Origin of the sequence: Dysgonomonas sp. 37-18 (genome assembly GCF_001899125.1) — a bacterium.
In the GTDB taxonomy this organism is placed as follows: Bacteria; Bacteroidota; Bacteroidia; order Bacteroidales; family Dysgonomonadaceae; genus Dysgonomonas.
Map to the genome: position 1 here is coordinate 115,344 of NZ_MKVC01000013.1, position 52,824 is coordinate 168,167.

General features: G+C 35.4%; 88 protein-coding genes and 2 tRNA genes (2 of these 90 running past the window's edge). 82 read left to right on the top strand and 8 right to left on the bottom strand.

Going from position 1 to position 52,824, the window contains the following annotated elements; all coding sequences use genetic code 11:
* Positions 1–114: the 3' portion of a tetratricopeptide repeat protein gene (locus BGO84_RS05145; RefSeq protein WP_291028120.1), read on the top strand. 1,947 nt of this gene lie to the left of the window's left edge; only the last 114 of its 2,061 coding nucleotides appear in the window; its start codon lies off the left edge, out of view; its stop codon occupies positions 112–114.
* A gap of 30 nt (positions 115–144) precedes the next feature.
* On the opposite strand, the gene BGO84_RS05150 is transcribed toward BGO84_RS05145, so the two are convergent.
* From BGO84_RS05150 to BGO84_RS05160, 3 genes are all read right to left on the bottom strand, one after another.
* Positions 145–678, bottom strand: a complete 534-nt coding sequence (locus BGO84_RS05150; RefSeq protein ID WP_291028122.1) for a hypothetical protein — start codon at positions 676–678, stop codon at positions 145–147.
* A 201-nt stretch (positions 679–879) separates the two neighbouring features.
* The gene (locus tag BGO84_RS05155; RefSeq protein ID WP_291028124.1) at positions 880–2,007 is read right to left on the bottom strand and encodes a Fic family protein; all 1,128 of its coding nucleotides are present in this window, start codon (positions 2,005–2,007) and stop codon (positions 880–882) included.
* A gap of 293 nt (positions 2,008–2,300) precedes the next feature.
* A complete protein-coding gene (locus BGO84_RS05160; RefSeq protein ID WP_291028126.1) occupies positions 2,301–4,238 on the bottom strand; it encodes a hypothetical protein in 1,938 nt (645 codons plus the stop codon).
* Positions 4,239–4,920: 682 nt separating this feature from the next.
* On the opposite strand from BGO84_RS05160, the gene thrS reads away from it, so the two are divergent.
* Positions 4,921–6,873, top strand: a complete 1,953-nt coding sequence (thrS, locus tag BGO84_RS05165) for a threonine--tRNA ligase (RefSeq protein ID WP_135104640.1) — start codon at positions 4,921–4,923, stop codon at positions 6,871–6,873.
* A 115-nt stretch (positions 6,874–6,988) separates the two neighbouring features.
* Here thrS and BGO84_RS05170 read toward each other — a convergent pair whose 3' ends face one another.
* Positions 6,989–7,450 carry a hypothetical protein gene (locus BGO84_RS05170; protein WP_291028128.1) on the bottom strand — a complete coding sequence of 154 codons (462 nt, stop codon included), beginning with the start codon at positions 7,448–7,450 and terminating at the stop codon, positions 6,989–6,991.
* A 279-nt stretch (positions 7,451–7,729) separates the two neighbouring features.
* On the opposite strand from BGO84_RS05170, the gene BGO84_RS05175 reads away from it, so the two are divergent.
* From BGO84_RS05175 to BGO84_RS05200, 6 genes are all read left to right on the top strand, one after another.
* On the top strand, positions 7,730–8,299 hold the full coding sequence (locus BGO84_RS05175) for a DUF4468 domain-containing protein (protein WP_283686762.1): 570 nt from the start codon (positions 7,730–7,732) through the stop codon (positions 8,297–8,299).
* 223 nt (positions 8,300–8,522) lie between these two features.
* Positions 8,523–9,146 (top strand): translation initiation factor IF-3, encoded by a 624-nt coding sequence (gene infC / locus BGO84_RS05180; protein WP_252638338.1) that lies wholly within the window; start codon positions 8,523–8,525, stop codon positions 9,144–9,146.
* A gap of 53 nt (positions 9,147–9,199) precedes the next feature.
* On the top strand, positions 9,200–9,397 hold the full coding sequence (gene rpmI / locus BGO84_RS05185; RefSeq protein WP_006843779.1) for a 50S ribosomal protein L35: 198 nt from the start codon (positions 9,200–9,202) through the stop codon (positions 9,395–9,397).
* Positions 9,398–9,499: 102 nt separating this feature from the next.
* Complete coding sequence (rplT, locus tag BGO84_RS05190) at positions 9,500–9,844, top strand: 50S ribosomal protein L20 (RefSeq protein WP_006798843.1); 345 nt, start codon at positions 9,500–9,502, stop codon at positions 9,842–9,844.
* Positions 9,845–10,112: 268 nt separating this feature from the next.
* Positions 10,113–11,027, top strand: a complete 915-nt coding sequence (locus BGO84_RS05195; RefSeq protein WP_291028129.1) for a DMT family transporter — start codon at positions 10,113–10,115, stop codon at positions 11,025–11,027.
* Between the two features lie 135 nt (positions 11,028–11,162).
* A tRNA-Arg gene (locus BGO84_RS05200) sits at positions 11,163–11,234 on the top strand.
* Between the two features lie 78 nt (positions 11,235–11,312).
* Here BGO84_RS05200 and BGO84_RS05205 read toward each other — a convergent pair.
* Both BGO84_RS05205 and BGO84_RS05210 read right to left on the bottom strand, forming a co-directional pair.
* The gene (locus BGO84_RS05205; protein WP_291028131.1) at positions 11,313–12,068 is read right to left on the bottom strand and encodes an XRE family transcriptional regulator; all 756 of its coding nucleotides are present in this window, start codon (positions 12,066–12,068) and stop codon (positions 11,313–11,315) included.
* Between the two features lie 278 nt (positions 12,069–12,346).
* Entirely contained in the window at positions 12,347–12,766 is a 420-nt protein-coding gene (locus BGO84_RS05210; RefSeq protein ID WP_291028133.1) for a hypothetical protein, read from the bottom strand.
* Between the two features lie 292 nt (positions 12,767–13,058).
* On the opposite strand from BGO84_RS05210, the gene BGO84_RS05215 reads away from it, so the two are divergent.
* From BGO84_RS05215 to BGO84_RS05485, 55 genes are all read left to right on the top strand, one after another.
* The gene (locus tag BGO84_RS05215; protein WP_291028135.1) at positions 13,059–13,511 is read left to right on the top strand and encodes a hypothetical protein; all 453 of its coding nucleotides are present in this window, start codon (positions 13,059–13,061) and stop codon (positions 13,509–13,511) included.
* Entirely contained in the window at positions 13,508–13,696 is a 189-nt protein-coding gene (locus BGO84_RS05220; RefSeq protein ID WP_291028137.1) for a hypothetical protein, read from the top strand. The genes BGO84_RS05215 and BGO84_RS05220 overlap by 4 nt, the downstream gene beginning before the upstream one ends.
* 1 nt (position 13,697) lies before the next feature.
* A complete protein-coding gene (locus BGO84_RS05225; protein ID WP_291028139.1) occupies positions 13,698–13,820 on the top strand; it encodes a hypothetical protein in 123 nt (40 codons plus the stop codon).
* Between the two features lie 198 nt (positions 13,821–14,018).
* Entirely contained in the window at positions 14,019–14,189 is a 171-nt protein-coding gene (locus tag BGO84_RS05230) for a hypothetical protein (protein WP_291028141.1), read from the top strand.
* A gap of 213 nt (positions 14,190–14,402) precedes the next feature.
* Positions 14,403–14,855: a hypothetical protein gene (locus tag BGO84_RS05235; RefSeq protein ID WP_291028143.1), complete on the top strand. Its 453-nt coding sequence runs from the start codon at positions 14,403–14,405 to the stop codon at positions 14,853–14,855.
* Positions 14,856–14,887: 32 nt separating this feature from the next.
* Positions 14,888–15,064, top strand: a complete 177-nt coding sequence (locus BGO84_RS05240) for a hypothetical protein (RefSeq protein ID WP_291028145.1) — start codon at positions 14,888–14,890, stop codon at positions 15,062–15,064.
* 43 nt (positions 15,065–15,107) lie between these two features.
* Positions 15,108–15,247 (top strand) — tRNA-OTHER (locus BGO84_RS05245).
* Between the two features lie 99 nt (positions 15,248–15,346).
* Complete coding sequence (locus BGO84_RS05250; protein WP_291028147.1) at positions 15,347–15,556, top strand: hypothetical protein; 210 nt, start codon at positions 15,347–15,349, stop codon at positions 15,554–15,556.
* Positions 15,557–15,582: 26 nt separating this feature from the next.
* Entirely contained in the window at positions 15,583–15,978 is a 396-nt protein-coding gene (locus tag BGO84_RS05255) for a hypothetical protein (RefSeq protein ID WP_291028149.1), read from the top strand.
* 25 nt (positions 15,979–16,003) lie between these two features.
* A complete protein-coding gene (locus BGO84_RS05260; RefSeq protein ID WP_291028151.1) occupies positions 16,004–16,231 on the top strand; it encodes a hypothetical protein in 228 nt (75 codons plus the stop codon).
* 78 nt (positions 16,232–16,309) lie between these two features.
* Positions 16,310–16,714 (top strand): hypothetical protein, encoded by a 405-nt coding sequence (locus BGO84_RS05265; protein ID WP_291028153.1) that lies wholly within the window; start codon positions 16,310–16,312, stop codon positions 16,712–16,714.
* Positions 16,715–16,716: 2 nt separating this feature from the next.
* Complete coding sequence (locus BGO84_RS05270) at positions 16,717–16,899, top strand: hypothetical protein (protein ID WP_291028155.1); 183 nt, start codon at positions 16,717–16,719, stop codon at positions 16,897–16,899.
* Between the two features lie 3 nt (positions 16,900–16,902).
* Positions 16,903–17,469, top strand: a complete 567-nt coding sequence (locus BGO84_RS05275; RefSeq protein WP_291028157.1) for an ERF family protein — start codon at positions 16,903–16,905, stop codon at positions 17,467–17,469.
* Positions 17,466–18,083, top strand: a complete 618-nt coding sequence (locus tag BGO84_RS05280; RefSeq protein ID WP_291028159.1) for a hypothetical protein — start codon at positions 17,466–17,468, stop codon at positions 18,081–18,083. The genes BGO84_RS05275 and BGO84_RS05280 overlap by 4 nt, the downstream gene beginning before the upstream one ends.
* Before the next feature lie 2 nt (positions 18,084–18,085).
* Entirely contained in the window at positions 18,086–18,448 is a 363-nt protein-coding gene (locus tag BGO84_RS05285) for a single-stranded DNA-binding protein (protein ID WP_291028161.1), read from the top strand.
* A gap of 44 nt (positions 18,449–18,492) precedes the next feature.
* On the top strand, positions 18,493–19,038 hold the full coding sequence (locus BGO84_RS05290) for an NUMOD4 domain-containing protein (RefSeq protein WP_291028163.1): 546 nt from the start codon (positions 18,493–18,495) through the stop codon (positions 19,036–19,038).
* Positions 19,038–19,472 carry a DUF1367 family protein gene (locus tag BGO84_RS05295; protein ID WP_291028165.1) on the top strand — a complete coding sequence of 145 codons (435 nt, stop codon included), beginning with the start codon at positions 19,038–19,040 and terminating at the stop codon, positions 19,470–19,472. The genes BGO84_RS05290 and BGO84_RS05295 overlap by 1 nt, the downstream gene beginning before the upstream one ends.
* Before the next feature lie 4 nt (positions 19,473–19,476).
* Positions 19,477–19,809, top strand: coding sequence for a hypothetical protein (locus BGO84_RS05300; RefSeq protein ID WP_291028167.1), 333 nt, complete (start codon positions 19,477–19,479; stop codon positions 19,807–19,809).
* 13 nt (positions 19,810–19,822) lie between these two features.
* Positions 19,823–20,125 carry a hypothetical protein gene (locus BGO84_RS05305; protein ID WP_291028169.1) on the top strand — a complete coding sequence of 101 codons (303 nt, stop codon included), beginning with the start codon at positions 19,823–19,825 and terminating at the stop codon, positions 20,123–20,125.
* A complete protein-coding gene (locus tag BGO84_RS05310) occupies positions 20,122–20,436 on the top strand; it encodes a DUF1064 domain-containing protein (protein ID WP_366246692.1) in 315 nt (104 codons plus the stop codon). Before BGO84_RS05305 ends, BGO84_RS05310 begins: the two co-directional genes overlap by 4 nt.
* A 27-nt stretch (positions 20,437–20,463) precedes the next feature.
* Positions 20,464–20,916: a DUF4494 domain-containing protein gene (locus tag BGO84_RS05315; protein WP_291028171.1), complete on the top strand. Its 453-nt coding sequence runs from the start codon at positions 20,464–20,466 to the stop codon at positions 20,914–20,916.
* A 6-nt stretch (positions 20,917–20,922) separates the two neighbouring features.
* The gene (locus BGO84_RS05320; RefSeq protein WP_291028172.1) at positions 20,923–21,300 is read left to right on the top strand and encodes a hypothetical protein; all 378 of its coding nucleotides are present in this window, start codon (positions 20,923–20,925) and stop codon (positions 21,298–21,300) included.
* A gap of 97 nt (positions 21,301–21,397) precedes the next feature.
* The gene (locus tag BGO84_RS05325; RefSeq protein WP_291028174.1) at positions 21,398–22,774 is read left to right on the top strand and encodes a DEAD/DEAH box helicase; all 1,377 of its coding nucleotides are present in this window, start codon (positions 21,398–21,400) and stop codon (positions 22,772–22,774) included.
* Between the two features lie 2 nt (positions 22,775–22,776).
* On the top strand, positions 22,777–23,643 hold the full coding sequence (locus BGO84_RS05330; RefSeq protein ID WP_291028176.1) for a DNA methyltransferase: 867 nt from the start codon (positions 22,777–22,779) through the stop codon (positions 23,641–23,643).
* 389 nt (positions 23,644–24,032) lie between these two features.
* Positions 24,033–24,761 carry a hypothetical protein gene (locus BGO84_RS05335; RefSeq protein ID WP_291028177.1) on the top strand — a complete coding sequence of 243 codons (729 nt, stop codon included), beginning with the start codon at positions 24,033–24,035 and terminating at the stop codon, positions 24,759–24,761.
* A complete protein-coding gene (dnaB, locus tag BGO84_RS05340) occupies positions 24,709–26,112 on the top strand; it encodes a replicative DNA helicase (RefSeq protein WP_291028179.1) in 1,404 nt (467 codons plus the stop codon). The genes BGO84_RS05335 and dnaB overlap by 53 nt, the downstream gene beginning before the upstream one ends.
* A gap of 49 nt (positions 26,113–26,161) precedes the next feature.
* Positions 26,162–26,872: a hypothetical protein gene (locus BGO84_RS05345; protein ID WP_291028181.1), complete on the top strand. Its 711-nt coding sequence runs from the start codon at positions 26,162–26,164 to the stop codon at positions 26,870–26,872.
* 37 nt (positions 26,873–26,909) lie between these two features.
* Entirely contained in the window at positions 26,910–27,485 is a 576-nt protein-coding gene (locus tag BGO84_RS05350) for a hypothetical protein (RefSeq protein WP_291028183.1), read from the top strand.
* Positions 27,482–27,661, top strand: coding sequence for a hypothetical protein (locus BGO84_RS05355; protein WP_291028185.1), 180 nt, complete (start codon positions 27,482–27,484; stop codon positions 27,659–27,661). The genes BGO84_RS05350 and BGO84_RS05355 overlap by 4 nt, the downstream gene beginning before the upstream one ends.
* A 2-nt stretch (positions 27,662–27,663) precedes the next feature.
* Complete coding sequence (locus tag BGO84_RS05360; protein WP_291028187.1) at positions 27,664–27,966, top strand: hypothetical protein; 303 nt, start codon at positions 27,664–27,666, stop codon at positions 27,964–27,966.
* Positions 27,959–28,201 (top strand): hypothetical protein, encoded by a 243-nt coding sequence (locus BGO84_RS05365; RefSeq protein ID WP_291028189.1) that lies wholly within the window; start codon positions 27,959–27,961, stop codon positions 28,199–28,201. Before BGO84_RS05360 ends, BGO84_RS05365 begins: the two co-directional genes overlap by 8 nt.
* Positions 28,194–28,625 (top strand): hypothetical protein, encoded by a 432-nt coding sequence (locus BGO84_RS05370; protein WP_291028191.1) that lies wholly within the window; start codon positions 28,194–28,196, stop codon positions 28,623–28,625. Before BGO84_RS05365 ends, BGO84_RS05370 begins: the two co-directional genes overlap by 8 nt.
* Entirely contained in the window at positions 28,622–29,482 is an 861-nt protein-coding gene (locus BGO84_RS05375) for a phosphoadenosine phosphosulfate reductase family protein (RefSeq protein ID WP_291028193.1), read from the top strand. The genes BGO84_RS05370 and BGO84_RS05375 overlap by 4 nt, the downstream gene beginning before the upstream one ends.
* A gap of 33 nt (positions 29,483–29,515) precedes the next feature.
* Entirely contained in the window at positions 29,516–29,989 is a 474-nt protein-coding gene (locus BGO84_RS05380; RefSeq protein ID WP_291028194.1) for a hypothetical protein, read from the top strand.
* 60 nt (positions 29,990–30,049) lie between these two features.
* Complete coding sequence (locus tag BGO84_RS05385) at positions 30,050–30,409, top strand: hypothetical protein (protein WP_291028196.1); 360 nt, start codon at positions 30,050–30,052, stop codon at positions 30,407–30,409.
* Positions 30,406–31,089 carry a hypothetical protein gene (locus tag BGO84_RS05390; protein ID WP_291028198.1) on the top strand — a complete coding sequence of 228 codons (684 nt, stop codon included), beginning with the start codon at positions 30,406–30,408 and terminating at the stop codon, positions 31,087–31,089. The genes BGO84_RS05385 and BGO84_RS05390 overlap by 4 nt, the downstream gene beginning before the upstream one ends.
* Before the next feature lies 1 nt (position 31,090).
* Entirely contained in the window at positions 31,091–31,357 is a 267-nt protein-coding gene (locus BGO84_RS05395) for a hypothetical protein (RefSeq protein ID WP_291028200.1), read from the top strand.
* 1 nt (position 31,358) lies between these two features.
* Positions 31,359–31,535, top strand: a complete 177-nt coding sequence (locus BGO84_RS05400; protein WP_291028202.1) for a hypothetical protein — start codon at positions 31,359–31,361, stop codon at positions 31,533–31,535.
* 5 nt (positions 31,536–31,540) lie between these two features.
* A complete protein-coding gene (locus BGO84_RS05405; protein WP_291028204.1) occupies positions 31,541–31,921 on the top strand; it encodes a hypothetical protein in 381 nt (126 codons plus the stop codon).
* A complete protein-coding gene (locus BGO84_RS05410) occupies positions 31,918–32,076 on the top strand; it encodes a hypothetical protein (protein WP_291028206.1) in 159 nt (52 codons plus the stop codon). The genes BGO84_RS05405 and BGO84_RS05410 overlap by 4 nt, the downstream gene beginning before the upstream one ends.
* Before the next feature lie 3 nt (positions 32,077–32,079).
* Positions 32,080–32,415 (top strand): hypothetical protein, encoded by a 336-nt coding sequence (locus BGO84_RS05415; protein WP_291028208.1) that lies wholly within the window; start codon positions 32,080–32,082, stop codon positions 32,413–32,415.
* Between the two features lie 15 nt (positions 32,416–32,430).
* Positions 32,431–32,724, top strand: coding sequence for a DUF4406 domain-containing protein (locus BGO84_RS05420; RefSeq protein ID WP_291028210.1), 294 nt, complete (start codon positions 32,431–32,433; stop codon positions 32,722–32,724).
* 425 nt (positions 32,725–33,149) lie between these two features.
* Positions 33,150–33,371 carry a hypothetical protein gene (locus tag BGO84_RS05425; RefSeq protein WP_291028212.1) on the top strand — a complete coding sequence of 74 codons (222 nt, stop codon included), beginning with the start codon at positions 33,150–33,152 and terminating at the stop codon, positions 33,369–33,371.
* A gap of 2 nt (positions 33,372–33,373) precedes the next feature.
* Positions 33,374–33,571: a hypothetical protein gene (locus BGO84_RS05430; RefSeq protein WP_291028214.1), complete on the top strand. Its 198-nt coding sequence runs from the start codon at positions 33,374–33,376 to the stop codon at positions 33,569–33,571.
* Positions 33,572–33,612: 41 nt separating this feature from the next.
* Positions 33,613–34,179, top strand: a complete 567-nt coding sequence (locus tag BGO84_RS05435) for a hypothetical protein (protein WP_291028216.1) — start codon at positions 33,613–33,615, stop codon at positions 34,177–34,179.
* Between the two features lie 106 nt (positions 34,180–34,285).
* Complete coding sequence (locus BGO84_RS05440; protein ID WP_291028218.1) at positions 34,286–34,738, top strand: hypothetical protein; 453 nt, start codon at positions 34,286–34,288, stop codon at positions 34,736–34,738.
* A complete protein-coding gene (locus BGO84_RS05445; protein WP_291028219.1) occupies positions 34,735–35,439 on the top strand; it encodes a hypothetical protein in 705 nt (234 codons plus the stop codon). Before BGO84_RS05440 ends, BGO84_RS05445 begins: the two co-directional genes overlap by 4 nt.
* A 4-nt stretch (positions 35,440–35,443) precedes the next feature.
* Positions 35,444–35,566 carry a hypothetical protein gene (locus BGO84_RS05450; RefSeq protein ID WP_291028221.1) on the top strand — a complete coding sequence of 41 codons (123 nt, stop codon included), beginning with the start codon at positions 35,444–35,446 and terminating at the stop codon, positions 35,564–35,566.
* A gap of 31 nt (positions 35,567–35,597) precedes the next feature.
* Positions 35,598–36,014, top strand: coding sequence for a hypothetical protein (locus tag BGO84_RS05455; RefSeq protein WP_291028223.1), 417 nt, complete (start codon positions 35,598–35,600; stop codon positions 36,012–36,014).
* Positions 36,011–37,231 carry a terminase large subunit gene (locus BGO84_RS05460; RefSeq protein WP_291028225.1) on the top strand — a complete coding sequence of 407 codons (1,221 nt, stop codon included), beginning with the start codon at positions 36,011–36,013 and terminating at the stop codon, positions 37,229–37,231. Before BGO84_RS05455 ends, BGO84_RS05460 begins: the two co-directional genes overlap by 4 nt.
* A 10-nt stretch (positions 37,232–37,241) precedes the next feature.
* The gene (locus tag BGO84_RS05465) at positions 37,242–38,723 is read left to right on the top strand and encodes a phage portal protein (RefSeq protein WP_291028227.1); all 1,482 of its coding nucleotides are present in this window, start codon (positions 37,242–37,244) and stop codon (positions 38,721–38,723) included.
* A gap of 256 nt (positions 38,724–38,979) precedes the next feature.
* Positions 38,980–39,228 carry a hypothetical protein gene (locus tag BGO84_RS05470; protein WP_291028229.1) on the top strand — a complete coding sequence of 83 codons (249 nt, stop codon included), beginning with the start codon at positions 38,980–38,982 and terminating at the stop codon, positions 39,226–39,228.
* Between the two features lie 70 nt (positions 39,229–39,298).
* A complete protein-coding gene (locus tag BGO84_RS05475; protein WP_291028231.1) occupies positions 39,299–39,565 on the top strand; it encodes a hypothetical protein in 267 nt (88 codons plus the stop codon).
* 12 nt (positions 39,566–39,577) lie between these two features.
* Positions 39,578–40,069: a hypothetical protein gene (locus BGO84_RS05480; protein ID WP_291028233.1), complete on the top strand. Its 492-nt coding sequence runs from the start codon at positions 39,578–39,580 to the stop codon at positions 40,067–40,069.
* Entirely contained in the window at positions 40,069–41,037 is a 969-nt protein-coding gene (locus BGO84_RS05485) for a hypothetical protein (protein ID WP_291028235.1), read from the top strand. The genes BGO84_RS05480 and BGO84_RS05485 overlap by 1 nt, the downstream gene beginning before the upstream one ends.
* A 65-nt stretch (positions 41,038–41,102) precedes the next feature.
* Here BGO84_RS05485 and BGO84_RS05490 read toward each other — a convergent pair whose 3' ends face one another.
* Entirely contained in the window at positions 41,103–41,447 is a 345-nt protein-coding gene (locus BGO84_RS05490; RefSeq protein WP_291028237.1) for a hypothetical protein, read from the bottom strand.
* 2 nt (positions 41,448–41,449) lie between these two features.
* Entirely contained in the window at positions 41,450–41,698 is a 249-nt protein-coding gene (locus BGO84_RS05495) for a helix-turn-helix transcriptional regulator (RefSeq protein WP_291028239.1), read from the bottom strand.
* A gap of 178 nt (positions 41,699–41,876) precedes the next feature.
* On the opposite strand from BGO84_RS05495, the gene BGO84_RS05500 reads away from it, so the two are divergent.
* The 19 genes from BGO84_RS05500 to BGO84_RS05590 all read left to right on the top strand — a co-directional run.
* Positions 41,877–42,050, top strand: a complete 174-nt coding sequence (locus tag BGO84_RS05500; protein WP_291028241.1) for a hypothetical protein — start codon at positions 41,877–41,879, stop codon at positions 42,048–42,050.
* 248 nt (positions 42,051–42,298) lie between these two features.
* On the top strand, positions 42,299–42,763 hold the full coding sequence (locus BGO84_RS05505; protein ID WP_291028242.1) for an ASCH domain-containing protein: 465 nt from the start codon (positions 42,299–42,301) through the stop codon (positions 42,761–42,763).
* A gap of 3 nt (positions 42,764–42,766) precedes the next feature.
* The gene (locus tag BGO84_RS05510) at positions 42,767–43,087 is read left to right on the top strand and encodes a hypothetical protein (protein ID WP_291028244.1); all 321 of its coding nucleotides are present in this window, start codon (positions 42,767–42,769) and stop codon (positions 43,085–43,087) included.
* 45 nt (positions 43,088–43,132) lie between these two features.
* A complete protein-coding gene (locus tag BGO84_RS05515; protein ID WP_291028246.1) occupies positions 43,133–43,387 on the top strand; it encodes a hypothetical protein in 255 nt (84 codons plus the stop codon).
* A gap of 12 nt (positions 43,388–43,399) precedes the next feature.
* Positions 43,400–43,849, top strand: a complete 450-nt coding sequence (locus BGO84_RS05520) for a hypothetical protein (protein ID WP_291028248.1) — start codon at positions 43,400–43,402, stop codon at positions 43,847–43,849.
* Positions 43,850–43,880: 31 nt separating this feature from the next.
* The gene (locus tag BGO84_RS05525) at positions 43,881–44,237 is read left to right on the top strand and encodes a hypothetical protein (protein ID WP_291028250.1); all 357 of its coding nucleotides are present in this window, start codon (positions 43,881–43,883) and stop codon (positions 44,235–44,237) included.
* Between the two features lie 30 nt (positions 44,238–44,267).
* On the top strand, positions 44,268–44,708 hold the full coding sequence (locus BGO84_RS05530) for a hypothetical protein (RefSeq protein WP_291028252.1): 441 nt from the start codon (positions 44,268–44,270) through the stop codon (positions 44,706–44,708).
* Between the two features lie 193 nt (positions 44,709–44,901).
* Complete coding sequence (locus tag BGO84_RS05535; RefSeq protein WP_291028254.1) at positions 44,902–45,567, top strand: hypothetical protein; 666 nt, start codon at positions 44,902–44,904, stop codon at positions 45,565–45,567.
* Positions 45,568–45,569: 2 nt separating this feature from the next.
* On the top strand, positions 45,570–46,157 hold the full coding sequence (locus BGO84_RS05540; protein ID WP_291028256.1) for a head fiber protein: 588 nt from the start codon (positions 45,570–45,572) through the stop codon (positions 46,155–46,157).
* Positions 46,158–46,170: 13 nt separating this feature from the next.
* Positions 46,171–47,247 (top strand): hypothetical protein, encoded by a 1,077-nt coding sequence (locus tag BGO84_RS05545; protein ID WP_291028258.1) that lies wholly within the window; start codon positions 46,171–46,173, stop codon positions 47,245–47,247.
* Between the two features lie 11 nt (positions 47,248–47,258).
* Positions 47,259–47,459, top strand: coding sequence for a hypothetical protein (locus tag BGO84_RS05550; protein WP_291028260.1), 201 nt, complete (start codon positions 47,259–47,261; stop codon positions 47,457–47,459).
* On the top strand, positions 47,456–47,770 hold the full coding sequence (locus BGO84_RS05555) for a DUF6706 family protein (protein ID WP_291028262.1): 315 nt from the start codon (positions 47,456–47,458) through the stop codon (positions 47,768–47,770). Before BGO84_RS05550 ends, BGO84_RS05555 begins: the two co-directional genes overlap by 4 nt.
* The gene (locus BGO84_RS05560) at positions 47,770–48,096 is read left to right on the top strand and encodes a hypothetical protein (RefSeq protein ID WP_291028264.1); all 327 of its coding nucleotides are present in this window, start codon (positions 47,770–47,772) and stop codon (positions 48,094–48,096) included. The genes BGO84_RS05555 and BGO84_RS05560 overlap by 1 nt, the downstream gene beginning before the upstream one ends.
* The gene (locus BGO84_RS05565; protein WP_291028266.1) at positions 48,093–48,521 is read left to right on the top strand and encodes a hypothetical protein; all 429 of its coding nucleotides are present in this window, start codon (positions 48,093–48,095) and stop codon (positions 48,519–48,521) included. Before BGO84_RS05560 ends, BGO84_RS05565 begins: the two co-directional genes overlap by 4 nt.
* A 5-nt stretch (positions 48,522–48,526) precedes the next feature.
* Positions 48,527–49,099: a hypothetical protein gene (locus BGO84_RS05570; RefSeq protein ID WP_291028268.1), complete on the top strand. Its 573-nt coding sequence runs from the start codon at positions 48,527–48,529 to the stop codon at positions 49,097–49,099.
* A gap of 68 nt (positions 49,100–49,167) precedes the next feature.
* Positions 49,168–49,584, top strand: coding sequence for a hypothetical protein (locus BGO84_RS05575; protein WP_291028270.1), 417 nt, complete (start codon positions 49,168–49,170; stop codon positions 49,582–49,584).
* Between the two features lie 38 nt (positions 49,585–49,622).
* Complete coding sequence (locus BGO84_RS05580) at positions 49,623–49,778, top strand: hypothetical protein (RefSeq protein ID WP_169312236.1); 156 nt, start codon at positions 49,623–49,625, stop codon at positions 49,776–49,778.
* The gene (locus tag BGO84_RS05585; RefSeq protein WP_291028272.1) at positions 49,775–50,155 is read left to right on the top strand and encodes a hypothetical protein; all 381 of its coding nucleotides are present in this window, start codon (positions 49,775–49,777) and stop codon (positions 50,153–50,155) included. Before BGO84_RS05580 ends, BGO84_RS05585 begins: the two co-directional genes overlap by 4 nt.
* Positions 50,156–50,417: 262 nt before the next feature.
* Positions 50,418–52,824, top strand: the 5' portion of a protein-coding gene (locus tag BGO84_RS05590; protein WP_291028274.1) for a tape measure protein. It continues 2,294 nt past the right edge of the window; only the first 2,407 of its 4,701 coding nucleotides appear in the window; the start codon lies at positions 50,418–50,420; the stop codon falls past the right edge of the window.

Below are 52,824 nucleotides of genomic sequence, written 5' to 3' on the forward strand. Positions count from 1 at the left end.
GGGTTGGCACGCTTCCAGATCAAGGACAAAGACCGTGCTTTGGATGATATGCGCAAAGCAGGAGAGCTTGGTGTGATAGAAGCTTATAGTATTATCAAGCGTATGACCGAGTAGTCTTCTCCTTATTAAGTAACTCAATTGAAATCAAATAATAAACCTTTTATTAGCTCCGAGTTCGGAGCTAATTTTTATTATATCTGCGACGGGGATTTGTCGGTGAGAGGTTATGACTTCTTTATTGATGAGAAAACCGAGCTCACTTAGTTGGTTTTCATCCATGTTTTTTATTCTTTTCCATTCACTGGCATAAAACCATTCATCATCTACAAAATATAGCACATGCATCTTGTTGAAGCTGATTGTTTTGTGGTTGTCTTTAAAGAGTTTGTAGTCGTTGTATGACTCCATTGTTTTCCCTTGTATAATAAAGACATCCTCGCCATACTTATTCCATAAAAACATCCTGACGAAATATGCAGCTATCAGCCACGAAAGTAGAACTCTGAGTGTAAACCCAAAGGTTATTTCATCCAATATTAACAGTCCCGCCACAATTGGTAATAAAATTATTACTGATGCAGTCGCCCCCAAATCTGTAGTTGCACAACTCGGCTTTGGGGGAGTTGTTATTCGTAAGCGTATGGTGTCGTTTCGATATTCTAGTTTGTAGTGTTCCATATCGTTTTTTTGAAGCTAAGTAGGTTTCTTTTTTTTATTTGAAGCATAGCCTACAGTCGATATTCTTAGAACGCAAACTTGTCATGTATAGATTTTAGCACTTTTCTATACATGTTATGACTATCATGTATAGTTTTTGCCCTTTTTCTATACATGTGGTTCTTGACATATATAGATTTTGGGTCTTTTTATGTTTATTGTTTAGTTATTCACCGATTCTATTTGGTCGCTGTATAGAGGAGGAGCTTCATCACTAACATTTATCAGTAAATCGATCAAAGGCATATTCAGGTAATAATTATATTTTCCTATTTTTATTTTAGTTAATAAATTTGCCCTTACCAGTTTTTCTAAATATCCGGTTGCTGTAATTCGTGTAACATTCAAGTCTTTAGTAACAAATTCAATCTTAGTATATGGATGATTGAATAAATTGTTCAAAAGCTCGTGATTGTAAGCTTTTCCTAATAATGGTCTCATATCTTGCTTATATTGTATCATAAGAAGTGATATGTTTTTTACCAACTCTATAGTTTGTGAGGCTGTTTGTTCTACTCCTTTGAGTACAAAGAGTATCCATTCTTCCCATTGGTTATTATCTCTTACTCCTTGCAACAGGGAATAATATTCAGCTTTGTTTCGTATGAAATAACGGCTGAGGTAAAGAATTGGCAAGTCAAGCAAGCCTTTTATTACTAAATATAATATGTTGATTATTCGCCCTGTACGTCCATTCCCATCATAGAAAGGATGACTACTTTCGAACTGATGGTGTATGATTGCCATCTTTATGAGTGGATCCACATCAGACAAAGTGTCGTCGTTAATATATGCCTCTAAATTTCTCATATACTCCTCGATTTGTATTTTATCTTGTGGCGGCGTATATACAACTTCTTTAAACTGATTTTTCAACGTGGTTCCCGGTACAGCTCTAAACCCGGCTTTGTTCTCTTCCAACAGCTCTTGGATATGTTTGATATAAGAATTTGTTAATATATGTCTGCCTCGAACAAGATTAAATCCTGATTTTAAAGCATGGGCATAATTTAAAACTTCTTTTGTCGCAGCTGATACGACGTAAGCAGTCTTTTCTATGTCTAGATCTCCTTTGAAGAGTTCATCATTTGTGGTAATAATATTTTCTACAGCCGAACTATCCTTTGCTTCTTGTAATGAAAGAGTATTGATAAGGATATTCTCATTCGGAATAGTAAGGGCAACACCTTTTAATTCAGCTAATTTTCTGTTAGCTGCATTTGATTGTTTTAGAATGGCTTTTGTTTCAATATCTATATCTAGTGGTAATTTGGGTATAATGTAATTCATGCCTTAGTCTTACTTAAATAGTTATGTTTCGAAGATACAGAATAAAAATGAAAAATAAATTTGTTTTATTTTTTATATGTTTGTTATTCTAATTACTTTTCAACTATGCATAAGAATCATTCCTTTTAAAGCGTAAATCTTCATTAATTATTTTATTCAGAAGCAGCGAAAATATACTGTCTTCGATTATTCTATAATCTATCCCCTAAAAAACAAGAGAAGCCTGTTTATATACAGGCTTCTTTCTAATATGCAGTAGAAGTGTTTGTCCCCACTTCTTCAATAATACAAATTTACGGTGTATTTATCCCATTAAATTGTGCTTGCTTGATTGCCCAAGCTAAGGCATTTGCCATAAGTCGTGCATTTTCTACATTACCTCCGGTCCATCCCGTACGCGTGGTAGGTTTGAAGCTGGCATCGATAGCTAGAGGATATGTAGAGGCCGATCCACCCGCTCCTGATCCTGTCGTACCATTGAAGTTGGCTGCAAATCCGCCCTCACTGATGAAGAGGAGGTTGTATCTTTTGTGCTTCAATATCATTGGTGTTCCACTGTTGTTTTTAGATATAATTACTATATCGTCATCATCAGGTAAGCCTTGAGCACCCGAAGCACCATAACTGTCATTACCCCACAAAAGCCCACGTATATCGCCGAACGGACCATTCACAACGTCGTCATTCACAAAGTTAAGAGACATCACATTGGTTGTTGTCCAGTCTGCCGTGATGGTATATCCCGGATACAGAGCTTCAAAAAAAGCTTTCACCATTGCCTGACGTTCGCATACAAAGATAAGGACACCTCCTTTTTTCAGATAATCGACCAAATTGCTTGCCATAGTTGCTTTATCGAGAGGGTCGAGGTCAAAACCTGTAATAACAATATCGGGTTTTGTATCCAGATAGCTTTTAACGGTAGCTGTATTGTAGGCCGCTCCTCCGCTTACAACATTGTACGGATAGAACGTTTGATTCGCTGAATAAGGTACTATCTTAACGGTGCTGTTTTCTGTATTACCAAAGTTGACAGAAGCATCCATCATTTTTCTTAGTCCCGATCCGGGCTGACCTAGATATCCGGCTGTATTTTCATAATATCCGAACGCAAATACCGATTTTGTAGGATAGCTTACTACAACGGTTGCCTTACAGGTGGAAGCATTTGAAGAACTGTTGGATGTGATTGTCATTACCTTGTTTTCTACACTGGTGGGAGTACCATAGCCTTGAAGTTTTACTGTTTGGCTGGCAGTACTTAGCAGACCCGAGCCTTTGAAGTAAATGCCATCTACTGTGTTTGTTTCAATGGAGTAGGTTGCTCCGTATGGGGCTGTTACATTCAATGTCACTTCAATGTAGTTTGCATCGGGGTCGAGCGGTTTATTTAGCTCGTATACACCTCTCACCTTAGTGGCACTACAAGACATATTGTAAACAGGTTTCACCGAAGAGTCTTCCACATTGATACGCAAAGGGTCGCAAGTGGTCAGTTGTTTTCCGTTAAATGTTATTTTTATGAGATCACCTGCTGTTCCTACTGTATGGTTGGTTGGTGTTCCTGCACCGGGGATAGAAAGGTAATAATAACCCGTAGTCAGGAAAACGCCTGAAGCAGTAAAGTAATAGCCGTTAGACGGGTCGGGCATTGTAATTATATTGTATGCCCCTGCCTTTGTTACGTGCAATGGTATAGTCATGTAATTGCTTGCGTTTAGCGATACATTGTTTTGGTATATCCCCGCAAAAGTCAACGAGTCGCAATTCCCTATTTCTACAACGGCGTTACCAAGCTTAGATTCGAAGCAATTCCATTTTTCACCGTCCCATTGGTTTAGTCCCATACACAGTTCCTTATCGTCGTCTTCTACCAGATTATATACAATCAGTCCGGTGTGCATCTGATCTATGCCCGTCTTGTTTGCTGCATAATCATCGCTAGGTCCGGAAGTCGGATTGCTCGAATCTTTCAAAAACATAGGGAAGAGCTGGTTCTTCTGTGAGAGGTTTACACGTGGTAAGGCTAACCCTTTGGAGGCATTGGCTGTACCATCAATAATATTGTCTTTATCTTTCAGCTGCAATAATGCTCCGGTAGCAGAAGGTTCACCCGAACCAATGGTTACTTGTGCATTTGTTGTCAGATTTGTGCAGAAAATTGCTATCAGCAATAATAATACCCCGAAGGATATGCGTTTTGGCATTTGTCTCATGTTTGTCTGCTTCATGTAGTTTTCAATTTTAAGTTTTATCAATAATCGTGTATAATCGCATAGTCTTGTTTGTTGTAAGTATCTATTTTTTTTATCGCTTTTTTCTTTTTTATGAAAATTGCAAGTCGTGCTATTTATTCTCTGGCATAGAGACAGAGGAATAAGATTTTAATTTTTATAAAATACAGTATTTGTTTAGTATACACTTTTGTAAAGTTTTATGTCTAATTTGTTTATGACAAATAAAAGAGAAGTAAGTGGATTGAAAATAAAGAAAAATTATATGTAAACCGACTTTATGCTACCAATGAAATAAACATATCTTGTGCATCATCAGAAAGAAATATATGCTCAATAAACATATTGTTCTGGTCAGAATTCATAAATAAGTCTTCCGTATTACCGACTTGTGTTGCCTCGTTTAATAAATGTTTGTCACAAATATTATGCAAAGATAATATTATTATATAAAAAAACAACCCTTTAATAATCATATAACTAAATATATAAGAAGAGTTTATGAAGAAGGCTTCAATAACGTAGGTTTCGGAAAGATGGATGCGGGGCGTAAATAGTGGAATTGAATAAAATCTGTGATGGCTAATTATATTAATCTGTAAAAAATGTTTATTTTTGCAAGTTCTGGAAAGCAGCTTATTTGTAGGAGCTGCATAACTAAAAAAAGAGAAAGACGAATATGATTAAAATTACATTTCCGGATGGTTCCGTAAGAGAATTCGAAAAAGGAACAACATCTATGCAGGTTGCTGAGAGTATCAGTTCCCGTTTGGCGCAAGACGTGCTTGCCGCAAAGGTAAACGGGGAGGTTTGGGATTTAACAAGACCAATAGATACGGATGCGACGATCGAATTGCTGAAATGGGAAGATGAAGACGGAAAGCATGCATACTGGCATTCGTCGGCACACCTTATGGCCGAAGCGGTGCAGATACTTTACCCTCATGCAAAATTTGGGATAGGCCCTGCCATCGAGAATGGATTCTATTATGATATAGACTTTGGTGATACACCTGTCAAAGATGCCGATTTTCATAAGATCGAAGCTAAAATGATGGAGCTGATAGCCAATAAGGAAGAGATCAAACGTCAGAGTATAACAAAGACCGATGCGCTCAAAATGTTTGGCGACCGTAACGAGGGGTATAAGGTAGAACTTATCAACGACCTCGCGGACGGAACCATTACAACATATACACAAGGGGTATTTACCGACCTTTGCCGTGGCCCTCACTTGCCCAATACATCGTATATCAAGGCAGTGAAGATACTTAGTGCGGCGGGTGCATACTGGCGTGGCGACGAAAAGCGCAAGCAGCTGACACGTCTTTACGGTATCACTTTCCCTAAAAAGAAAATGCTCGACGAGTATCTTCTGATGCTCGAAGAAGCTAAGAAGCGTGACCACCGCAAGATAGGAAAAGAGCTTGAACTGTTTGCCTTCTCCGAAAATGTGGGTAAAGGCCTTCCATTGTGGTTGCCTCGTGGTACACAGTTGCGCTTGAAACTCGAAGACTTCCTGAAGAAGATACAGAAGAGATTCGAATACCAACAGGTGATGACACCGCATATCGGTAGTAAATTGCTTTACGTGACTTCGGGGCACTATGCAAAATACGGACAGGATTCTTTCCAGCCGATACATACACCGGAAGAAGGAGAGGAGTTCTTGTTGAAACCGATGAACTGTCCTCATCACTGCGAAATATACAAAGTTGTTCCACGCTCATATCGTGACCTGCCTTTGCGTATGGCAGAGTTTGGTACTGTATACCGTTACGAGCAAAGTGGCGAGCTTCACGGACTGACAAGGGTGCGTGGGTTTACTCAGGACGATGCGCATATTTTCTGTACACCTGAGCAGCTCAAAGAAGAGTTCCTCAAAGTGATGGATATTGTATTTATCATCTTCAAGGCTCTTAATTTTGAAAACTTTGAAGCACAAATCTCGCTCAGAGACCCTAATAATCGTGAAAAATATATCGGTAGCGATGCAAACTGGGAAAAAGCAGAGCGTGCCATTATAGAAGCCTGCGAAGAAAAAGGCTTGCCGGCACGTGTAGAACTTGGCGAAGCGGCATTCTATGGCCCTAAACTCGACTTTATGGTGAAGGACGCATTGGGTCGCCGTTGGCAGTTGGGAACAATACAGGTAGACTACAACCTTCCGGAGCGTTTCGAACTCGAATACACAGGAGCCGACAACCAAAAACACCGTCCGGTGATGATTCACCGTGCACCGTTTGGGTCGATGGAGCGTTTCATTGCCGTGCTAATAGAGCATACAGCAGGAAAATTCCCATTGTGGCTTGCTCCCGATCAGGTGGTGATATTGCCTATCAGCGAGAAGTTTAACGACTATGCTCACCGTGTGTCTCACTATTTCAAGCAACAGGGTATCAGTTCGCAGGTCGACGACCGTAACGAAAAGATTGGACGCAAAATCCGTGACAACGAATTGAAGCGTATCCCTTACTTGCTGATTGTGGGAGAGAAAGAAGCCGAAAGTGAAGAGGTTTCGATCCGCAAACAAGGTGACGGCGATAAAGGCTCGATGAAGTTTGTAAACTTTGCCGCACAGCTAAATGAAGAAATGGAACAGATGATGAATGCTTGGGAACAGCAGGCTTAAGCGTCGTCATTTTTACTACGTAATATAAAAGAGTCCCAAAAGTTATAAGAACTTTTGGGACTCTTTGTATTTGTACAAGATTTCAGCTTTCTTGTTGTTTCAATTCTGAGAGCATTCACTTAATTATCGTTGCCTCGAATATTTGCTGTAAGTCTTTTTTGCTTCTGATGCTTTCAAACTTAAATGCTCCTATCGTTAATGCACATCCCATAATCAACATTACGTAAGGAATTAAAGAAAATATGCCGAACTCATTCACCTTTATTAAAAAAGGAAACAAGATACCGATGAGAATAATGAATGAGAACCAGAAGCCCAAAAAAATAATAACATAACTAGGAAGTTTCATTTTTACTCTGATTATGGTCTTGCCCCATTCGTTGTGAAATTCGCCTTTGATTTTAGGTGAAAAAGAATTCTGATAATTTATATTGCGTTTTATCTCAAATGCATTACTTGTGGAGTATCCTTTGTACGTATTCTGTATTCTGATAATGTCGTTTATTCTATTTTGTATATCATTTTCGGACAGATGAGTCTCGTATACAATGTTTTCGTAAGGTAAAATGTTTTTCATCTAGCGTATTTTATTCATTCTTTTGATAAAGTTAACAATTTCCGATTAGATACGATAAGGCAAGAGTACGATTTTGTGTAGTTTAATCTTTGCTACTTACTCTTTGCATTCTCATCGTTTTATGGATATGCCGATGATGCTCTAAGGGTTACATTATATATACTGTAATATATAGAGTGTAATTTGATCCTGCTTTTTGGCTAAGTTTGTCTGTTCATGCGGTATTTAAGGTTTTATTTCGTATATTAGTTTTTTAATGCAAACATAAAAGACAAAACAATGAAAAAAACTTTATTAATTACACTCATTTTGGGAGTGATCTCATTATCCTGTTTTTCGCAACAATTTGAATTAACCCCCGAAGGGTTGAGAGACGCTGCTGATACATCGAAAGACTTTTTAGTTATTCCTGTTGACGGAAAATCTGCATCAGACTTGTATAGTATGTCTAAGCGGTATGTAAATGAAAAAATGTCGAATCCCAAATTTGCAATAAAATCCGACTTAGATGGAGATTATTTGCGATATAGTCTTTATTACCCAACGATATTCAGCTTTTCTAAAATGCTGGTTAGTCTCAAAATAAATGGTGCTTATCAGATAGAAATGAGATTCCGTGATGGACGTGTTCGGTATAATATCACAACTCTGAGTTTAACCTTCGAGGAGGGTGGCAATGAGTTTTATATTGCTGCCAGTAAAATGAAAGGCTGGGCTATTTTTGATAATAAGGGAAAACTTTTGATGAAAAATGAAAAGCAAAAACTTGAAGACCATTTTAATAATGAAGTGAAGATGTTTATTGATTTCATTCAATCGGATGGAGCTAGTGTAAATGATAATTGGTAAATAAGAGCCGTTATACAAAACGAAATCTGATTAATTGAAACTAAAGTGATGAAGCTGTGACAATTTTGGATGTATAAGTAAGAATAGGAGACATCCCCCTTTGAATTAAAAAGATAGGGAAATTTATACAAATTCAATAAGTTTTTTATTACCTTTGCACCCAGCTTTGTTTTAAAAATAAAAATAAATAAAAAATAAAGGAAAAGAATCTAACATTTTTTGAATGAGGAACAATAGATTTAATCAAAAAAAAGAAGAGTTACACAAGATCAATAATAACATTCGAGCTAGAGAAGTTCGTTTAGTCGGAGATAATGTCGAGCAAGGGGTATACTCTATTGGTGAGGCTTTACGATTGGCTGATGAGCTTGAGCTTGACCTCGTTGAAATCTCTCCAACAGCAGAACCTCCTGTGTGTAGGATTACAGATTATCAGAAATTCCTCTATCAACAAAAGAAAAAGCAGAAAGAAGCCAAAGCCAAATCGGTGAAGGTGGTGGTGAAAGAAATTCGTTTCGGACCACAGACCGACGATCATGACTTCAACTTCAAGTTGAAACACGCCAAAGGATTCCTCGAAGAAGGCTCAAAGCTAAAGGCTTATGTGTTCTTCAAAGGACGTTCTATCTTGTTTAAAGAACAAGGAGAGGTGTTGTTGCTTCGTTTTGCTACCGAGCTCGAAGACTACGGAAAAGTAGATCAGTTGCCGGCACTTGAAGGTAAGAGAATGATCATGATGATGTCTCCTAAAAAATCACCTGCAAAGGCTGCTCCTGCTAAACCGAAGGAAGATAAGCCAAAGGTGAAAGTGGAAAAGAAAGAGGACGAAGAAAAAAGCGCAGAATAAGCAGTTCGGAAGAATTGCATTCGTATATAAATTAATTTAATTAATAAACTGAGATGCCAAAAAAGAAGACTAATTCCGGTGCCAAAAAGAGGTTTGCCCTTACCGGAACAGGAAAAATCAAAAGAAAACATGCTTTCAAAAGTCACATCTTGACTAAGAAAACAAAAAAACAGAAAAGAAACCTTACTCACACAACAACAGTAAGCAAGGTGGACGAAAAGTCTGTTAAGCAATTGTTGGGAATGAAATAATTGTATTTCTTAAAAGCAAGTTTTAAAGATTTATTAACCGGATGTATGCAGCAAAGTGTTTTTGAAATAAAAAAACCGCTATCATTCAAAACAACGTAAATTATGCCAAGATCAGTCAATCATGTTGCTTCGCGCAACCGCAGAAAAAAAGTTCTGAAATTAACAAGAGGTTACTATGGAGCCCGCAAAAATGTGTGGACAGTAGCCAAAAACACATGGGAAAAAGGTCTTACCTATGCTTTCCGTGACCGTCGTGCTAAAAAACGCAACTTCCGTGCACTTTGGATACAACGTATCAATGCTGCTGCACGTTTGGAAGGTATGTCTTACTCTCGCCTGATGGGTGCTCTTCACAAGAATGGAGTAGAGATCAACCGTAAAGTTCTTGCAGACCTTGCAATGAACCATCCGGAAGCGTTCAAAGCAATCGTAGATAAAGTAAAATAAAGAATATCTTTATATACAAAGAAAAAGCAACCCACTGTGGTTGCTTTTTTGTTTCTATACATTATCGAGTTTGTCTATTATAGGGCTTTTCTTCATCGCTGATTTTGTTATTGTATAAAAAAGCTATACTTTTGCAGCTCAGATAAGGATTTTGCTACTTATACTCCAGCGTTAGGGAAGAAAATAGGGAGTATGGGTATCCTTTTGTAAAGAGTTCTTTGCATACCCTAATAATTTAGATATACTAATTTTTAAATTATTTTGATTGATGAGTAAAAGCAAAATTTACCTGCCTCTCTTAGTGTTGGGAACTGCATTTTGGGGAATTTCGTTTCCTTTATCCAAAGATGCATTCGATTCTATCCACCCTTACACATTCATGTTTTATCGTTTCTTAATCGCAACTTTCATTCTGGCTTTGATATTCTACAAGCAGATTCCGAAGATAAACAGTGAAACAATCCGTAAAGGCGCTATTGCCGGGCTATTCCTTTTCATGGGTATTTGCTGGCAAACGGTGGGGTTGAAGTATACAAGTTCGTCCAATGCCTCGTTTATTGCGGGGGTAGAGGTCGTGCTGATTCCTTTGTTTGCGTTCCTATTTATGAAAAGATCTATTCAGACACGAATGTGGGTGGCGTGCCTTCTGGCTTTAGCCGGGTTGTATATTATTGCTATGGCGTCGGGTTTCTCAGACTTTAGGATCGGAGACCTGATGGTGTTTGTGGGGTCGTTGTTTTATTCGGTTTACATTTTGTATGTGGGCAAGATCAGTACAGATTCACGGTCTGATGTAATGGCTATTCCGTTTGTTATCATACAGCTATCTGTTTGTGCTCTTTTGGCGGGTGCATTAACTGTATCTACGCAGGGCGTTGGGGCTGTCTCGATGTCGTTGCCTTTCGATGTATGGAAGGCACTGCTGTTTGTTGCGGTTTTGTCTACGGCTTACATGTACTGTATTCAGAATGCGGCTCAGAAGTATATCGAGGCCGAGAAGATCGCTCTGACATACTTGTGCGAACCTATTTTTGCGACTGTATTTGCGTATATAATATTGAATGAAGAGATAACTAGCCGAACAGTGATTGGAGGTACACTGATTCTGTCGGCAATGCTTTTGGCGGAAGTAAACGTCATGGCTGTATACCGACGTATCAGGGCGTTCTGTACTGTGAATTGAATTGAATGAACCGATTGTAGTCAAAAAGAGATATTCGCTGAGAGTGTCTCTTTTTGTTCTTTGTGGGAGGCTGTAAGATAATTTTGGATTGTATACAAAAGCTGGGAATAATTTTATATTTTTGTGTCGCCTAACGGCCCTGTAGTTTAATGGATAAAATAAAGGATTCCGGTTCCTTAGCTGTGGGTTCGATTCCCGCCAGGGTCACGTATGCTAAAATTAAAGCGTGTAAATCAATATTTTGCGCGCTTTTTGTTTTTAGTGCTTAGAAAATAGCTTAGGTATCTAAAAGCTATTGGATACTTTCTGCACTATATTAAATAGTTTTCTGACATCATTTAAATTTATTGTAAAATCTGTATACTCAGGAGAAGGATTTAATGAATGGCAAGTTATTTCGCCAGTTTCTACATTTTGATCAATTATTTGTTTACATAATATTGTTGTATCGGTTACAATTATCCAATTTGGATATTGCTTAGTGTGTAGTTTGCTTTTCCAATGCTCATATCCTAATTCTCTTGCATTTACTACATCGCCATGAGATAAACTCCTTTTGCTATCATCATCCATGCTGTCTCCTTTTATTTCAAATGCTTGGTAGTTTCCATGGTATATTTGATCAACAGGAAAATATGAATATCCGTTTCCTTCCCATATATTAGCATCCCTAAATTCATCGATATACTTAGCGTATGCATAAATAGGAACCATCGGAACCTTCATTATAAATTTACCTCCAGGTGCTTTAAAATAACTTATGCCGGATGGTGTTGTTATATAAGGCTCATCTTCGCTATGTAAAGGGTTTTCTATTATCATATTCCCATATCCATTTATGAGCCATAATCCACTTACAGTAGGGAATGCCATAAGTATTTGTCCAACAACTTCTTTACCTACATTATATCCTTCTTTCATCCAATTACTGGCAGTATTGCTCTTAACTCCAACTTTTTCGCAAAACAAGGTATGATTACCTCTTTTTTTTCCAAAAAAATGTTCTTTTACCTCTATTATCCGAGAATTAATTGTGCTCATAATTTTATCTATAGATATTTGTTATATCATAATATTATGATATATTTGTATTGTAATCAATTGGGGCGATTGCAATAAATTAAGAAATTAGGTTTAAACCTTGAGAGCAGCATGCAACCCCAATTTGTATGCTGCTTTCTGTTTTAATATTTAGTGTTATGAGAGAAGATTTAATTCTACCTTTAATATCATTGATGTTCAGTGTTGGTGTGTTTATATATCAATTAACACAATGTCCAGAAAATTTAAAGAATAAAATAAAATATCGATTCAATAAATTACTGAAGCGTTCTAAGAAGAGCCACTATTGATATTATTATAGCAATAATTGATATTATTGTAGTTATAGCATACTTCCTGTTCTCTGAAAGCCAACCCGGATAAAAAGGGGTGAATATTCGCCACTTTAAAGCATCCTCTCCTTTCTTTGTTATCTCATAAGACTCATTGATATATTCTTTAAATTCTGATACTTTTATTCTTGATACTTCATTCTTTTCTACAAATCCCCATTCTACACATAACTTTATACCATATCTTATTTCCGGTTGAAAATTTTTATACTTGGCGTCCAATCTTTTCAATCGATATTTTCTAATAAAGTTCTTTTTTTTGTAATATCCCCATAAAATATACTTAAGAAACCTATCAGGGTTATCTATTCGTATTAACTCTTTTCTGTCATAAGAAATTTCCATCCCCCAATTTTAAGTTAAAACACTACGTATTCTTAAATAAAGTTAAACATCATAATATTATGATTTAAATATTTGATAAGTCATAAAACTATGATATATTTGCATTGTAGTTAATCAAATATACAACAAATATAATTAAACATATTAAATACAGTGCAAAAAATGGCTCAACTAAAAAACATACCAGCAAATAGAATTATAGCAGGAAGCAAAGAGTTAGCTAAAATTCTAAGTAAGACAGAACAAACAATTAATAGATGGAAAAACCAAGGTAGATTAAACTATCTACAAGTTGGAAGCGAATATTTCTACGATAGCGAAAATATATTCGACACTACTCGGAATTATAGGGACTCTAAAAGAAAGCAAAACGCTTAAATACAATACAATCATGGGAGCACTAAAAATAGATATACAGGATTTCAAGCCTTGTCTTACAGATGAGTCGATAGACAAGCTAGTGAAGCTTATTATGTCTGATTTGGATATCTACAGTTATGAAGGACGTAGACGAAGATCATTCGAATGCACGAATGGTATTAGAGTAGATATAGAGGCTAATTATAGAGGTTTTGGTTATCGCAGTATACAACTTAAAAACGTATATGTGATGTATAAGGTAGATGATGATTGGAAGTCTATCGAGGAGTACGAAGGAACGATTAACAGTCTACTTTCTGATGCTATCGGGGAACTGAACTATAAGGAAGAGGAAGAATACGAAACTGAAAAGCAATACTCATGAAAAAGAATAGAAAAGAAACACCCGGTTATACATTAACGCTTATCGTAATCCTTCTGCTAGTAATATTCACAAGTCTTTATATAGACTGGTACTTCAACAAGAAGCAGATCGAAAAGGAAAACAGGGAGCTGCAAGAAATGGCAGACTATCACAGATCACAAGGTAGAACAATTAATCTTTACTAAAATGACAGCACTTTTAATAATAGCAATTATCGGACTTGGAGTCACTATGGTAATTGGTGGAATAGTAGTAGGCATAATGAAAGCCTATGAGGTAAACCCGAACGATGAAAATTTCCTAAAGTAATATATCCTTAAAAACTAAAATCCCCTTTCAAGACTTTGAGAACAGCCTTGTTTCCTTCGGGTTTGGCTGTAAAAAGCAAGTTCTTTGGCTTATTTAAACTTCTCTTACTATCCGTGAAAAGATAGCCTATACATTAGATTGTATAGAAAGATGAAGATGTGCAGATTGTAAGGACTGCAGGATAGACAATAACCTACTATGTATAGTATAGTTAACGAATATCGAACAAGAAGAATAATATTTAGCACCATCGAAACATGGTTGACTGAGGTAAAAATCGGAAAGGTTATAGGGTGTGAACAAATATATAAAATAAATCATGCTTTTGCTTGGGGTGTCAGCGATGTATATCAAACCCTGCATGATTAACTAAAAGCTACTTCAACTAACTAATTACATTTTCTAATAATATTAATAAGGTAGCTTTTATCTCGGTGTGCATTTGGTTGCTATCCGAGAGCGATGCTCTGAAAGGAGTGTTTTTTAGAATTTGGTTTATACGAGTAGTGTTGTCTGTGAAGATAGCACTACTTATTTTAAAGAGAGTAAGGAAAATAAATATAACCATTAATAATTACAGATATGAAAAAATTAGATGAAGTAAAAGAGTTGATAAGAAATGCATCTGCAATTAGAAACTTTTTAAATGCTACACTGCAAAAATATAAATCTGATACAAGAATTGATAAACTTGAATACGGGTTTAACCAAGATAAAAGATTTGCTACATGTAATGGTGTTACTATTACATTCGATTCTCTTGTTGGATCTTATGGCAGTTCTAGTTGCTCTACTATTGATGGGATTTTTGTAGATGATGAATATTCATTTGGATCTTATGGCAGTTCTAGTTGCTCTACTATTGTGAATTTATCCTCAGATGTATTCAATAAGCACCTACTGAAATATCTAAACAACAACAAACACACTATTATGCTTGCCATAGCTGATAGTATAGAAAAGGATGCTAAAAGTATTAAAGATGAAGCAGAGAAAGAACTTCAAGCGGAACTCGATAAATTAAAAAAACTCTAACCTACCCCTTATTAACAATAAAAGCAAAGACAATGAATTTAATAGATGCGAAAGTAGTTGATATTCTGAGTAGACCATACGAAAGAGGGGTTTACTGGTGTGTAGATGTCAAGGTAGATAGATACGGTTCTATAACAGAATCGAAGGTTTACTTTAATTCTAAAGAAGAAGCCGAAAAATGTAGTGTCGGGTATACTTATACATGTTAACCAATAAAAGCAAAGACTCTGCATGTAGTAGAGTCTTTCGTATTCGGAGATGGCGGAATGGTAGACGCAGAAAGATCATAGCATTGTTAGAGTGGAAGTCTCTAAGGGTTGGTATGTTTTAGGTAAAGCCGAAAGAGAAGATGATCAAATCATACCGTGCAGGTTCGAGTCCTGCTCTCCGAACTACTTTGCTAAAAGTAAATAGAAATTGATATGTAGGCATTCTGAGTTGTGATAATTCGGGATGCTTTTTAATTGAATAGTAACGATAAAACAAAAGATATGATTGACAATAAATGGACAGATAAAGAAAAGAATCTTCTACTAGGTTATGCACAAGCATCCGATGAAGAAACAATAGACGATCACATTGAATATATCAGATACATGATGTATTTAGAGGGTAACCATCCAGAACTAAATGAAAGAAGTATATCAGCTGTTAAAAATATGTATTACAAACTAACAAATAAAGAGCTCAATAAAGAATGAAAAACCAAGTATTAAGCATAGAACAAATGAAAAGCCTAATTCAATTAGGTATAGACACGAGTAAGGCTAGTATGTGTTGGATAAAGAATACGGACGGCGATGAAACCGAAAACAAGTATATGCTTTCAGTACACAATGAATGGTGCTATGAAATGTCTTGTTTATCTCCTATACCTACGTTCACATTACAGGACATATTATCTATACTTCCTAGAAAAATTCATGATAAAATAACCAATAGAAATGCTCATCTAAATATTGAGTATGCAGAAAACAAAGTTGGCATATCCTATTTAGTTGGTGCATATGTAATGGTTGGTGATTTTAGAACTATTAACGATAATATTATCAATGCTGCGTATAGCATGCTTATTTGGGCAATAGATCATAATTATTTAAAGGCAATCCCACCAGTTGATTGAATATTAACTTAAACAAGATATAGAGATGGAACAAATAAAAGAAGGAAAAGAGAATGCTTTTCCGCATGTAGAATTAGATACATATTCAGGAAAACCATGTAATCAACATTTCGGTCTAACCAAGCGAGAATTATTCGCTGCTATGGCTATGCAAGGAATGTTAGCCGATCCCAATATTGTAAAGTTCGACCTTTGCGCAAAACAAGCTGTGAAATGTGCCGATTTTCTTATAAACGAACTAAATAAAGAGTAGCCATGCCAACAATAAAAATACCCTTCCCTCTACATGAGGGATTAGAAGTGAAGAAAGTAGAACCTATACAATAAAGCCATGAAAGCAAATGTAAAAAGATTTTATACAAGGGCTGGCGAAACGATTAATCGCTATGAACTAAAAATATTTCAGTACAAAGATGTTCCTAAATTCGAGCATGAGCAAGTCCCTATATTCTGTAATAGTGATGAATATCTTGTAATAAAAGGTAAATATAAAGACTTTGAGGTAATACTAGCTAAAAAGCATAAAATATTTTCTGATAACTATGTGGATAATGTCTTAGTCTATAAAAGAGATTGGACTTTCTCAACTTTGGAAAATGGCTTATACATCTCAATGTATACTTTTCGATCAAAGAAGGTTGCTCTTAATAGAATGAAAAAGGAACTTGCTAAATATCTAGCAAAACACTCATGGATGTACAATTTTAATATTGACAGGATATTTGAAGAGCTTTAGCCATGAAACGCATACCACGCAGACGCAAAGGCATACAATACTATTTCTTCAATGGTATAGGTATGCAGCTTACTTATGACATGGGCACCACTAGCGACATCGAAAGATACAAGCTAGGAAACTACTTAGATAACAAAAATGCGAGGTTAGTAGAGCAAGCAATTAAAGAACTATTTAAAGAGTAAGATATGAAAGAACTAATAAATATACAGTCAGCATTAAATGTGCCTAAAAACCAACGAAATGATTTTGGTAAGTATAATTACAGGAGTTGTGAAGATATATTGGAAGCCGTTAAACCTTTGTTGTTAGAAAATAACTGCTTCTTATTTATATCGGATTCAATATCTGAAATAAACGGAAAGGTGTATATAACCGCAAAGGCTACTATAAAAAACTTAGATGGTCAAGAAATAAGCGTCACTGCATCTGCGAGAGAAGAAGAAACTAAAAAAGGCATGGATTCAGCACAAATCACCGGATCAACAAGCTCATACGCTCGAAAATATGCGCTAAACGGTTTATTCTGCATTGATGATGCTAAAGACCCAGACGGCGATAAGCCAGAAAAACAAAAGCCTAAAGAAGAAACATTGAGCGACCAAAGAAAGATACTTTTAGATAAAACAGCCAAAGACAACAAGCTGTTAACTAATATTCTATCTCGCTATTCTATGCCATCAATGGACGACCTAACCGACCAGATGATAGAAGAAACATATAGTGCTATGAAGCAGAAAGGGCTTATAGAATGAAAAGTATGTATATTGGAAGCGGTGATGTTACCGCCCTATTATCTGGTATTCATACAAAAACTCATCAAGACCTTTTGAGAAGATTTGTTTCCGATGAAATACCATTTTATAATGCAGATGCAAGTCCAATTGATGCGCTTAGGACTGGTGCAATATTAGAAAAAAGATTCTATCTAACATTAGATGATCGATATTTGCCTCAGAAAAGAGTAGAAAGTAAAGAATACAATGTTTGTCGTTCAAGTCTTGACTTTTCGAATGTATTTAACAATAATGTTGTTGATTTTATAGAGTTAAAAAGCTGCTTCTTTACAGATTTCTTAGAATTTCAGCCTTTTAAAAATGCTGATTATGATACTTATATAGAATATATCAAAAAGTATTATAAGAATAACTATAATCAAGTTCAATTTCAATTGTTTTGCACCGGGATAGAAGAATCATGGTTGTGCTTTTTAGAGGTAAAATGTTATGATGATAATGTAAACAAAGAAAGAATTATCAAAGAGGATGAATGTATTTATTTTAGAATCAAACGTGACGAAAAAGTCATATCATTAATTAAAGAAAGAGTTAAGCCTTTTCAATATTTAAAAGATTTTTATACTAAATAACTATGTACAGACTAGAAGTAATAGGAAATATCGGACAAGATGCCGAGATAAAGCCAATAAATGGAAAAGATTATTATTCGTTTTCACTTGCTTATACCGAAAAGCGAGCAGGGGCAGATAAGACATATTGGGTTAAGTGCCTTAAGCTAGTAGGTGAAAGTACTAAATTAGGCGAATACCTAAAAAAAGGACAACAAGTATATGTTTTAGGAATGCCATATACAACTTCTTATATAAACAAGGACAATAAATCCGTGTCAGACCAATGTGTTTTCGTAAATAATATTCAGTTGCTAGGAGGCAGAAATCAATCAGGTCAATCAAATAATCAAAGTCAGGAAAAAGACGACGATTTGCCCTTCTGATATGATGGATTTGTATTTATATGTAATGAATAGAGAAAAATGACATGGAGGAGATTTGGAAAGACGTAATAGGGTATGAAGGATTGTATCAGGTGTCTAATATAGGTAGAGTGAAGAGTCTCGAAAGAAGATCGTATCCAAATAATGGAAAAAGTTATTTTATAAAGAATAGAATCTTAAAAGAGATTATAAATAAGGTCGGGTATAGCGTTGTATGTCTAAGAAAGGATGGATCAGGTAAGTTTCTTCTTGTACACAGATTGGTTGTAGAATCTTTTATATCGCCTATAAACGAACTTGAAGTAGACCATATCAATACTATAAGAAAAGACAATAGAGTTTCAAACCTAAGGCTTGTAACCCATTTAGAAAACTGTCATAACTCAATTACTAGGAAAAGTGTCCTAAAGGCAAACAATAATAAATCTAAACCTGTAGCCCAAATAGAAAAACTAACTGGTAAATTAATAAATAAATTCATATCAGTTAGAGAAGCTAGTAGACAAACGGGTATTCATCAGTATTGTATAACAAATACATGCCGAGGTAATCAACTTTACTCCGGTGGATATAGATGGAAATATATATAATGAAACTATTATTATTGAATACAAGTGAAGGCTTGAAGCCCTGCTATGATGAAGATTACGAAGAAAAAAAGAAACTAAGATCAGGAAAGGTATATCAAGCTGAAATAAAGTTAGCCAGAAACGTAGAGTTTCATAGGAAATATTTTAAACTTATAAACCTAAGTTGGGAATATCAAAATGAAAATAGACAAAAGCATTTTAAAAATAACGTTAATGCTTTTCGAAAATCCGTTGAGATGTCAGCAGGACACTGCGATACTATTTACTCTATCCCTCGTAATGAATGGATAGAAACGCCAAAATCTATATCGTTCGACAAGATGGACGAAATAGAATTTCAAGACCTCTATGACAGAGTAAAAGATGTTCTATTCAATGTCTTTCTGAAAAAGGTAAGCGAAGATGAATTTATGAAAAACCTAGTAAATTTTTAATACAATGAAACAAAAAATAAAGAAACTATTAGAAGTATTATCCTTGCTTATATTAAATAAGATAGGATATGACTTCAACCATTGCGAGTTTAACAACTACAACTCTAATAAATATTTCAGAGATACGGAAATTAAGCCTATGCCTATTGAAAAATACGTAGACTACCTAAAACCAGGATTTGATATTGATTATGAGAAAAAAGAATTTGTAAAGCATATCAAGCGTGAAGTATTGAAACAAATTGATATTTCTGACATATTTATATCGGATTCACGCAAAAAGAAGCTAAAATATAGGTTCCTATTTGTAATGTTCAAGATAAATAATAGTAAATAAACAGACAAAGGCAATGGCTATAAAACAAATAAGCAAGAAACAAGCTCAAAGAAACAGGGCGGTAGCGAAGATTAAATCAGAGTTGCCGCCTTTTTGTTTCATATGCCATAGACACACGGTGATAGATGCAGCTCATTTACTACCTAAAAGCATTTATCCCGAACATTATACGAATCCTTTAAATATAGTCGGTCTGTGTCGTGACTGTCATAACAGCTATGACAATGACTTACTATTCCGTCAACAACAAGACGATGTATTTAAAAGGATATGCGAGTTTGACGAACGGTCAGCTATAAGATATTTTCAATTATGAAATACAGAAATATAAAATCTGGAAAGTACGATTCTGAAAAAGAAAAGCACAGAGCCGATTTATTAAAGTTGCTCGAAAAGCAAGGCGAAATATCCAACTTGAAAGAACAGGTCAAATTTGAGCTGATACCCTCTCAGAAAATAGATGGTAAATTAATTGAAAGAGCTTGCTCTTACATCGCTGATTTTACCTACTGTGATGTTCATGGGAATTTCATAGTAGAAGATACAAAAGGCTTTAAAACAAAAGACTACATCATCAAAAGGAAGCTGATGTTATCGGTTCACGGGATCAAAATAAAAGAAGTATAAAATATTATAAACTTAAAATTAAAGAGTATGCAAAATTGGTTTCAGGTTAAAGCAACCTATGAAAAAATGCTTGAAAATGGAACACAAAAGAAAGTGACAGAATCATTTTTATTGGATAGCCTTTCTTTTACGGAAGCCGAATCAAGGGCGGTAGAAGAGTTGAAACCGTATATCAGTGGTGAGTTTACTATTGCCGATATAAAGAGAGCTAGACTATCCGAACTATTCTTTAATGACAACGGCGATAGATATTTCAAAGCTAAAGTCTGCTTTATCACTTTGGACGAGAAAAGCGGTACAGAAAAGAAAACATCCGTTCAAATGCTCGCTCAGGCTTCAAGCTTAAGAGAGGCTTTGCAAGTCGTAAACAAAGGTATGGACGGAACTCTAGCGGACTATTTCATCGCCTCTCTATCAGAAACAGCCATTATGGATGTATTTCCGTATTCAGAAGAACAGAAAAAGAAAATTCAACTGTAAGCAACTATGGAAACAATTATTAAATCAGCATCCGTAAAAGTGATGCTAAGCTACGACTATTCTCACTTCGAGGCTTCAATGTCGGTTGAAAATGAAAGCGGTCTAACAATGTCAGATATCGACGATGCTCGTAAAAAGTGCCAACGGTTAGCCGATAAAGCAGTAGGACAATACAAGAAAGCCAAGCAGATGGCTTCTAATCGTTCAGACGGTGAATATCAGATGCGAAACTTCCAAGAACAATGCGAACGTATCAAAGCTAAAGACGAACAAGATCGTACCATTAAAGAAATTGCGATGCTAAAACAATATGAAGATGAAAACTGGCAAGCGAATTTCATGTATGAATACAATTATGACGATGACGACGATTACAGACTGTGAATAATCCCTATATGGGTGGTATTGTTTCGGGTTCGACTCCCGAACAGTTACGAAAATAAGTATTAACCAATCCGGGCCCGGTTAAACTTTAATTAAAATGGAAACTAAAAATAAAGAGTATATAGAGTTTATTGAACGGAAAAAAAAGCGACCTAAAGAATGGGGTTTTTCGGTTGACGAATCGAAATTAAATCCGCTAATGTTCGAATTTCAAAGGTATTGTGTTAAGCGAGCTGTAGAAGTAGGTAGGTTTGCATTATTCGAAGATTGCGGACTTGGAAAGACTTTTCAACAATTAGAGTGGTGCAAGCAAATAAACGAAAAAGAACAAAGACCAGTAATTATACTTACGCCTCTAGCAGTATCAGGGCAAACGATTAAAGAAGCTGAAAAGTTTGGTTATTCAATAGAACGGCTAAAAGATGATGTTAATCTAAAAAATAAAATATACATCATCAATTACGATCAGATTGAAAACATAGATGCCGCTTTATTTTGTGGAGTAGCTTTAGATGAAAGTTCGATTCTTAAAAACTTTGAAGGCAAAATGAGAAATCAGCTCATAGATAGATTCCAAAACACACCTTATAAAAGTTGTTGGACGGCTACGCCATCTCCAAATGATCCGATGGAGTTAGGTAATCATTCAGAATTCCTAGGAGTTATGACACGAAGCGAAATGCTATCTATGTATTTCGTGCATGACGGAGGTGACACTGCAAAATGGAGAATAAAAGGTCATGCGGAAAAGGACTTCTGGCGGTGGGTGTCTACATGGGCAATAATGATAAGCAAGCCATCTGACATTGGATTTGACGATACAGGATATATTCTCCCAGAACTTAATATGATAGAAACAATCATAGAAACGCATAAGCGTGACAATGGTATGTTATTCAATGATATTGCAGTCAATGCTACCAACTTTAATAAAGAGCTTAAATTAACCCTTGTTGATAGGCTTGATAGTGTAGCTGATATAGTAAATAATTCAACGGATAATTTTATTATCTGGATTAAACAGGATGCTGAAGGGGAATACTTAAGAAAATTAATTCCTGATGCTATCGAAGTAAAAGGAAGCGATAAACCGGAGCTGAAAGAAAGCAGATTATTAGGGTTTGCAAATAATGAATTTAGAGTGCTGATAACCAAAGCAAAGATTGCTCAATATGGTTTGAATTATCAAAACTGCCATAATCAGATATTCGCTTCTCTAGATTTCTCATTTGAATCGGTCTATCAGGCTATACGCAGATCATTAAGATTCGGTCAACAACACATGGTAAATATCTATATAGTAACAACCGATACTATGCAGAATGTATTAGCCAACATAAAAGATAAGCAAGATAAATTTTACGAAATGCAAAAACACATGGTAGATGCAATGCGCAGCGTATTTACTGTTAAGAAAAAAAAGGAATCGCAAGAAGTTGATTTTGAATTACCAAAATTTTTAAAAGCCTCATAATTATGATACGAAATAAATTTATAACAGATGAGTTTGCATTATATCATGGTGATTGCGTGGAAGTAACCCCTCTGATACCCAGTGAATCTATCGGCCTATCAATATTTTCTCCACCTTTTGCAGAACTATATACATATTCTGATGAAGTTGCAGATATGGGAAACTCTAAAGACTATAACGAGTTTCTTTTTGCTTTCTCTTTTCTTGTGAAAGAGTTATTCCGGATAACTATGCAAGGTAGAAATGTATGTGTTCACTGTATGGATTTGCCTATACAGAAAGGTAAAGAAGGGTTTATAGGATTAAGGGACTTCTCAAATATGATAAGAGAATCTTTCGAAAGAGAAGGGTTTATTTATCATTCACGGATAACAATATGGAAAGATCCGGTTGTAGAGATGCAGCGTACTAAAGCTCTTGGGCTACTCCATAAGCAAGTTAAGAAAGATAGTACAATGAGCCGTGTAGGTCTTCCGGATTATGTATTAGTTTTCCGTAAAGATGGAGAAAGAAATAATCCAGTTCATTGTGATATTAATGTTGATACTTGGCAAAAATATGCTTCTCCAGTGTGGGATGATATAAACTACTCGAACACTCTAAATTTAAAGGGTAGCCGTGATGAAAAAGATGAAAAACATATATGTCCTTTGCAGTTAGATACTATTGATAGGTTATTAACATTGTATTCAAACGAAGGTGATACGGTGCTTACTCCTTTCCTTGGAATTGGTTCTGAAGTATATCAGTCTGTATTGCGTAATAGAAAAGCTATCGGAATAGAACTAAAGGAAAGCTACTATAATGCAGCTGTACGAAATTGTAATAATGCTTTAGAATCAAAGAAACAATTATCAATGTTCACATGAAACAAAACAAGCAGCAACTAGAACAAAAGATAGAGGAGGTACTAAGTTATCTCCTTTGTCATAATATGGCAGATATGGACGGTAGAGAGTTTAGTTTAATAGCTCGAAACTTTCACTCTTTATGTATGCGATCTGAGAACTTCGGAATAAAATCTTATGGGCGTGGCTCCCATTTGGATAGTATAAGACCTTTAAGATAAAATTACATATTATGAATATACGTGACATGACAATAGATCAGCTTAAAGAATGAATTATTCGGTGCAAAGATCGTTTAGCATGGAATAATTACGGATTAATGAAAACAAAAGAAAGAGTTATTGCAGCTAAAAAGGAATATGAGCATGAGCTTGAAAATAGAGGTGTAAAACAATTAGATTTTTAATAATATGGCACAGCTAGGATTTACATTTTATCCTAAAGATTGGTGGACGAGTGATTCGTTCTATGCTTTGAATCCGTTCGAAAGATACATTTACCTTGAATTGTTATTCATGATGTATGACAATGAGGGAAGTATAAAAAACGATAAGATTAAAGTTGAGCGTCGCTTAAGTACCACAATAAAGGATGATGTATGGTCAAAGATTACCGATTTAATGGTCAAAGATGGTGACCAATTGACCCATAATAGTGTCAACAAAAGACTATCAAGAGCTATATCAAGTAGAGAGAATGGAAAGAAAGGAGGGCGACCTAAAAAAGAAATCGAAAAACCTACAAAACCTAAATTAGAAACCCAGAAAAACCCACCTTTAGAAATAGAAAGAGAAATAGAAAATAAAGAAAAAGAAATAAATAAAGAAAAAGTTTTTTTATTAAACGGAGAAGAAAAAATAATTTCTCAATACTTGATGCCATTCTTAATTGAAATGCTAGATGATGATATAACCATTGAGCGTATTTGTATGAATCATCGTTTAACGCCTGATATACTAAAAGATCATATAAAGCAATTTTTTGTTCTACGGTCTAACGAGAATAATAAAGAAATACAGGTATTAAATGATGCTCAATCATATTTCTACAGATGGTTAAAATGCGAACTTGAAAAAAAGAAAAAAGATGAACAACCGAAAGAAACAGGACCAACATCAAGATATAAACTCGTTAGGTAAAATACAACCGCAAGCATTAGAACTTGAAGAAGCAGTATTAGGAGCTTTATTACTTGAGAAAACAGCTTATCAGGCAATTGATAATATTATTTCAGAAGAAGATTTCTATTCAGATATCCATAAATCTATATTCTCTTCGATTCTAAAGTTGATTAGCAAAAGAGAGCCAGTAGATATGCTTACGGTTGTTCAGCAATTAAAAAAAGATGGAGAACTTGAATCCGTAGGCGGTCCATTATATATTTCTCAACTTACGGACAGAGTAGGATCTGCTTCTCATATTGAATATCATGCTAGGATTATAGCACAAAAGGCTATCAGTAGAAGAATAATACAAGCTGCAACAGATATTCAGCGTATGGCTTATGATGAAACACAAGATGTTGCAGAGACATTAGAATATTTTGAAAAGTCTTTATCTGCGGTACAGCCTAAAAACTCGAATACGCAGTCTTTAATTATGTCAGAGGCTTTGAGTTTGACTTTAGATGCAGCAAACGAACGTCAATCACAATTAAACCGTGGTGAAATTTCATGTATACCTACAAATATTGAGTCTCTTACAAGGTCCTTAGATGGTGGATGGAGAAAGCCTGATCTTATAATCATAGGAGCGCGCCCAAGTATGGGGAAAACACAAATGGCTCTTTCTTTTGCTAAATCTGCTGCAGAAAGTGGTAGTACGGTTGGTTTATTCTCAATTGAGATGAATACAGAACAGTTAGTCAATAGATACTTACTTGAAGATGAAAGAATAGATACTCGGAATTTGCTTACAGGGCAATTGTCAAATCAAGAGTGGGAAGCTATTGACGAACAGTCAGGAAAGTTATATAATCTACCTATTCACATATTAGACCATCATTCTATACGGTATCTGAATAATATAAAATCAGAAGCTCGCAGGCTAAAAAGAAAGAATGACTTAAAGTTACTGATAGTAGACTACTTGGGGCTTATACGTACAAATATGAAATTCGAGCGTAGACAACTTGAAATAGCTTATATCACCAGTGAGCTTAAGAGTTTGGCGAAAGAACTCGGTATTCCTATTATTGTTCTGTCTCAATTAAGTAGACCTGAAAAAGGCGGTAAAGTAAGAGTCCCACGATTAGAGGACCTAAGAGAGTCCGGAGATATAGAACAAGATGCAGATATGGTATTATTCATTCATAAACCGGATTATTATGATCCTGATTTAACTGAATGGTCCAACATGGGGATGATCGTTATTTCAAAGTATCGTAATGGAGAAAGAAATAAGGTTGTGCAGTTCGCTCATGATAGTAGATATAAAAAGATATTCGAACCAACAGGACCTACACCAACAATCGATAACGTACCCTTCTAGCAGCTTTCGAGTTGCTTTTTTAATTAACAACTAACAATATTTTAAAGCTATGAAAGAGATAAACATAGACGGTATAACATATGTGCCGAAAGATTCTGTTTCGCCGAGTGTGGATGAGTCAGTTAAAACTCACTCAACATACATAGAAACTACACCTGAAAACTTCTATCAAATTAGATGGCTTGACAAGTATATGGTAAAGCATAAAGGCTTTATTGCTGGAGGCTGCTTTAAGAATATCCTGTCAGGAGAAAGAGTGAAAGATATTGATGTGTTCTTTGAAAATGAAGTAGATTTCCTTGAAGCAGTTGATCTATTCAATAGTGATGACCTTGTTAAAGAAGGATGGAAGTTTAAATACCGAAATGAGAAAGTCTGTGCATTTCAAAAAGAGGGCGAAAAGACTTGGATTGAGCTTATCCAGTCCGAATTTGGAACACCCGAAGAAATATTAAGAAGTTTCGACTTTACAGTCGCTAAAATGGCGTATTTCAAAAAGGAGGTTGAATCGGAAGGTCGAAGTAAGGTAGAGTATACCATACTACACCATCCAAATTTCTTTGAACACTTACATATGAAGAGATTAGTCATTGACGAAAATATTCCATTTCCTATTAGCACATGGGAGCGGACATATAGATACGCTAAGTATGGATATAAGATGTGTAGAGAAACTAAGAAGAAATTATTAGATGCAATAAGAAACACCACTCCGTCAGAAAATGATCTTTCAATGTACAATGTCGGTGGCTGGGATTAATACAGATGAAGAACTTAAAATTTAAATTAATACAGAAATGGAACTTGAATTAAAGCATTTGGCTCCGTATTTGCCGTATGGGCTGAAAGGAATAGCCTATGTATCAAAAGATATAGCACTAGACTATGTAGATATTATAGGATGCAATCGTAGCGAACTTTATTGTGAGTATACCTCGGAAAGGTATAAGAATATGAGTGGTACAAGAAAATGGTTTGATCTTTATGAAGTCAAGCCTATCCTTCTCCCTATATCCTCACTCTACACAGAAATGGAAGATGGGAAAGTGCCGATGAAAGTAATAGGTGAAATGTTAGAATATGACCTAAAGAAATATACATACGATGATGGAGATGTATTCTATGGATTTGATTTAACAGATGCCTCTATCCCGTATAAAGTACCTATGGAAGATAGAGAAATATACTTCATCTATTTTGACTCTCAATCTCATTGGTTCTATATGGTTAATCAGTTTTTAGAAGTAGATTCTAATTGTGAACATATCCCATTCAGTTTAGAGGTTGCCGATTATTTAGATAGCCTTCATTTTGATTGGCGTTACGGCTTAATAGACAAAGGACTGGCACTAGACAAAACAAAAATAAAATGAAACGATTTAAGGAAAAAATAAAAGCTATATGGCACATCATAACCGATAGCGAGTATATCGTTTTTACTGCAACTATTAAAAACAATAAGCTTCAATCAGGTTGTGCCTTAATCTCTGATAACGTAAGTAATATTACGATTGATTGTACTATAGAAACATTAGTTAAAAATTTATAGCTATGGAATTTAAAGGAACAAAGACAAGAAAAGGCGAACTAAAATGGATTCGCTCAAATATGGGATTTCAAGTATTAACGGCTGATTCTTATTATTCAGTTTGTGAAGCTGTTGGAAAAAGAGGGCAAGAAGAACAGATTGCCAACGCTCAACTAATAGCTGCTGCACCTGAACTGCTACAAGCATTACAATCATTTGCAAATGGTATAAGAGAAAGAGGCTATGCAGGTCACCTATCAGATTACTTAAAGTATGCTGATACTATCATCGCCAAAGCACTCGGAAAGGAGGCAGACGATGAGTAAGGATGGTATAGTAATGATGGTACTTCTTTTTATTGTTATGGTAATATCAGCAATAGTAGTCACCATCCAAGACGAAACGATAGAGGTCTATGAGAAACACAACGAGATGCAGCAGCGAGCTATAGATAATTGCAGAGAGAATAAAATATTTTCCGATTCTATAATTAACATACTTGAGAAAATTAAAGTAACAAAAATTACAATAATAGAAAAAGATACAGTGAGCAATGAGTAAGATAACAACTTTCGAGCAAGCAAAGAGATTACAAGCATTAGGAATATATATAGTTTCTGATTGCGGATATGTAGGATATACTAAAAGCGGTGAGCTTGTTTCTCGACGAAAATTCAAAGAGGATAAAGATTATCAACTTATTCCTTCATGGATAAGAGTATATACCGTTTCAGATGCTCTTGATTGGGTAAGAGAGGAGTTTAATCTGATGTGTGGTGTGTATCCAACTATGAGACCATCTACAGCAATTGATAATCCAAAATGGGCTGCCTATAGGTGGTCAATAATGGAATATGAACGAGATTCTGAAACAGGTATAAATAAAGTGGAATATATTGAAAGAAATGAATGGTTCGACACTCACCATCTCGCATCTTCTGCCCTACTTGATGCAGTACTAACCTATTTAGAAGAAAAGAAATGAAAGAAAAAGATATTATTGCTTGGTGGTCAGGTGGTGTATCATCTGCTGTTACTTGTTGGCTGTGTATTCAGATATTCGGAGCTGACAGAGTAAGAGTGATATTTCAAGACACCCGAAACGAGCATAAAGATACTTATCGTTTTTTGAAAGATTGCGAAAAATGGTATGGCATCGAAATAGAAACTATATCAAGCAAGGAATTTAACTCTATACAGGAGGTTTGGTATAAATATAAATCTCTCAGTGTTGCGGGGGGGGCAATTTGTTCTACTGAATTAAAGCGCAATGTTCGCTTAGAATGGGAGAAAGAAAATACTTGGACTCATCAGGCTTTTGGGTTTGATCTAACAGAAGCACATAGAGCAGCCTCTATGATTAAAAATAGTCCTCATGTAAATGCTATATTCCCTCTATTGTTCTATGGATATGTGAAAAAGGACTGTATAAAAATATTAGAAGATCATGGTATTGAAATACCGTTCACTTACAAGAAAGGCTATGAGAACAATAACTGTGACGAGACTGGGTGCACTCGTGGAGGTATTGGATATTGGCAGAAACGCCAAAGGGAAGAGCCCGAAAAGGTAATAGCTATGGCTATACGTGAACATGAACTAACGAATCTGGCAGGTAAGCCTGTCACAATTTGTAAAGACCAAAGCAAAGAAGCTAAAAAGAAAGGCGGTTTTGTTCCTGTGTTCCTAATGCCACACCCTGACTATCCAGATGTTAAAGATATATCAATGATGAAAGGTAGACCGCCAGAACCATTAGTCGAATGTAACGGATTTTGCGGTCTTGATGATTTGAAAGTATACTTTAAAAAGAAAGAAAAACAACAAGTATTACAATTTTAACCCCTCATTAATAACAGATAAAGAATAGAAGATATGAGTTTCAAATATTCAGTCATAGGAGACAATACAATAGAAAACAGAGAGCATCTGGAGAAGTTGGGGTATGATAATAATAGAATACTATATCTCAAAAAGAATGAATACGATATTATAATATCTGTATTCTTTGATGATGGTACTTATTCATATATGGAGGTTGATAAAGAGGAGCTTGATGCTTGGGTTGATAGTAATGAATGCAACGGTATTGAGGCTATCAACTGCATCGGCAACCCTCAATTATTCCAAGCTGTAACAGCTATGAGGGATGATAGCGATTATTTGCAGTGGTATAAAACAGACTTCGACAATAAACTTATCCCCGATTTAAAAGAGATGTATTTATGTGAATCGAGAGAGTTTTTCGGAATCACAGTGAAATACAAAGGTGAGGATTTCGTAATAGGATCAGCAGGCTTTCACAAATCCACCCTCGCCGAGCTTCAATCCCATTTCCAACGTGTATAGAAAAACTCACTTTCCTATACATGAAATTTTAACGTGTATAATTTTTAAAGAAAAATAGATATGATACACCTAACAGATAAACACATAGCCGTAGAGATTCCAGAGGATGCCTGTAATGTGCAAATATCAGATAACGGATGCTTTTCATACAAGACGGTTATCAATGAGTACAGAAGCTCATATTGCATTACATCTGGATTTAATAATCATTCTTTAGTCGGCGTTACTCCGCTAACAGAGGAACAATGGGATACTATAGTTTATAAATTCGAAGGATACGGATATATGAATTATTTAGTTAAGCCTCAATTCGGTGGATATTCAATTAAAAATTCAATGGAAAGTGGCATCTCTCTTCTCAAATCAAAAGGACTCAACCCCAACAAGAAGTACGCAATTATTAAAATTGAAAAGGAATGAAAAAGATAATGTTTAATGATCGGTTCGGACTTACCGATGCAGTTTTAGAAGGCAGAAAGACTGTTACAAGGAGAATAGTTAATATAAAAGACTGCTCCGAATCACATAAGCACTACAATGGTGCTGATTGGAAAGATGAACCGATGCAACTTATCATCAATAAGGATAAAGACGGCTCGGGTTGTTATTGTTATCTGTGCGGTAATGGTGTTAGCCCAAAGAATAAGTATTGCGGTATTCCTTTACCCTACCAAGTCAGTGAGGTTGTCACTATTGCCCAACGATATGAGGATATTATTAGCGGTGCTAGGTTTGATAATTGGGAGATAAAAGAGCTTCAATTATCAGCGGGATACACAAATAAGATGTTCGTCAAAGCAGAGCTCATGCCAAATAAAATAGAAATATTAAATGTAAGAGCCGAAAGGCTGCAAGATATTACCGATGAAGATTGCATCAAAGAAGGAATAATGGAAACTAGATACAAGTCTGCATCTGGTGAGTGGAATAAATATTATTGGCATTTCGGTGTGACAAAAGATAATTGCCCTCATGGACAATATAAAGAATATAAAACCCCTCGTGAAGCATTCGCCTCTCTTATTGACAAAGTAGGTAAAAAAGGTACATGGGAAAGAAACCCTTATGTATTCAGATACGAATTTAAGAAACTCAAATAACATGAAAGAAATAAAGTTTACGATCCCTACATCTTTTAAAGAATTAAAAGACAGTATAATTATTAAATTAAAGTGGTTGGGACATCCAACAAGAAGGCAAAACCACGCTAAAGTTCTCACAGAACTGGAAAAAGAGATATGTGCTGAATTAAATAGCGGTTATTGGTCGGCTGATATTTCAGAGACTATGCGGAAATCATTGACTGGTGGATATCCGAATGGCAAAATAAACAGATTGATAAATAAAGCATATAGAGAACTCAAATAATATGGAAAGATATAAGGTTTGTCATTATTGTGGCTCTATGGTTGATGTGTACAATACATATTCAGAGTGTTTTCCTGAATCTAACATTTACTATTGCGATGATAATTGTTACCGTAAAGAAGAAAAGCGAGAATCGCCAAAAGATATTGAGAAATTCAATGAAAACTATAAAGAATAAATAACATGGAAGAAATAAAAGCAGGGGATATAATGCTGAATAATTGGTTTATAGGGTATGATGGTAAACCATTTCAATGGAAAGGATATCATTTTGGAATGATAGAAAATGAAGTTGAATGTGTAACTATTGACGAAATAATCAAATCTGCCATCCCCCTAACAGAAGATATACTGTTGAAGGCAGGGTTTAAACGAAACAAGTTTGGGATTGATCCTTATAATTCAAGTGATGGATGGCTTAACTATTCTTTCGGGCTTACAATTTGGAATGATGGTCGATTATTTTATGGCTGGATAGGTGGAAACATTGAGGTAAAATATCTCCACCAACTCCAGAATCTATTCAAATCACTAACAGGAAACGATTTAAAGATAGAAGTATGAAAGCAAAAATAGTACAAGGCGGAATAGGCACTTATGAGGTATGGGTTAAAAGAAGTTGGATTCTGCCATATCAACCTATTTATGATGGAATGTTCCCTTTCAGAGGGTCACTAAAAGAAGCGAAAGAATTGGCTAACAAAATAAATAATAAGTAACCCATGAACGAAGAAATAAAAAAACTGATAGAGCTTAGAATAAATGCAGGAGTAATTGAGAATCGTAGCAACTACGCTCTTTTCAATGAAGGTATGCGTAAAGGTTCTGAAATAGCTAAAGAAATCATCCTCTCCAAGTGGCAAGAAGCTGAAAGGTGGAGAAATGTAGAAGAGGAATTGCCGGATATAGACGATTATTTACAACACTCCGTTGTTGCTTATCTTGTTAAACTGGATTCTGGTGCATACGCATTAGCTGTATATCATGATGATGGTATATGGTTAGAATCTGGAACAGAGCATGATTTAAACGTTACCGAATGGAAACCCATATCATAACATAACGGAAAGAAGATGAAAGTATACATATCAGGCCCTATTACCGGGATGCCTTACGAAGAAGTTGAAAAAGCATTCAACGATGCAGAAATAAGACTTCAAGAGCAGAGTCACGAAGTAGTAAACCCACTTAATAATGGTTTGCCTCGTGAATCAACATGGAACGAACACATGAGAGCCGATCTAAAGCTATTACTTGATTGTGATGCTATCTACCTACTCAAAGGCTATCAAAACTCAAAAGGAGCGATGATAGAATACGATTTAGCAAGGATATTGCACTTTGATATAATAGAGCAACTAAAATGAAGGAACTAATATTAGATTTAAGAGATAGCTCGGTTGCTTTGATTGGAGTATTATGCCAATTCATCTGGGATATACTGAGAATTATATTTTTTATAATAGGATATCCGTTCTCTATGTTTTATAGACTATTTATAAGCCCTTTTCATGTATCAGTATGGTATAAGTATCATTTCACTGATTACTATCAAAAGCATCTAAATAAATATACTGTTCAGCGTATGTTAAGGCTATTAAAGTTTGATAGGGCAAAAAGGCATAAATCATTATATGTTAGAAATGAGCGAAAATGGGCTGTTAAAATATTAAAGAGATATAGATACGAAAACAGTAAATCTCATAATTTATGACATTTTTTAAAAATATTCCCGGTTTAAATATCAAAAGTGAGGGTTCGTCACCGAGCTAGTACAACAAAATGTAACAAAATGAAAGTATACAGAATTAAACACAAGCCGACTGGGTTGTTTTGGAACGGATTTGATGATACACTAGATGAAAAAGGATCCGTAATACAATATAAACCTGATCTTTCAATTGGACTGTTCGTTTGGACTTGCGACACATCAATAACACCTAGCGATCAGTGGACTAATATTATCATCCCAGAATCAGAACTAGAAGTAAAAGAATACGACTTAGAAGATTAGCCATGGCAAAAAGAAAAGGAAGCACAGGTATAGAAGTAGCATTAAGATATAAGCGTTTTTCTGAATTAAGAAAGCAAGGTCTAAAAGTAGAAGATATTGGAAACATAGTCGGCTACGATCACTCAACAGTATCATACGGAGTAAAAATGTACAACAAGAACCAAAGCATGTACGATAAGATAATAGAAGCGAATAAGTAGATTTTAAATAGTATTTGGATATTAAATAACAAAAAATACAAATGAAAGTAGGTACAAAAAGTATATTATTCGGAGTCCATTTCTTTTTATGGCATCCAATATTAGTGTTTATAGCCTGGTGGAAATTATACGGATTCCCGTATGATCCTAGATTGTGGGTCTCTTTTATTGTCCACGATTTAGGGTATTGGGGCAAACCGAATATGGACGGAGAAGAGGGTGAAACTCATGTGGAACTAGGGGCGAAAGTCATGGAGTATTTATTCGGTAAAGAGTGGGGTGATTTCTCTCGTTATCATTCTAGATTTTATGCAAAGAAAGACAATAAGAGACCCTCTAAATTATGTATAGCCGATAAACTTGCCATGTGTTTAGAACCTACATGGTTTTATTTGCTTCGCGCATCTCTAAGTGGAGAAATACATGAATATATGGGGAATGCTATAAAAAGACAAGATAAGGGAGAGCCCTTAACTAAATACGAATCGATGAACCTTAATCTTAATTCTAAAAGAGCTTGGTTCTCTTCGTGTAAATCGTATATGTTGCGTTGGATAGACGAACACAAGGACGGGAGAGAAGATACATGGACACCAAAAACAACCTAACAATAAAGGCAACCCCACATCACTAAGGTTGCCTTATCTTTTCTTTAAACCTAAATAAAAAGTACTCTGCAATACAAAGTTAGTAATAATTTAAATTGCATAGTATATGGAAACCGTTAAAATTCAAGAGAAAGGATTACTTCAAAAGAGAATTACCGACCTAGAAAACTACCAAATACAATTAGACAAACTTCGTGAAGTAGAAAAGATAGTTCTAAAGTCAGACTTAAAAGACATAGATACTATTTACAAAGTGTACGATTGGGTAACTCAATTATGCAAAGAACGAGAAGAAATAAATAACTTCAGGTACGATACAAAACATTACTTCTTAATTATCGCTGCATTGCTTTATTCGCCCCGGATATTTGCAGGGCAATTCCTTGAAAGAGGCAAGCGGGATGTTATCGCAGATGTCCTAAACTTATCACCTTCTCATATTTCAAATAGTTTGCGTTCTGTTTGCTCGTGGTATAAGTACTACAAAGACTTTCAGCTCTCTCTTGACTACCTTTATAGTGAGATATTGTTTAGGATTGAGTTAAATCAGATGAAATGATAGAAGAATTAAATATAGACATAGACATTCCGGATATTGACTTTGACATGGCAATAGCCGACAATGGATTTGATAACCGTTACAAGAGAGCTAAAGTTGCAAAAGAGTTACCGGGGAATAAAATTAAATATAGCAACGCCTTAAAACTAGCAAAAGGCATCAAACTAGATAAGGGTATTCGTTACAACTGCATAGTAGCAGGCAATTTCATTTTCGGTGATTTTATCGAAGCATTCATTGTCAATAATAATGCAAAATGTAAAAGGCTCACTATATCTACACTATCATTAGATCAAAATAATGTAGATAGCCTCTTTAATTTAATCAGCGGTCAGTTTGTGGACGAATTAAACCTTATCCTTTCAGATTACTTCTATGCACATGAAAGAAAGTCTCTGATCCCATATATCTATGACAAGTTAGATATAGATAATCGTTTTCAATTAGCATCAGCGGGGAGCCACACAAAGATTGCGATGTTTGAAACTTTAGGAGGAAAGAAAGTCGTAATTCATGGAAGTGCTAATCTGAGAAGCTCTAGTAACATAGAGCAATTTGTAATAGAAGAAAATACCGAACTATATGATTTTTGGATGGAGTACCACATGAACATCATCCAAGAATATAAAACAATAAACAAAGAGGTCAAACGAAACAAGTCCCTAAGAGGTCAAAAGCTATGGGATATAATTAATAAGTAAAATTATGGCATCAGGAAGCACCGGAGGTGGAAGCGGATCACGGATAAGAAGGTCAACATCTGCAAGTAGAAGATCACCAAGTTATCAATCATCAAATTCGGGTGGGGCAAATTATGTTCCATTCTGATAAAACGAGGATAAAACGAGGATTAATATAAATGGGAGTAAAGAAAAGCAGCTTAAAAAATCTAGAAAAAGGTTCTCGGTTTACATCGCAGAACCAACCTAAAAACGCAGGACGCAAGCCATCAAGATTTAAAGAGATAATCGGAGAACTTGATGAGCTTGGAGAATCTTTGTCTTTGGAGGATTTCAACAAAGTTGTTAAATCGTTGCTAATACTCAACAAAGACCAGTTAGTGGATCTCGCAAAAAAAGAAGATACCCCTATTGCTGTAGTTATTATTGCTTCTTCGATAGCCGGAGATATAGAAAACAAACAACTAGGAAACTTGGATAGATTGCTTGATCGAGTATATGGGAAGGCGACACAGAAAAATGAGGTTACAGGCAAAGACGGTAAAGACTTAATCTCTTCTATTCAGATAATAGATAAAACAGGACTATTCAAATGAACTTAGACATCGAGATAGTAGATAAAAAAGAGGATATAAACCCCGAAAAACTGCAAGCTACTAAAGTATTCGGAATAGTAGCACAGGCAGTCAAGATGGGGTTTACGACTGTTTCATGTCAAGGTAGTAGCCGAAGCAGCAAGACATATAATATCCTTATACTGCTTATCGTGTATTGTCTGATTATCCCTAATCTATCAGTGTCAATAGTCCGATCTACATTGCCAGCTATAAAAGGGTCGGTATTTCGAGACTTCAAAGATATATTATTTAGATTAGGCATTTTTGAAGATAAGTGTCTAAATAAAACAGAAATGATATACACTTTCGGGAATGGCTCTTTTATTGAGTTCTTTTCTACCGACTCAGAACAAAAGTTAAGGGGACGTAAAAGGCATATTCTTTATGTAAATGAAGCAAATGAGATATCACATATTGAGTGGGTGCAGCTCCAAATGCGTACAACAATGTATGCAATAGTAGATTATAACCCATCATTTAGTGATGATCATTGGTTGTGTGATTTAAACAAAGAAGAAAAGACATTTCATTTCATTTCTACATATAATGATAATCCGTTTTTAGAGCAAACAGTAATAGACAGCATTGAGAGCCTTGAACATAAAAATAAGTCTCTTTGGCGGATATACGGTTTAGGTTTGCAGTCTCAAATCGAAGGATTGATATTCAAGAACATCGAAATAGTAGAAGAAATCCCTCAATGGGTTAAAAAGAGTTGGATAGGACTTGACTTCGGATATACTAATGATCCAACAGCAGCGATTAAGGTATGTTTATTGGATAATGATCTTTATTTAGATGAATTATTTTATAGCACACACATGTTGTCTGGCGATATAATAAGGCAGCTGAAGCCGTATCATGATATGAAAATTATATCAGAAAGCGCAGACCCAAGATTGATACAAGAAATAAAAAATGCTGATATAAACATCTATCCAGTAGAGAAATTTAAAGGTTCTATTGTTGCCGGTGTACAAAAAATGGACGAGTATAATATAAAAGTAACACGCCGATCTACTAATCTGATAAAAGAGTTCCGAAATTATGTTTGGATGCAAGATAAAGATGGTAGATGTACAAATATGCCAATAGATAATTATAATCATGGTATAGACGCAAGTAGATATGTTGTCCTTTCCGAAATATTGGGTAGATATAGAAAGGCTTTAGACTTAACAGGAGTTTTCCACTAAAAACGAATATATGACATTACAAGAGATACTATCACAAGAAAATATAGCCGATAAGATAAAACTTATTAAACAGGCTAGGAAAACACCCATAGTTGAAGTAGAGCAGTTAAAAAAAGATTGGGATCCGATGCTTCACGATGTTATGGATAAGACTTTACGCCCTGACGAGATAAAAGTTATAAGCCCGGAAGAAAAAGACACTTTGACAGGAAAAGTTACCAAAGCTGCTATTACAAAAGATGAGCCGGTTAATCGCATTCCCTTACCGCTCGAACAGGATATCGTGAATATTCATACTGCATTTACTGTAGGTAATGAGCCTGATTTGACATGTGAAACAGAAGATGATAAAGAAAAAGAGCTATTCAAAGTCGTAAAGACAATAGACCGAAAAAACAAGGTTAAATATCTCAATAAAAGGATTGTTCGTTCATGGCTTGCTGAAACAGAAGTAGCTGAATATTGGTATACAGTTGAAGATAAAAGTTTTTGGAAATTAATACTCAATAAAGTAAAATCTGTTTTTGGTGTTAAGGCTAACGCTACACGTAAATTCAAATGTGCTGTCTGGTCGCCTTTCCGTGGCGATACTCTTTGGCCATTCTTTGATGATGCCAATGATTATAAAGGCTTAGGACGTGAATATATGATCAAGCAAGCTGATGGCACTACTATTAATTACTTCCAGTTTGTAGATGATAATTCAGTATATCTATGGGTGCAAAATGGTGCTGACTGGTCTAATGCTCCGGGGTATCCATTTAAGCATAACTTCAAAAAGAACCCAACAATATACTCATACAGGGAGAAATCATTATGCGCTAATATAAGACCTATCAGGAATAGGTTAGAAACAATAATATCTAACTATGGAGATTGTATTGATTATAATTTCTTTCCTAAGTTGGTTGCAACCGGTAAAGTTATAGACAATAATCCGAAGGCAGCAAGAGGGGGTCTTGTAGAACTAGAAAATCAAGGAGACTTAAAATATCTTTCATGGCAGCAAACGCCTGAAGCTGCAAAACTAGAAATAGATACACTTACAGAGAATGCTTATTCCCTCACAAATACACCTCGTATAAGCTTTGAAAACTTACGGGGTATGGGGAATGCTTTCTCTGGTATAAGCTTTAAATATGCTTTTATGGGTGCTCACATGGCAGTAGAAATGCACGCTGAGACATTAGGAGAGCATTTGCAACGACGTTATAACTTTCTTGTCTCTGCTATAGGGTCGGTTAATACTGCTTATGCTGATGCGTCTGAGACTATCGATATAGATGTTCAGATTGTACCTTACATGATCGATAGTACTTCTGACAAGATTAAAAACGCTGCTGATGCTGTTATGGGTGGTATCGCATCACGCAAGACAGGTATCATACTTGCTGGATTAGTTGAAGAGGACAATGTAGATCAGGAGCTTTCGGATATTGAGGAAGACGAAAAGAAGAAAAATGAAGTAAGTAATTATCCTATAGGAGTATAACTAAAATTTAATAAGTATGAAAGCAATCCTAAACTTTCTACGCTCTCTATATCACAGAGAGAATAGACCAACGAGAAGATATAAGAGTGGTAAACGAAAAAGAATTTAAGATCATGAATCGATTTAAATTCAAAATATCACAGGATACCTCAATAGGTAGTAGCTTGTCAGTAAATATTCGGCCTCGCAAATGGTATGTTGCTTGGTTATGGGTGAAAGTGTTTGTAAAATATATATTTAACATCAAAAATTAGTTATGAGAAAATTTAATTTATTTGACAAGGTGTTATTCACACCAGAAAACAGCACAGAGAAAGTTTTAGCTTGTATTGTCGGCTTTACGACCGATGAAGAAGATGGATGTATCATTGACAGAGAATCGGGAGGTGTTATTGAGCCAGATGAACATGCTTATGTCCTTATACAAGAAGTAGAGGGTTTTGATGTCAGTCTTACTGAATGCCAAGAAAGTGAAATTGAAGCGGTTTTAAGTCTCAAGGCTTGATGTTTTCCAAAGTGGTCGTATTTGACCACTTTAATTTTTTATTTCATGAACAGATACGAAAATAAAGACAATGAAAACTATCTATAAATATCCCATTGATCTCACAATAGAAAAACAATGCCTTTGCCTTCCTGAAAACTCACAGTTACTATCAGTACAGATGCAAAATGAAAAGTTATGCGTTTGGGCTTTGATAGACGAGAGTCAGCCATTATCAATGGTTCGGTTTCATATATTCGGCACAGGTGATAATTTGCCGGATGATTTGAATACTGTTTTTCTTGGTACAGTTCAAGATGGTATATATGTTTGGCATGTCCTTTATGAGAGGTTATAAACAGATCCAACCATGAGAACCGATACCGTAAAGGATATAATAGAATTATTTGATAGTGCCGACATAATGATGGCTTATCACGATGTACTTTGCGGTGATCTGATTGCAGAAGGTTGTTCGAGGGTTGTTTATGAATGTGATTACGATAAATCATGTGTTGTAAAAATCCACAAGAATGTAGACCGGTTACCGTCTGATAATATCCTCGAATGGGAGTTATGGGAAATGGTAAAATATATGACTAATGATGTTCCGAAATGGTTTGCACCTTGTGTAAGAATATCCGAAAACGGACGTATTCTTATTCAGAAGAAAACAACTTCACTTACTGATAAGCAATGGAATAATATAAAAGAGATACCAACATACCTATCAGATGTAAAAAGATCAAACTTTGGAATGTATAAAGGTCATGTTTGCATGCACGATTATGCTTTTACGTTGTATCGATTAGGTATTAGCAATAAGATGCGTAAAATATCAAAAGAAAATAGAATAAGATAATGAACAAATACGACTCCCAATATCGCCAAACCCAAATAAAGATACTAAAAGACCTAGAGAACATCTATGGTGATTTAGTAGATGAGCTATTGGGGGTTGCTTCTTTTCTTAGCATTTCGGATAAAGAGTATTTCTTATTCAAGAATTACCCTTCAATCAAGAATAAAGCCGACGATTTAATAAATAAGCTAAAGTTATCAGTTAACATTTACATAAATAATAAGATTACGGACGTATGGGAGCTGTCAAATCAAAAGAATGATGCTTTAGTAGACCAACTATTCAACAATAAAAATAAAGTCGCTCCAAAAGCTTTAAAATCGCCTAACATAAAAGAACTAGAAGCATTCAAGAAAAGCAAGATCAAAGGTCTTACTCTTTCTGATCGTGTTTGGAGTTCAAATGCAAACCTAAGAAGCGAACTTGAATCGGCTATTTCAGCAGCAATAGAAAAAGGGCAAAGCGCAAAATCACTCGCAACCGACATTAAGAAGTACCTTAATAAACCCGATATGCGTTTTAGGAAAGTTCGGGATAAGTTCGGTAATTTGGCACCATCTAAGAACGCATTACAATATTCACCGGGACAAGGTGTCTATAGAAGTTCTTACCAGAATGCTTTGAGGTTGGCAAGAAATGAGATTAACAGAGCTTACAGAGAAGCGGAATATCTAAGATTTCAACAAAACCCAGTCGTAATAGGCTATCGTATTCAAAATTCAAACAGGGTGTCAACTGTATGTCCTATATGTAGTGCTATGAATGGACTTGTATTTCCTAAGACATTTAAATTTATTGGTTTTCATGTGCAATGCATGTGTGTCACTATACCTATACTTGCAACCGATGAAGAGTTTGACAGAATATTGGAAGATGAAAGATATTCTCCTAAACAACCTGATATGCCAAAAGGGTATTACGAATACTTTGACAAGGATAATAATTTAAAGAAAAATGACAAGAAATAGATTTTAAACCCTATTTGTTGTTTCCTATCATTTCTCCTTAAAAAGTTTAATTAAATCGGTTTCGGTTATGGCATTGCCTTGAATTTATCCTTTAATACATCAGGTATATACACTATCAGATTCCTTTCATTTATACCGATAGCAGACAATACAGTTTCAAAAGTATCAGTCGCCCTAAAATTTGCATCATGCGATATTAAGACTGAAACGTTATTGTATATGCTCATAGGAACGAATAAAGATTTATGTTTTATACCCCGATATGCTAAGTCTTTATAGCAAGCAACGAAAAATTTAGGGTACTCCATTATGTTGTACATCTTAAACTTGATGAACTCAAACTTATCTATTTGAAAATAGATACTATCCGCATCATTAAGCATGTCGCTATTCAATAACACCTTTTCCATACTCATTTCTTTTTCATTTCATATACTGCACCGCAATTCTCACATATAAATATAGATTCTTTCCTATTATATAAGTCGGGAACTTCAACTCCTAAATTATCCGCTATCATTTGAAGCGTCTTATCAGTCGGATTAGCCTTTCCGTTGGCGATATTGCTTAAATTACCTTGTGGCATTCCTATATGTTCGGCAAATGAATTTATAGTATATCCTTTACCCTCTATTAGTTCTTTGATTTTAAATCTACTCATATAATGCATTATTTATATGCAAATATAGACTATTATATTATAAAAACAATACATGATCGCTATAATTATATCATAAAATATATTTTTAACACTTTTTTATTTGATATTTATATTTTATATACTATATTTGTGGTAGATATTTAAGTAATAAAAAATATAACCATTAATAATTACAGATATGAAAGCAATAGGATATTTCAAAACAGTAACAGGCGATAGATTTTACGTAAAACCAATCAGAGGCGGTTATTATGGTGTATATAATAAATTAGATATGAGCTTAGAAAGCCTTTGCTTATCCAAAGAAGAAGCTGACAATACAGCGATAGAATTAAATAACTTAAGAAAGTAATAATAGCCCCTTCGGGGGGCAATCTCTTATGCAATGAAAAAAGAAAATGTAATAAAAGGATTATGCTCTGTTCTTGCGGTAGCAAGGATAGCCCAAGAAAATGATACAAGACAAAGTAGCGTGTCACTACTTATAGACAATAAAGATAAAGAGACTTTAGATCTCCATACGAAATACTACAACGAATTTATGGATGTATTTAACCAATTAATCTAACCTCCACCTTATTAACAATAAAAGCAAAGACAATGAACAAAGCAATATCAATAAAACAACCATGGGCATATTTGATATGCGCCGGTATAAAAGATGTAGAGAATAGAACATGGCCAACTAAGTATAGAGGTCGTGTGTATATTCATGCGAGTGCGAAGCCAGTTGGGCAATATTTTAGTGAAGGTGTATTTACAGCCGATCAGTTGAATTACTTAATCCAATCTAAGAAAATAAATCTAATTGAAAAGGTTCAGCTATCTGCGATCATCGGACATATTGATATAGTTGATTGTGTAATTAATCACGATAGTATTTGGGCTGAAAGATCAATTATTCATCAAGCAAATGAATCCGATCCAGATACAGAAGATGATTTAATTATCTACAATTGGGTACTTTCTAACCCTGTCCTATTCGACAAACCTATTCTCAATGTAAAAGGAAAGCTTAGCTTTTGGGATTGTAGCGAGTATTTAGTACCAACTAATAAAATATAAGAAATGAATACCACTGATTACAAAACAGGATGGATCGAGCGTTCTTGGATTGAAATAAAAAAGGACTCTACTTTCTGTTTTATAAACGATTTTAGATGTAAGATTTCGGGATTGCCTTTAGAAAAGGTGTGCTTAATGGTAAAAAGAACGAACTTCAAGCACCGAGGCAATGAGACAGACGAACTAGATTGCTACAACAGGTCTTCAACGCCAGATAGATATAAAGATGTCTGGGACGAATGGGACGAAAAGAGACGATGCGCAATACAGGAAATTGAATCTATTGCGAGGACGTTCAATCTGAAAGTTATAATTAAATCATAACCCCTCCCCTTTCTCATGTTAAAGGGGAGATAAAAGAAAGAAAAGATGAAACTAATTTTAGATGGAAAAGATTTCGAGCATATACCTGAAATGTCTTGCTATAATAACAACTATTTTAAACATCGCGAAACTGGTATTGTAATATATGAACATTGCGATGAGAATTACCAAGTAAATGAATATACAGATGTAACAAACCCAGAAAAAACGTACTTCTTAGGGTGCTGTTCATGCCATAACGGAGAAAGCTTATCTTATAACGAAGAGATAGAGGTGGAATTTAAAATACAATATACTTAAAAGAAAGAGAAGATGGAAAAAGTAAAATGCAATTGGTGCTTTTGCGAGTTTGATAGCAAAGATAACCGCTTTGATGATTATTGCCCTGTATGTCCTAAATGCGATGACAAGAACAAAGCAGACATGGATAAAGCAATGAGTGAATTTTTCCAATATGAAGCCGAATGTAATAGAAAAGACCAAAGGGTTATTAATGCTATTAAAACCGTCAAAGGAAACTCTTTTCATAAATCATTAGGCGATCTGATAGAAGATTTAGATAGAACGTCGGGTTATTCAATTGTAGATAAACCGAAAGGAAACTATCAAAAAGAATATTGGCATAAAGAGATTCAAGGCGTTTGGGTTGACCAATGGTGTAATGGAGGCTATTCTGGTGACGAATTTGCAGGCGATGTTTACGTAAAGATTAAACGTCAAAACAAGAAAGATAAGTATTTAAAAATACCATATTCAATGTAACCCTCATTATTAACGAAGTAAAAGGAAGAGAATGAAAAAATTCAAAGTAGCATATTTTAAAAAGTTGATAAGCTATGTATCAGCAGAACAGATGTCTTTTTCGAGAATGTGTGAGATAATCAATCAAGATATTGAAAAAGAAAAAATCAAAGCCTATAACCAAGCAATAGACGATGTAAATAAACTAATTGAAGACCACGAAGAAGAAGTTTATATCGGAGTAGTTAACGATATCCTCAAACTAAAAAACTCTACAATAGTAAATTATGACAAAGATTTGCTTAGAGGTTTTATTGGATGGCTCAGAAACAAAGATGATGTATTCTATGCTTTTGAAAATACCGATGAAGCAATTAATGAATTCATGAAAACATCCGAATCCGTTTAGTTGAATATAAATTGAAAAGGGAATGAAAATATGGGATCAAGAACGAATTTCGGTATTTCCACATACCGCCACAACGATTTAAGCAACATCTGCATTATCATGCCATCATTGAGCATGAAATATTTTTACCCTCAAAACGTGCAGAAAGGAATTATTGACGATACGAACATTGACATACTGAAAGTAGTCGAAGCCGTAAGCGGATGGGAGGGCGATGATATCACTCATACTGCGCAGGAATATTTGCCGACTGTGATACTTCTGCAAGGTTCATCAAGTAACAGAGGCTCTTTTGTTATAAACTATTTAAAAGATGATAGAGGTAATATATTTTACCGTGTGCTTTCTTTTTCTGACTACAAAACTGCCAATATAGATCAGATCGAAAAAGATTTAAGAGACGAAATGCAGATAGGGCAAATAGTTGAACATGGAAAAGAGCTTGACAATTTAATTAGAAATCTAATTTAGCTACACATAATCCCCACTTCAAAGACACTCTAACTAAGGGTGTCTTTTTCTTTTTATACCCTCAAAACAACACGAAAAACACTACTTGCGCACAATTGCGCAACTGTTTATTCACAGACTTTAATTTCCTTCCTTCCTGCTTCGTTCCTAAGTAATTTTATACTACAAAGATTACGAACGAAAATAAATAAAAATGAAAGAAAAACTATTAGTAGCACTGAAAACGAAGTATAAAACCTTTGGGTTTGGTGATAAGGCGTTTGACGGGGTGGCTGACTACCTTTCTAAAACCGTCACAGAAGAAAGTGCAATCGAAACCGCTATTAGTGGGGTCGAAGGTCTTTTAAAAGCATTTCAGGGAGATATTGACACAGTACGAAACGAGAAATCGGGTCTACAGAAACAATTAGACGAACTGAAAGCAAAGGGTACTGAGAATAAAGATGATCCGACAAAACAAGATCCACCTAAAGATGTCCCAGAATGGCAAAAAGCTATTGAAGGTCTTACGGCAACGGTTCAAACGCTTGCTTCAACAGTTGGATCGCAACAGGCAGAAAAAACACATGCTACACTATCTCAAAAGCTTACAAGTATACTATCTGAAAAGAAAGTGCCTGAATGGTACTCTTCTGATATTTTAGACGGTAGAACTTTCAAAGACGAATCAGAAGTAGATGCATGGGCTGAAAAAATCGGCACTAAATGGGGAGAGCGTAATCAGGAGCTTGCAAACAACGGATTTAAAGAAACAGTACCTCCATCTAGCGGTAGCGAGAACGTAAAAGAGTCTGAGGTTATCGCAGGGATGATAAACACAGGAACTAAACAAATTGTAGAACAACAAAAACAAAATTAATTATGCCAGCAGGAGTTAGTTATAACCTGAACGCTGAACCGGTAATCGAGGAACTTTGCCGTTTTGAAACAGTCTTCCGTCATTCGGGAGGTTTCAACTTGGACGATTCTTCTTTAACAGATGGATATATTGTTCCGGTATTAGCACCAATAGCAGTGGATTTTACCACTCGTAAAGTAAAGGTTGTTAAGAATGCTACTATTGTTGAAGCTGCTAATGCATCAGCCACATCGTATAAGATTGCTAAGAACTCTCTTATTGCAGTTGGTATGTATTTAGGAACAGGAGCAAAAGGAGCAGAAGTAACAGCAATTGATAAGACAAACGCAAGTTATGATCTTGTAACAGTAGCAGCCACAATCGGTGCAGCCGTTACAGTCGGTCAGGTTTTGTTTGAAGCAACAGCAGTAGGAGGAACAACCCCTAAGAATGTAGCCAACAAACTTAATTATGCGATAACTAAAGTAGAAAGCGGAGAAACAGTAACAGCCGTTGGACGTGCTTATGAGGTAATAGAAAGTAAGCTTAAACTTCCTATCTCTGACAAGGATAAAGCTTCTCTAGGTGATAATTTTATGTTTCAACCCTAATAAATTATAAGCTATGCAATTGACATTAGATAAATTATTCAACGATGCAAATATCGTAAAAGCGATAATTGACAGGGTAATGCAAACAAAGCTAGACACTATCTATTGGAAGCGTTATCTTGACTTTGAGCAAACAATGTCACGCACATTCAAGACTTATCTTGGAACTGTGACAGGTGTAACAGCAGGATCAATCATTGACAGGAACTCGAACAAACCGCTTCGTGAACGCCGGTCTATAGGACAAGGTTATGGAGAAGTTGCTTATTTAGGAGACCGTTATCAGATGGATAACGACCGACTAGATCAGCTTAAATCTTTGATTGATAAATACAATCAGGCTAAAACAGCCGATCAAATAGCTGCAATGAATGCTATTATTGATTATATCACAGACGATTTGAGACAAGTACTTCTTGCGCCTCACAAACGTATGGATTTGGTTGTAGGTTCTTTGAGATCAACAGGTAAAGCGGAGGTGAAGCTTGCAGATAATCCGCAAGGAATTGAGCTTCTTGATATTGAATTGCCGGTTAAGTACTACACACCATTAGTAGGCGATCAGGATAAGTTTATTACTTACCTGAAAACATTGATCGAATCACTTCGGGCAACTATTGGCGCATTCTCAGTTCTCGAGATGTCACGATCTACCTTCAATAAATATATCATCGGAGCTGCCGAGTTTGGAACAAACTATAAGATGATATTCGGTGGTGCGCAACTAGCATCTGCCGGGGGTCTTATGACTGACGCTATGGCTAATCAGCTATTCACCGGTATAGGATTACCTCCAGTACGTATAGTTGAAGAATATGTAGCAACAACAGACGGAGGTTCAGTTTCAACATTTGCAGACAAGCGCGTAACACTATTGCAATCGGATAAGATCGGTAAGATGATGTGGCATGAGCCATACGAAGCAAGTGATCCAATACCGGGTAAAGTTTATACTCGCTCTGAGGGTGGTATGTATATATCACAGGTTAGAACTGAGGAAGGACGTTTCATGGAGTATGGCGCTGAATGGATACCAAATATCGCTGCACCTCATAAGATTGTAAACTTAGATTTGGTTAACTTCTCATAAATATTTCTACTATGAAAGTAAAAGTATTAAAGGGTTTTACTGATAGGTTCGATTTTTCGAAGGAATACAAGCCGGGTGACGTTATTGATCTTTCTGATAAAGCAAGAATTCAAGACCTTACAGAAAGAGGATTAATAGAACTCGAAGTTAAAGAAGATCCTAAAGAAGACGTAGTAGAAGACAAGAAGGCAACTAAGAAAGTATCCAAATGATAATAAAGGATTACATAACAAGCAAATTTCAGCCTTACGGAGTGAATATCTCCGAGGCTGATCTTGCTGATCTTGATCTTATGGGTATTGATGTAAGTTTAGAATTTTCAAATGAAAATCGAAATTCGGTATATCTTGGATTAATTAGATATATCATACCTCAATTACTTCTTAGAGCAAAATCAATATCTGAAAGTGGGTTCTCTGTGTCATTTGATACAAAAGACATACTTCAATATTATGCTTGGCTATGTAAAGAACTTGGGATTGAAGATGAACTTAATCAAAAACCATCTGTAAGATTTTTGTAATGTATTTCAAACCTCATAAACTGTATATCCACAAATCGACACCATCTTATCAAGATGAAAATGGAGATTGGCAAGAAGGCACTGAAACTGTAGAATATTTATGCGATTGCTTTTTGCATGATGCAAGTACAGATATAAAGAAAGCTTATGCCGGAACAGGGATAATACCGACACATACAGTCAATTTAGATCGTAGAGACGATTTAGGAATAGGCGTAACGGTGACAGTTAAAGAGGGTGAACTTATCAGAGCAAAATCACAGATCGTAGATTTAAAAAGGCTTAGTGCTTTCAACTATACTCAAATAATATTAGGTAGTAAATGATAGCAACAAACGACATAAAGACTATTCTGATTGACAATGTTAAATCTAATGCTGTTTTAGGATTAATCCCTGAAATAGTAAAGGATCAACATTTGCCAGTGAAAGAAGGCTCTGTTAAAGAGAGAATAGTCGTTATCGTTAATGCTACTGATAATAGTGATTGGCAGCAAACGTATGCAAGAGTATGTGTTTATGTACCTAAGAAATATTTGAATGATTTAGGTTCATATATGCCTGATACATCAAGATTAAGAATTTTAGAAAGGGTATGCACTGAGTTATTCTACAAACGGACATTCGTAGAGTTCGAAGGAAAAACCCTCTATTACAGATTGGAAGATATTGTTCAAGAAGATGATCCTGAAACATGGAGCGACTTTTTAAATGTAAGATTAAAAGTAACAAATCAAAATTTTAAATTATAAAGATTATGGAAAGTATTTCAAGAATAGGAATTTCAGCTATTTATCATAGCAATGATCTATTAACAGCAGCAACTGCACCAGTAGCAGGAGACCCGACAAAAGGTCTTACACCTGCAGAATTAAAGGCATTTTTGGCTGATGCAGATACAAAAACAGTTCCAAACGTGCATCAAGACACATGGAATTATGACGAAGCAGAAGATACAACAAACTTCTATACAGATCAGCTAACAGGCGAAGTGTATAGAGGTGGTACGACCGCTAAAGGAGCAAAAGTAATCACATTTACCGTTGGTAAGTTTGATTTTACAAATATTGCTGACTTTAAGGGAGGAACAGCCGGGGCTGATAAATACGGTGCACCATCTACAAAACAAAACATTTACAAGTCTGTAGTTGCATTGACAGAAGACGGTGTGTATATCGTATTCCCTAAAGCATTTATTCAAGCAAGAGATTCAACCGTGGATAATGCAATAGGTATGTTGGTTACAGCTACAGCAATGGTTCCCGATACAGCGATAGAAGGATTCGTCCAGATTCGCAAATCAGCCGTTGACGCAGCAGTCATAGGATAAGAAAATAATTATGTATAACCAAAAGGGCAGGCGGTGTTTACTGCTTGCCCTTTTTCGATAAAAATAATATGAACGAAGCAGCTAAACTAGTATCTGAGGCACTTTTAGGATTAGATTATAAGACTATATTCATAGGTGGTAAAGCTTATGAGGTAAAATCACCAACTATTAAAACGATGTGTCTAGGTCTTAGTGAATGGGCCAAGATAGATTTTAATTTAAAAGACCAAACAAATCTATCATTAGTCGCCCAAATACCCGAGATATCGAAACATCAGCTAAAAGGAATAAGCAGATTTATCGAAAGTGATATTCAATTAGCAGATGAGATATACAACGAATGGATAAATGAAGATCCGAGCGTTTCGCAAGATGAAATAGATATTGCAATAGATACCATATTAAGCCTTATAGATAAAGAAAAGGTTTTTCGAAGTGCGCAAGGGTGCTTGAGCGCAGCAAAAATAATAGCAAGACCACTATAATAGGTGGTGATACAATGATGGGTCAAATATCCTCATTTATGGATAGTTTACACCTATCATACAAAGAAGTTTTTGAGTTGATACCATACCGAAACTTAGTTATGATGCAAGCCGATAAGCAGCGAGAAGCAACAGGGGATATAATAATCCGAAAAAGTAGCGATGAGTTGTTCGGGAATAATATAAAAGGATGATAAAGATAGATGTAGACATAAGCGGATTTGATGATGTATTCAAGGAAATTGAAGCACAAGAGAGGAAGCTTATCTTAAAAATGATGCGTATAGGTGAAATCTATGTAAGTACATCAAAACAAAAAGGAAGCTATCAAGATCAGACAGGAAATCTAAGAAACGCAAACTCTTATAGACTATATAAAGATGGGAAAGTGCTATACGAAAGCATAGTATTGCCCGCTATGAGTTATTTCTTAGATAAATACAAAGATGGAACAGGAATAGAGCTTGTGTGCGGTAACGGTATGGAGTATTGTACATGGGTGGAAGCGAAAGGCTACGATGTGGTAAGTAGCGGATTTTTAAAAGTAGAATCAGAAGCAAGAAAAATATAAAATTATGCCGGGATCAGCAATAAACATAAAGGCGAACGCCCAAGAGGTTATTAACCTAAAAAGAAGGATAGACGAACTTTCGTCAGCTCTAGTAAGTATGCAAAGATCAGCTAACCCTGCTCTTTATGACAAACTTAATAGCCAACTCCAAAAGACAACCATACAGTATAATGCTCTTCGTTCAGAGGTAAATAGATATTCAAAAGAGCAAGAAAGGGCTGCTAGATCTACATCTCAAACATCTGATGGATTAGTAGATTTATTGAAAAAAGGAGCTGCACTTGCCGGTATTACCTATGGAGTTGATAAGATAAAACAACTTGGCAGCGAAATTATAAGTGTTAGGGGCGAAATACAGCAATTACAAATAGCTTTTGAAACAATGCTAGGTAGCAAAGAAAAAGCTGATAGGATGATGGCTGATATTAAAAAATTAGCCTTAAGTACACCTTTTACACTTACAGAAGTCGCCGACAATACAAAGCAGATCATAGCTATGGGAATTGAATCCGATAAAGCTATTGATACAGTTAAGATGTTAGGTGATGTTGCAGCTGGCGTGTCTGTTCCTCTTTGGAGAGTAGCAATAAACTATGGTCAAGTTTCTGCTTTAGGGAAACTTCAAAATAGAGAAATTAGAGACTTTGCAATGGCTGGTATTCCTATAGTAGAAGAATTAGGGAAAATGCTAGGAAAAACATCTTCTGAAATATATTCTATGGTTGAAGCTGGTAGGATAGGATTCCCAGAAGTAGAACAAGCCTTTAAGAATATGTCAGGTGAAGGAGGTAAGTTCTACAACCTTATGGAAAAACAAAATGCTTCTGTTACAGGACAAATATCGAAGCTAAAAGACTCCATTCAATTAATGTTTAACGAAATAGGCGAAAGCTCGGAAGGAATTATTTATACAGCTATTGATGGGGCAAGTAAGCTTGTGGATAGTTATCAGGAAGTAGGTGTAATCTTGGCAGGATTAGTATCCACATACGGATTATATAAGGCTGCTCTTATGACAGAAGCTGCGATAAGACCTATACAGATTGCTGATACATACAAGGTGCAAGCTGCTGCACTTACTGAATTATTAAATGGGAAACAGGCGTATCGAATTTCTCAAATGGGATTAGTACAAGGTTCAGCCGAACATGTAGCAGCAATTCAAGCTGAGATAGCAGCAACAGCTGAGAATCTTAAAATAAAACTAGCAGAGGAAGAAGTTAATCTTCAATCATTAAGGACAAAAAGAGCAGAAGCCGAACAAGTATGGATGACAGCTAAAGCAAAAACAGAGGCAGCACGTCAAGAACTTGCTTCTGCGATAACAAATGCAACTGGAGAAGCGGAAGCATCGCTTCAAAAGAAAATGGCTTTGGAGTCAGAAAAACAAAGTCGTGCTGCGTTACGTTTAGTTAAACTACAAGATCAAAAGGATACTGCTATATCGCAAGCTATAGCCTTAAAAGAAAAAGAGGCTAGTGCTGAAAAAATAGCAGCTAAAAATAGAGAAATAGCATCTATTCAGGCTAAAATAGCATCTGCAAGAGCAGAAGAAATACAACATGGGCGTAATGTTGCAGCTATGAGAGCTGAAATAAAATCAGGTGTTGATATCACTGCAAATAAGAATGTACAAACGCTAACGAATAAATTAAATACATTATCAGAGCAAGAGAATTCGGCAGCTACTGCCCATAGTGGTGTTGTAAAACAAATAGTAGGTAGCAAAGTTTTAATAAAGAAATTATCAGTAGATGCAGATACTGCATCTACGATTCTAAACACAGAAGCTGAAATCGCAAACACAACAGCTACTACATTTTTGTCAGCTGCAAAAACTAAATTAATTACCATATCTAATAATCTTTGGGCTGCTTTAGCACCAAATCCTTATATTCTGGCTGCTGCTGCTGTTGTAGCTTTGAGTTATGGTATATATGAATTAGCTACGGCTGCTACGGCTGCAGAACAAGCTCAAATTGGGTTAAATAAAGAGACAGAGAATACAGCTCAAAGAACAGAAGAAGAAAAAAGGGCAATTGAGAATCTTTTAGGTATAATAAGGGATGAAGTTTCAACCAGAACAGAAAAGCAAAAAGCATTAGAAACATTACAATCAAAATATCCATCTATCTTCTCTAATCTTGATACAGAAAAGATAAAGAATCTAGATCTTGCGGAAGCTATAAGGCAAGTAAATATTGAACTTGAAAAACGAAATGGTGCGCAATCTAAAGCTAATATTGATAGAGCAAAACAGATATTAAGTGGTATTACTAATTTTGATGGTGTTACTTTTAAAACAAGTAAGGATATTAAGGATGCAAAAGATTTAATAGGTCTAGAAGGAGTTTGGCAAAGAAATTCGATAACAAATGCTAAGCTTAAAGAATCACTTGAAAAATATGTTGCTCAAGCTGAAAAAGATTTAAATAAAATGTCTGAAACAGCAGATAAAGCAGCTAAGAAAACAGCAAAATCCGGTGTTGATCAAATATATGATGCAACTAAAAGGGTTAGTGATCTAAATAATGAATTAAAAGATCTTAATAATAAAATAATACCAGATAATCAAAAGGATAATCCTTCTTTTAAATTCTCAAAAGCAATAGAGGATAAGTTAAAGGAATTAAAAGATGCTGAAAATGAACTTAATTTATTGCTTTATG

Coding starts and splice junctions, on each gene's coding strand:
- BGO84_RS05150 (WP_291028122.1), bottom strand. CDS start 678: ATGGAACACTACAAACTAGAATATCGAAACGACACCATACGCTTACGA.
- BGO84_RS05155 (WP_291028124.1), bottom strand. CDS start 2,007: ATGAATTACATTATACCCAAATTACCACTAGATATAGATATTGAAACA.
- BGO84_RS05160 (WP_291028126.1), bottom strand. CDS start 4,238: ATGAAGCAGACAAACATGAGACAAATGCCAAAACGCATATCCTTCGGG.
- thrS (WP_135104640.1), top strand. CDS start 4,921: ATGATTAAAATTACATTTCCGGATGGTTCCGTAAGAGAATTCGAAAAA.
- BGO84_RS05170 (WP_291028128.1), bottom strand. CDS start 7,450: ATGAAAAACATTTTACCTTACGAAAACATTGTATACGAGACTCATCTG.
- BGO84_RS05175 (WP_283686762.1), top strand. CDS start 7,730: ATGAAAAAAACTTTATTAATTACACTCATTTTGGGAGTGATCTCATTA.
- infC (WP_252638338.1), top strand. CDS start 8,523: ATGAGGAACAATAGATTTAATCAAAAAAAAGAAGAGTTACACAAGATC.
- rpmI (WP_006843779.1), top strand. CDS start 9,200: ATGCCAAAAAAGAAGACTAATTCCGGTGCCAAAAAGAGGTTTGCCCTT.
- rplT (WP_006798843.1), top strand. CDS start 9,500: ATGCCAAGATCAGTCAATCATGTTGCTTCGCGCAACCGCAGAAAAAAA.
- BGO84_RS05195 (WP_291028129.1), top strand. CDS start 10,113: ATGAGTAAAAGCAAAATTTACCTGCCTCTCTTAGTGTTGGGAACTGCA.
- BGO84_RS05205 (WP_291028131.1), bottom strand. CDS start 12,068: ATGAGCACAATTAATTCTCGGATAATAGAGGTAAAAGAACATTTTTTT.
- BGO84_RS05210 (WP_291028133.1), bottom strand. CDS start 12,766: ATGGAAATTTCTTATGACAGAAAAGAGTTAATACGAATAGATAACCCT.
- BGO84_RS05220 (WP_291028137.1), top strand. CDS start 13,508: ATGAAAAAGAATAGAAAAGAAACACCCGGTTATACATTAACGCTTATC.
- BGO84_RS05225 (WP_291028139.1), top strand. CDS start 13,698: ATGACAGCACTTTTAATAATAGCAATTATCGGACTTGGAGTCACTATG.
- BGO84_RS05230 (WP_291028141.1), top strand. CDS start 14,019: ATGTATAGTATAGTTAACGAATATCGAACAAGAAGAATAATATTTAGC.
- BGO84_RS05235 (WP_291028143.1), top strand. CDS start 14,403: ATGAAAAAATTAGATGAAGTAAAAGAGTTGATAAGAAATGCATCTGCA.
- BGO84_RS05240 (WP_291028145.1), top strand. CDS start 14,888: ATGAATTTAATAGATGCGAAAGTAGTTGATATTCTGAGTAGACCATAC.
- BGO84_RS05250 (WP_291028147.1), top strand. CDS start 15,347: ATGATTGACAATAAATGGACAGATAAAGAAAAGAATCTTCTACTAGGT.
- BGO84_RS05255 (WP_291028149.1), top strand. CDS start 15,583: ATGAAAAGCCTAATTCAATTAGGTATAGACACGAGTAAGGCTAGTATG.
- BGO84_RS05260 (WP_291028151.1), top strand. CDS start 16,004: ATGGAACAAATAAAAGAAGGAAAAGAGAATGCTTTTCCGCATGTAGAA.
- BGO84_RS05265 (WP_291028153.1), top strand. CDS start 16,310: ATGAAAGCAAATGTAAAAAGATTTTATACAAGGGCTGGCGAAACGATT.
- BGO84_RS05270 (WP_291028155.1), top strand. CDS start 16,717: ATGAAACGCATACCACGCAGACGCAAAGGCATACAATACTATTTCTTC.
- BGO84_RS05275 (WP_291028157.1), top strand. CDS start 16,903: ATGAAAGAACTAATAAATATACAGTCAGCATTAAATGTGCCTAAAAAC.
- BGO84_RS05280 (WP_291028159.1), top strand. CDS start 17,466: ATGAAAAGTATGTATATTGGAAGCGGTGATGTTACCGCCCTATTATCT.
- BGO84_RS05285 (WP_291028161.1), top strand. CDS start 18,086: ATGTACAGACTAGAAGTAATAGGAAATATCGGACAAGATGCCGAGATA.
- BGO84_RS05290 (WP_291028163.1), top strand. CDS start 18,493: ATGGAGGAGATTTGGAAAGACGTAATAGGGTATGAAGGATTGTATCAG.
- BGO84_RS05295 (WP_291028165.1), top strand. CDS start 19,038: ATGAAACTATTATTATTGAATACAAGTGAAGGCTTGAAGCCCTGCTAT.
- BGO84_RS05300 (WP_291028167.1), top strand. CDS start 19,477: ATGAAACAAAAAATAAAGAAACTATTAGAAGTATTATCCTTGCTTATA.
- BGO84_RS05305 (WP_291028169.1), top strand. CDS start 19,823: ATGGCTATAAAACAAATAAGCAAGAAACAAGCTCAAAGAAACAGGGCG.
- BGO84_RS05310 (WP_366246692.1), top strand. CDS start 20,122: ATGAAATACAGAAATATAAAATCTGGAAAGTACGATTCTGAAAAAGAA.
- BGO84_RS05315 (WP_291028171.1), top strand. CDS start 20,464: ATGCAAAATTGGTTTCAGGTTAAAGCAACCTATGAAAAAATGCTTGAA.
- BGO84_RS05320 (WP_291028172.1), top strand. CDS start 20,923: ATGGAAACAATTATTAAATCAGCATCCGTAAAAGTGATGCTAAGCTAC.
- BGO84_RS05325 (WP_291028174.1), top strand. CDS start 21,398: ATGGAAACTAAAAATAAAGAGTATATAGAGTTTATTGAACGGAAAAAA.
- BGO84_RS05330 (WP_291028176.1), top strand. CDS start 22,777: ATGATACGAAATAAATTTATAACAGATGAGTTTGCATTATATCATGGT.
- BGO84_RS05335 (WP_291028177.1), top strand. CDS start 24,033: ATGGCACAGCTAGGATTTACATTTTATCCTAAAGATTGGTGGACGAGT.
- dnaB (WP_291028179.1), top strand. CDS start 24,709: ATGAACAACCGAAAGAAACAGGACCAACATCAAGATATAAACTCGTTA.
- BGO84_RS05345 (WP_291028181.1), top strand. CDS start 26,162: ATGAAAGAGATAAACATAGACGGTATAACATATGTGCCGAAAGATTCT.
- BGO84_RS05350 (WP_291028183.1), top strand. CDS start 26,910: ATGGAACTTGAATTAAAGCATTTGGCTCCGTATTTGCCGTATGGGCTG.
- BGO84_RS05355 (WP_291028185.1), top strand. CDS start 27,482: ATGAAACGATTTAAGGAAAAAATAAAAGCTATATGGCACATCATAACC.
- BGO84_RS05360 (WP_291028187.1), top strand. CDS start 27,664: ATGGAATTTAAAGGAACAAAGACAAGAAAAGGCGAACTAAAATGGATT.
- BGO84_RS05365 (WP_291028189.1), top strand. CDS start 27,959: ATGAGTAAGGATGGTATAGTAATGATGGTACTTCTTTTTATTGTTATG.
- BGO84_RS05370 (WP_291028191.1), top strand. CDS start 28,194: ATGAGTAAGATAACAACTTTCGAGCAAGCAAAGAGATTACAAGCATTA.
- BGO84_RS05375 (WP_291028193.1), top strand. CDS start 28,622: ATGAAAGAAAAAGATATTATTGCTTGGTGGTCAGGTGGTGTATCATCT.
- BGO84_RS05380 (WP_291028194.1), top strand. CDS start 29,516: ATGAGTTTCAAATATTCAGTCATAGGAGACAATACAATAGAAAACAGA.
- BGO84_RS05385 (WP_291028196.1), top strand. CDS start 30,050: ATGATACACCTAACAGATAAACACATAGCCGTAGAGATTCCAGAGGAT.
- BGO84_RS05390 (WP_291028198.1), top strand. CDS start 30,406: ATGAAAAAGATAATGTTTAATGATCGGTTCGGACTTACCGATGCAGTT.
- BGO84_RS05395 (WP_291028200.1), top strand. CDS start 31,091: ATGAAAGAAATAAAGTTTACGATCCCTACATCTTTTAAAGAATTAAAA.
- BGO84_RS05400 (WP_291028202.1), top strand. CDS start 31,359: ATGGAAAGATATAAGGTTTGTCATTATTGTGGCTCTATGGTTGATGTG.
- BGO84_RS05405 (WP_291028204.1), top strand. CDS start 31,541: ATGGAAGAAATAAAAGCAGGGGATATAATGCTGAATAATTGGTTTATA.
- BGO84_RS05410 (WP_291028206.1), top strand. CDS start 31,918: ATGAAAGCAAAAATAGTACAAGGCGGAATAGGCACTTATGAGGTATGG.
- BGO84_RS05415 (WP_291028208.1), top strand. CDS start 32,080: ATGAACGAAGAAATAAAAAAACTGATAGAGCTTAGAATAAATGCAGGA.
- BGO84_RS05420 (WP_291028210.1), top strand. CDS start 32,431: ATGAAAGTATACATATCAGGCCCTATTACCGGGATGCCTTACGAAGAA.
- BGO84_RS05425 (WP_291028212.1), top strand. CDS start 33,150: ATGAAAGTATACAGAATTAAACACAAGCCGACTGGGTTGTTTTGGAAC.
- BGO84_RS05430 (WP_291028214.1), top strand. CDS start 33,374: ATGGCAAAAAGAAAAGGAAGCACAGGTATAGAAGTAGCATTAAGATAT.
- BGO84_RS05435 (WP_291028216.1), top strand. CDS start 33,613: ATGAAAGTAGGTACAAAAAGTATATTATTCGGAGTCCATTTCTTTTTA.
- BGO84_RS05440 (WP_291028218.1), top strand. CDS start 34,286: ATGGAAACCGTTAAAATTCAAGAGAAAGGATTACTTCAAAAGAGAATT.
- BGO84_RS05445 (WP_291028219.1), top strand. CDS start 34,735: ATGATAGAAGAATTAAATATAGACATAGACATTCCGGATATTGACTTT.
- BGO84_RS05450 (WP_291028221.1), top strand. CDS start 35,444: ATGGCATCAGGAAGCACCGGAGGTGGAAGCGGATCACGGATAAGAAGG.
- BGO84_RS05455 (WP_291028223.1), top strand. CDS start 35,598: ATGGGAGTAAAGAAAAGCAGCTTAAAAAATCTAGAAAAAGGTTCTCGG.
- BGO84_RS05460 (WP_291028225.1), top strand. CDS start 36,011: ATGAACTTAGACATCGAGATAGTAGATAAAAAAGAGGATATAAACCCC.
- BGO84_RS05465 (WP_291028227.1), top strand. CDS start 37,242: ATGACATTACAAGAGATACTATCACAAGAAAATATAGCCGATAAGATA.
- BGO84_RS05470 (WP_291028229.1), top strand. CDS start 38,980: ATGAGAAAATTTAATTTATTTGACAAGGTGTTATTCACACCAGAAAAC.
- BGO84_RS05475 (WP_291028231.1), top strand. CDS start 39,299: ATGAAAACTATCTATAAATATCCCATTGATCTCACAATAGAAAAACAA.
- BGO84_RS05480 (WP_291028233.1), top strand. CDS start 39,578: ATGAGAACCGATACCGTAAAGGATATAATAGAATTATTTGATAGTGCC.
- BGO84_RS05485 (WP_291028235.1), top strand. CDS start 40,069: ATGAACAAATACGACTCCCAATATCGCCAAACCCAAATAAAGATACTA.
- BGO84_RS05490 (WP_291028237.1), bottom strand. CDS start 41,447: ATGGAAAAGGTGTTATTGAATAGCGACATGCTTAATGATGCGGATAGT.
- BGO84_RS05495 (WP_291028239.1), bottom strand. CDS start 41,698: ATGAGTAGATTTAAAATCAAAGAACTAATAGAGGGTAAAGGATATACT.
- BGO84_RS05500 (WP_291028241.1), top strand. CDS start 41,877: ATGAAAGCAATAGGATATTTCAAAACAGTAACAGGCGATAGATTTTAC.
- BGO84_RS05505 (WP_291028242.1), top strand. CDS start 42,299: ATGAACAAAGCAATATCAATAAAACAACCATGGGCATATTTGATATGC.
- BGO84_RS05510 (WP_291028244.1), top strand. CDS start 42,767: ATGAATACCACTGATTACAAAACAGGATGGATCGAGCGTTCTTGGATT.
- BGO84_RS05515 (WP_291028246.1), top strand. CDS start 43,133: ATGAAACTAATTTTAGATGGAAAAGATTTCGAGCATATACCTGAAATG.
- BGO84_RS05520 (WP_291028248.1), top strand. CDS start 43,400: ATGGAAAAAGTAAAATGCAATTGGTGCTTTTGCGAGTTTGATAGCAAA.
- BGO84_RS05525 (WP_291028250.1), top strand. CDS start 43,881: ATGAAAAAATTCAAAGTAGCATATTTTAAAAAGTTGATAAGCTATGTA.
- BGO84_RS05530 (WP_291028252.1), top strand. CDS start 44,268: ATGGGATCAAGAACGAATTTCGGTATTTCCACATACCGCCACAACGAT.
- BGO84_RS05535 (WP_291028254.1), top strand. CDS start 44,902: ATGAAAGAAAAACTATTAGTAGCACTGAAAACGAAGTATAAAACCTTT.
- BGO84_RS05540 (WP_291028256.1), top strand. CDS start 45,570: ATGCCAGCAGGAGTTAGTTATAACCTGAACGCTGAACCGGTAATCGAG.
- BGO84_RS05545 (WP_291028258.1), top strand. CDS start 46,171: ATGCAATTGACATTAGATAAATTATTCAACGATGCAAATATCGTAAAA.
- BGO84_RS05550 (WP_291028260.1), top strand. CDS start 47,259: ATGAAAGTAAAAGTATTAAAGGGTTTTACTGATAGGTTCGATTTTTCG.
- BGO84_RS05555 (WP_291028262.1), top strand. CDS start 47,456: ATGATAATAAAGGATTACATAACAAGCAAATTTCAGCCTTACGGAGTG.
- BGO84_RS05560 (WP_291028264.1), top strand. CDS start 47,770: ATGTATTTCAAACCTCATAAACTGTATATCCACAAATCGACACCATCT.
- BGO84_RS05565 (WP_291028266.1), top strand. CDS start 48,093: ATGATAGCAACAAACGACATAAAGACTATTCTGATTGACAATGTTAAA.
- BGO84_RS05570 (WP_291028268.1), top strand. CDS start 48,527: ATGGAAAGTATTTCAAGAATAGGAATTTCAGCTATTTATCATAGCAAT.
- BGO84_RS05575 (WP_291028270.1), top strand. CDS start 49,168: ATGAACGAAGCAGCTAAACTAGTATCTGAGGCACTTTTAGGATTAGAT.
- BGO84_RS05580 (WP_169312236.1), top strand. CDS start 49,623: ATGGATAGTTTACACCTATCATACAAAGAAGTTTTTGAGTTGATACCA.
- BGO84_RS05585 (WP_291028272.1), top strand. CDS start 49,775: ATGATAAAGATAGATGTAGACATAAGCGGATTTGATGATGTATTCAAG.